The 57,671-nt window shown below is 43.6% G+C and carries 47 protein-coding genes and 4 tRNA genes (1 of these 51 running past the window's edge); 37 read left to right on the top strand and 14 right to left on the bottom strand.

Annotated elements, in window-relative coordinates; all coding sequences use genetic code 11:
* The 10 genes from phnD to ACI882_RS06855 form a co-directional block, all read left to right on the top strand.
* Positions 1 to 283, top strand: the 3' end of a protein-coding gene (phnD, locus tag ACI882_RS06900; RefSeq protein WP_411744818.1) for a phosphate/phosphite/phosphonate ABC transporter substrate-binding protein. 650 nt of this gene lie to the left of the window's left edge; the window shows 283 of its 933 coding nt (coding positions 651-933); the start codon falls outside the window, past its left edge; its stop codon occupies positions 281 to 283.
* Between the two features lie 86 nt (positions 284 to 369).
* The gene (gene phnC / locus ACI882_RS06895) at positions 370 to 1,170 is read left to right on the top strand and encodes a phosphonate ABC transporter ATP-binding protein (RefSeq protein WP_411744815.1); all 801 of its coding nucleotides are present in this window, start codon (positions 370 to 372) and stop codon (positions 1,168 to 1,170) included.
* Positions 1,167 to 1,976: a phosphonate ABC transporter, permease protein PhnE gene (gene phnE / locus ACI882_RS06890; RefSeq protein ID WP_411744816.1), complete on the top strand. Its 810-nt coding sequence runs from the start codon at positions 1,167 to 1,169 to the stop codon at positions 1,974 to 1,976. Before phnC ends, phnE (ACI882_RS06890) begins: the two co-directional genes overlap by 4 nt.
* Entirely contained in the window at positions 1,970 to 2,779 is an 810-nt protein-coding gene (gene phnE, locus ACI882_RS06885) for a phosphonate ABC transporter, permease protein PhnE (protein ID WP_411746528.1), read from the top strand. Before phnE (ACI882_RS06890) ends, phnE (ACI882_RS06885) begins: the two co-directional genes overlap by 7 nt.
* A gap of 135 nt (positions 2,780 to 2,914) precedes the next feature.
* Positions 2,915 to 3,679, top strand: coding sequence for a DeoR/GlpR family DNA-binding transcription regulator (locus tag ACI882_RS06880; RefSeq protein ID WP_411744772.1), 765 nt, complete (start codon positions 2,915 to 2,917; stop codon positions 3,677 to 3,679).
* 411 nt (positions 3,680 to 4,090) lie between these two features.
* Positions 4,091 to 4,924: a WYL domain-containing protein gene (locus tag ACI882_RS06875; protein WP_411744771.1), complete on the top strand. Its 834-nt coding sequence runs from the start codon at positions 4,091 to 4,093 to the stop codon at positions 4,922 to 4,924.
* 225 nt (positions 4,925 to 5,149) lie between these two features.
* Positions 5,150 to 6,049: a hypothetical protein gene (locus ACI882_RS06870; protein WP_411744770.1), complete on the top strand. Its 900-nt coding sequence runs from the start codon at positions 5,150 to 5,152 to the stop codon at positions 6,047 to 6,049.
* Complete coding sequence (locus ACI882_RS06865; protein ID WP_411744769.1) at positions 6,046 to 6,873, top strand: HAD-IIB family hydrolase; 828 nt, start codon at positions 6,046 to 6,048, stop codon at positions 6,871 to 6,873. Before ACI882_RS06870 ends, ACI882_RS06865 begins: the two co-directional genes overlap by 4 nt.
* Positions 6,874 to 6,920: 47 nt before the next feature.
* The gene (locus ACI882_RS06860; RefSeq protein WP_411744768.1) at positions 6,921 to 8,156 is read left to right on the top strand and encodes a glycosyl transferase; all 1,236 of its coding nucleotides are present in this window, start codon (positions 6,921 to 6,923) and stop codon (positions 8,154 to 8,156) included.
* Between the two features lie 13 nt (positions 8,157 to 8,169).
* Positions 8,170 to 9,924: a sugar phosphorylase gene (locus tag ACI882_RS06855; protein WP_411744767.1), complete on the top strand. Its 1,755-nt coding sequence runs from the start codon at positions 8,170 to 8,172 to the stop codon at positions 9,922 to 9,924.
* Positions 9,925 to 9,942: 18 nt separating this feature from the next.
* Here ACI882_RS06855 and ACI882_RS06850 read toward each other — a convergent pair whose 3' ends face one another.
* The 5 genes from ACI882_RS06850 to ACI882_RS06830 form a co-directional block, all read right to left on the bottom strand.
* Positions 9,943 to 10,899 (bottom strand): GGDEF domain-containing protein, encoded by a 957-nt coding sequence (locus ACI882_RS06850; protein ID WP_411744766.1) that lies wholly within the window; start codon positions 10,897 to 10,899, stop codon positions 9,943 to 9,945.
* Positions 10,900 to 11,145: 246 nt separating this feature from the next.
* Positions 11,146 to 11,919, bottom strand: coding sequence for a YciK family oxidoreductase (locus ACI882_RS06845; protein WP_411744765.1), 774 nt, complete (start codon positions 11,917 to 11,919; stop codon positions 11,146 to 11,148).
* A 12-nt stretch (positions 11,920 to 11,931) separates the two neighbouring features.
* Complete coding sequence (gene ubiG, locus ACI882_RS06840; RefSeq protein WP_411744764.1) at positions 11,932 to 12,642, bottom strand: bifunctional 2-polyprenyl-6-hydroxyphenol methylase/3-demethylubiquinol 3-O-methyltransferase UbiG; 711 nt, start codon at positions 12,640 to 12,642, stop codon at positions 11,932 to 11,934.
* A 136-nt stretch (positions 12,643 to 12,778) separates the two neighbouring features.
* Positions 12,779 to 14,092: a TRZ/ATZ family hydrolase gene (locus ACI882_RS06835; protein ID WP_411744763.1), complete on the bottom strand. Its 1,314-nt coding sequence runs from the start codon at positions 14,090 to 14,092 to the stop codon at positions 12,779 to 12,781.
* Between the two features lie 54 nt (positions 14,093 to 14,146).
* The gene (locus tag ACI882_RS06830) at positions 14,147 to 16,192 is read right to left on the bottom strand and encodes a substrate-binding domain-containing protein (protein ID WP_411746529.1); all 2,046 of its coding nucleotides are present in this window, start codon (positions 16,190 to 16,192) and stop codon (positions 14,147 to 14,149) included.
* A gap of 193 nt (positions 16,193 to 16,385) precedes the next feature.
* Between ACI882_RS06830 and gyrA the strand changes: the two genes are divergently transcribed.
* From gyrA to gndA, 11 genes are all read left to right on the top strand, one after another.
* Positions 16,386 to 19,043, top strand: a complete 2,658-nt coding sequence (gyrA, locus tag ACI882_RS06825; RefSeq protein WP_411744931.1) for a DNA gyrase subunit A — start codon at positions 16,386 to 16,388, stop codon at positions 19,041 to 19,043.
* 183 nt (positions 19,044 to 19,226) lie between these two features.
* Positions 19,227 to 20,345: a prephenate dehydratase gene (gene pheA, locus ACI882_RS06820; RefSeq protein ID WP_411744930.1), complete on the top strand. Its 1,119-nt coding sequence runs from the start codon at positions 19,227 to 19,229 to the stop codon at positions 20,343 to 20,345.
* On the top strand, positions 20,346 to 21,263 hold the full coding sequence (locus ACI882_RS06815; protein WP_411744929.1) for a prephenate dehydrogenase/arogenate dehydrogenase family protein: 918 nt from the start codon (positions 20,346 to 20,348) through the stop codon (positions 21,261 to 21,263).
* A gap of 15 nt (positions 21,264 to 21,278) precedes the next feature.
* Positions 21,279 to 21,962 carry a (d)CMP kinase gene (gene cmk, locus ACI882_RS06810; protein ID WP_411744928.1) on the top strand — a complete coding sequence of 228 codons (684 nt, stop codon included), beginning with the start codon at positions 21,279 to 21,281 and terminating at the stop codon, positions 21,960 to 21,962.
* Positions 21,963 to 22,285: 323 nt separating this feature from the next.
* Positions 22,286 to 23,968 carry a 30S ribosomal protein S1 gene (gene rpsA / locus ACI882_RS06805; protein WP_411744927.1) on the top strand — a complete coding sequence of 561 codons (1,683 nt, stop codon included), beginning with the start codon at positions 22,286 to 22,288 and terminating at the stop codon, positions 23,966 to 23,968.
* Positions 23,969 to 24,338: 370 nt separating this feature from the next.
* Positions 24,339 to 24,653 carry an integration host factor subunit beta gene (gene ihfB, locus ACI882_RS06800; RefSeq protein WP_411744926.1) on the top strand — a complete coding sequence of 105 codons (315 nt, stop codon included), beginning with the start codon at positions 24,339 to 24,341 and terminating at the stop codon, positions 24,651 to 24,653.
* A gap of 30 nt (positions 24,654 to 24,683) precedes the next feature.
* Complete coding sequence (locus ACI882_RS06795) at positions 24,684 to 24,878, top strand: LapA family protein (protein WP_411744925.1); 195 nt, start codon at positions 24,684 to 24,686, stop codon at positions 24,876 to 24,878.
* A 13-nt stretch (positions 24,879 to 24,891) separates the two neighbouring features.
* A complete protein-coding gene (locus ACI882_RS06790) occupies positions 24,892 to 26,004 on the top strand; it encodes a hypothetical protein (protein WP_411744924.1) in 1,113 nt (370 codons plus the stop codon).
* Positions 26,005 to 26,082: 78 nt separating this feature from the next.
* Positions 26,083 to 26,158 (top strand) — tRNA-Glu (locus tag ACI882_RS06785).
* 74 nt (positions 26,159 to 26,232) lie between these two features.
* Positions 26,233 to 26,307, top strand: a tRNA-Gly gene (locus tag ACI882_RS06780).
* A gap of 205 nt (positions 26,308 to 26,512) precedes the next feature.
* Entirely contained in the window at positions 26,513 to 28,015 is a 1,503-nt protein-coding gene (gene gndA / locus ACI882_RS06775; protein ID WP_411744923.1) for an NADP-dependent phosphogluconate dehydrogenase, read from the top strand.
* Between the two features lie 37 nt (positions 28,016 to 28,052).
* Here the strand turns inward: gndA and ACI882_RS06770 are convergent, their stop codons facing one another.
* Positions 28,053 to 29,141, bottom strand: coding sequence for a DUF3524 domain-containing protein (locus ACI882_RS06770; RefSeq protein ID WP_411746612.1), 1,089 nt, complete (start codon positions 29,139 to 29,141; stop codon positions 28,053 to 28,055).
* Positions 29,142 to 29,424: 283 nt separating this feature from the next.
* Here ACI882_RS06770 and ACI882_RS06765 point away from each other — a divergent pair, with 283 nt between their 5' ends.
* Positions 29,425 to 30,447 (top strand): Gfo/Idh/MocA family oxidoreductase, encoded by a 1,023-nt coding sequence (locus ACI882_RS06765; RefSeq protein ID WP_411745087.1) that lies wholly within the window; start codon positions 29,425 to 29,427, stop codon positions 30,445 to 30,447.
* Between the two features lie 51 nt (positions 30,448 to 30,498).
* Here ACI882_RS06765 and ACI882_RS06760 read toward each other — a convergent pair whose 3' ends face one another.
* From ACI882_RS06760 to ACI882_RS06745, 4 genes are all read right to left on the bottom strand, one after another.
* The gene (locus ACI882_RS06760; RefSeq protein ID WP_411745086.1) at positions 30,499 to 31,716 is read right to left on the bottom strand and encodes an ABC transporter substrate-binding protein; all 1,218 of its coding nucleotides are present in this window, start codon (positions 31,714 to 31,716) and stop codon (positions 30,499 to 30,501) included.
* An 86-nt stretch (positions 31,717 to 31,802) separates the two neighbouring features.
* The gene (locus tag ACI882_RS06755; RefSeq protein ID WP_411745085.1) at positions 31,803 to 33,911 is read right to left on the bottom strand and encodes an alpha-galactosidase; all 2,109 of its coding nucleotides are present in this window, start codon (positions 33,909 to 33,911) and stop codon (positions 31,803 to 31,805) included.
* A 5-nt stretch (positions 33,912 to 33,916) separates the two neighbouring features.
* A complete protein-coding gene (locus ACI882_RS06750; protein ID WP_411745084.1) occupies positions 33,917 to 34,768 on the bottom strand; it encodes a carbohydrate ABC transporter permease in 852 nt (283 codons plus the stop codon).
* Between the two features lie 4 nt (positions 34,769 to 34,772).
* Positions 34,773 to 35,627 carry a carbohydrate ABC transporter permease gene (locus ACI882_RS06745; RefSeq protein WP_411745089.1) on the bottom strand — a complete coding sequence of 285 codons (855 nt, stop codon included), beginning with the start codon at positions 35,625 to 35,627 and terminating at the stop codon, positions 34,773 to 34,775.
* Between the two features lie 212 nt (positions 35,628 to 35,839).
* Here ACI882_RS06745 and glpK point away from each other — a divergent pair, with 212 nt between their 5' ends.
* Positions 35,840 to 37,327 (top strand): glycerol kinase GlpK, encoded by a 1,488-nt coding sequence (glpK, locus tag ACI882_RS06740; protein WP_411745083.1) that lies wholly within the window; start codon positions 35,840 to 35,842, stop codon positions 37,325 to 37,327.
* A gap of 105 nt (positions 37,328 to 37,432) precedes the next feature.
* Entirely contained in the window at positions 37,433 to 39,460 is a 2,028-nt protein-coding gene (locus ACI882_RS06735) for a methyl-accepting chemotaxis protein (protein WP_411746613.1), read from the top strand.
* Here ACI882_RS06735 and ACI882_RS06730 read toward each other — a convergent pair.
* The 4 genes from ACI882_RS06730 to ACI882_RS06715 all read right to left on the bottom strand — a co-directional run bounded on the left by ACI882_RS06730 (position 39,447) and on the right by ACI882_RS06715 (position 41,373).
* Complete coding sequence (locus ACI882_RS06730) at positions 39,447 to 39,899, bottom strand: dCMP deaminase family protein (protein WP_411744231.1); 453 nt, start codon at positions 39,897 to 39,899, stop codon at positions 39,447 to 39,449. The two genes, ACI882_RS06735 and ACI882_RS06730, sit on opposite strands and share 14 nt — an antisense overlap.
* A gap of 265 nt (positions 39,900 to 40,164) precedes the next feature.
* Positions 40,165 to 40,239 (bottom strand) — tRNA-Glu (locus ACI882_RS06725).
* Between the two features lie 31 nt (positions 40,240 to 40,270).
* Positions 40,271 to 40,345 (bottom strand) — tRNA-Glu (locus tag ACI882_RS06720).
* A 110-nt stretch (positions 40,346 to 40,455) separates the two neighbouring features.
* The gene (locus ACI882_RS06715) at positions 40,456 to 41,373 is read right to left on the bottom strand and encodes an OmpA family protein (protein ID WP_411744230.1); all 918 of its coding nucleotides are present in this window, start codon (positions 41,371 to 41,373) and stop codon (positions 40,456 to 40,458) included.
* A 173-nt stretch (positions 41,374 to 41,546) separates the two neighbouring features.
* Here ACI882_RS06715 and ACI882_RS06710 point away from each other — a divergent pair, with 173 nt between their 5' ends.
* The 13 genes from ACI882_RS06710 to ACI882_RS06650 form a co-directional block, all read left to right on the top strand.
* A complete protein-coding gene (locus ACI882_RS06710; protein WP_411744229.1) occupies positions 41,547 to 43,193 on the top strand; it encodes an AMP-binding protein in 1,647 nt (548 codons plus the stop codon).
* A 108-nt stretch (positions 43,194 to 43,301) separates the two neighbouring features.
* Entirely contained in the window at positions 43,302 to 45,644 is a 2,343-nt protein-coding gene (locus tag ACI882_RS06705; protein WP_411744228.1) for a glycoside hydrolase family 31 protein, read from the top strand.
* Between the two features lie 81 nt (positions 45,645 to 45,725).
* Entirely contained in the window at positions 45,726 to 47,954 is a 2,229-nt protein-coding gene (flhA, locus tag ACI882_RS06700) for a flagellar biosynthesis protein FlhA (RefSeq protein WP_411744227.1), read from the top strand.
* Positions 47,955 to 47,963: 9 nt separating this feature from the next.
* Complete coding sequence (gene flhF / locus ACI882_RS06695; RefSeq protein WP_411744226.1) at positions 47,964 to 49,310, top strand: flagellar biosynthesis protein FlhF; 1,347 nt, start codon at positions 47,964 to 47,966, stop codon at positions 49,308 to 49,310.
* An 88-nt stretch (positions 49,311 to 49,398) separates the two neighbouring features.
* Positions 49,399 to 50,223, top strand: coding sequence for a MinD/ParA family protein (locus tag ACI882_RS06690; RefSeq protein WP_411744225.1), 825 nt, complete (start codon positions 49,399 to 49,401; stop codon positions 50,221 to 50,223).
* Between the two features lie 22 nt (positions 50,224 to 50,245).
* Positions 50,246 to 50,962 (top strand): RNA polymerase sigma factor FliA, encoded by a 717-nt coding sequence (locus ACI882_RS06685; protein WP_411744224.1) that lies wholly within the window; start codon positions 50,246 to 50,248, stop codon positions 50,960 to 50,962.
* A gap of 184 nt (positions 50,963 to 51,146) precedes the next feature.
* Entirely contained in the window at positions 51,147 to 51,533 is a 387-nt protein-coding gene (gene cheY / locus ACI882_RS06680) for a chemotaxis response regulator CheY (RefSeq protein ID WP_411744223.1), read from the top strand.
* 28 nt (positions 51,534 to 51,561) lie between these two features.
* The gene (locus ACI882_RS06675) at positions 51,562 to 52,473 is read left to right on the top strand and encodes a protein phosphatase CheZ (RefSeq protein WP_411744222.1); all 912 of its coding nucleotides are present in this window, start codon (positions 51,562 to 51,564) and stop codon (positions 52,471 to 52,473) included.
* A 9-nt stretch (positions 52,474 to 52,482) separates the two neighbouring features.
* Positions 52,483 to 54,657 (top strand): chemotaxis protein CheA, encoded by a 2,175-nt coding sequence (locus tag ACI882_RS06670; RefSeq protein ID WP_411744221.1) that lies wholly within the window; start codon positions 52,483 to 52,485, stop codon positions 54,655 to 54,657.
* 22 nt (positions 54,658 to 54,679) lie between these two features.
* Entirely contained in the window at positions 54,680 to 55,717 is a 1,038-nt protein-coding gene (locus tag ACI882_RS06665; protein WP_411744220.1) for a protein-glutamate methylesterase/protein-glutamine glutaminase, read from the top strand.
* Between the two features lie 12 nt (positions 55,718 to 55,729).
* Positions 55,730 to 56,452 carry a MotA/TolQ/ExbB proton channel family protein gene (locus tag ACI882_RS06660; protein ID WP_411744219.1) on the top strand — a complete coding sequence of 241 codons (723 nt, stop codon included), beginning with the start codon at positions 55,730 to 55,732 and terminating at the stop codon, positions 56,450 to 56,452.
* 87 nt (positions 56,453 to 56,539) lie between these two features.
* Entirely contained in the window at positions 56,540 to 57,310 is a 771-nt protein-coding gene (locus ACI882_RS06655) for a ParA family protein (RefSeq protein WP_411744218.1), read from the top strand.
* Positions 57,311 to 57,346: 36 nt separating this feature from the next.
* A partial coding sequence (locus tag ACI882_RS06650; protein ID WP_411748457.1) for a hypothetical protein occupies positions 57,347 to 57,671 on the top strand: 325 nt, incomplete at its 3' end.

The following is a 57,671-nucleotide window of genomic DNA, read 5'->3' as shown; positions in this document are numbered from 1 at the left end:
GCGTATGGCCGCGCGTGGTCTTTATGATGAAAGTGACGTCCGTTTAGTTTGGGAGTCAGATCGTTTCCCAACAACCTCATATAACTATGCACATAACCTACACCCGGACCTAGTTAAGAAAATTCGTGAAGCGTTTTATACGTTCGACTTTGCCGGTACTGCTCTTGGTGAAGAATTTGCAGGGGTAGAAACATTTATCCCAATTACTTACCAAGAAAACTGGAAAGTAATTCGAACGATCCAACGTGCAAATGGTGTTACATACACTCAAGAGAATCTTTAATCAGTAACTAGGTTTACTCAAAACGACCGCCTCAGCTATGCCGAGCCGGTCGTTTGCCTTAGTAGTCGTTCGGTGGAGTGTAAGTAATGTTAGAAATTTCAAATTTAGTTAAAAGTTACGGTAAAAACGAACCTGTATTAAAAAACCTAGATTTAGTTGTAGAGGGTAGCAGTGTTGTCTCTATTGTTGGCGCATCGGGTGCGGGCAAAAGTACCATGTTACGGTGTATTAACCGACTTGTTGAACCCTCATCGGGCTCAATCAAATTAAATGGTTTAGAGTTAGTGAACTTACGCGGCTCTGAATTAAGGCATGCGCGTCGTAAGATAGGCATGGTATTTCAAGGCTTCAACCTAATTGACCGTTTAACGGTTATGGAAAACGTACTGTCTGGACGTTTAGGATATGTCTCTTTGTTTCAAGCTGTTACGCGCAAGTTTCCGCAATCCGATATTGATCGTGCCTTTAAATTAATGGATCGCGTGGGTATTGCACATTATGCCAACAAACGTGCCGATGAGTTATCTGGAGGTGAACGTCAGCGTGTCGCTGTTGTGCGAGCATTAATGCAGGAGCCAGAAATACTACTGGCAGATGAACCAACAGCGTCTCTTGATCCAAAAACGTCACAACAAATTATGACGTTATTGCAATCGCTTGCGCAAGAAATGTCGTTACCCGTGTTAATTAATATTCATAACGTGACTCAAGCGCGAATGTATACCGATCGCATTGTAGGTATGCGTCATGGCAACATGATTTTTGATGGCGGCCCAAAAGATTTTAATCAAGATGCATTGGATGCAGTTTATGGCGGTATTGAATCTCCAGATGAAGAAGGGGTAGATAGCACTGACGAACCAAGTTCAGCAGGGGTCGCGATATGACCGAAAATACCAGCTTTGCACCTAGTCAAACATGGAAGAAGCCTCATTTTATTAGTAACCCTTGGTTGAGGTATGGGTTATTTATTGGAATAGTGGTTTATTTGGTATGGGCCTTTGCAACCTTACCTTTTGACTGGGTTCGTATTTCAGAAGGCATTCCTCGCGCAGGGAAAATATTCGGCGGTGCTTTTCCGCCAAGCTTCCAGCGTTCTAGTTTGTTAATAACTGGCTTTACCGAAAGCTTCCAAATTGCATTTTTGGCGACTTTACTCGGCTTGCTGTTGTCGATTCCTATTGCCGTTATGTCGGCAAAAAATATTGCACCTAAGCCGGTTTATTATGTGGGCCGTGGCATCATTATTTTGTCACGTAGCTTCCACCCGGTTATTGTCGCCATTTTATTTGTAGCCGCGGTAGGCTTTGGTCCTTTAGCGGGTGTACTAACGTTAACGCTTTATTCAATTGGCTTCGTTGCGAAATTATTAGCCGAAGAAATTGAAGAAATTGATTGGGGTCAAGTAGAGGCGATGCGTTCTGTGGGGGCTGGCTATTTAAAGACGTTAATCTATGGTGTGTTCCCTCAAATTTTACCACGTCAAATTGGGTTATCTATGTATCAACTCGACAGCAATTTACGTGCCTCGGCGGTTGTTGGTATTGTCGGTGCCGGTGGTATTGGTGGAACCTTAATGAATGCCTTCGGGCGTTACGACTACGATTTTGCATTTGCTATTTTGCTGTTAATCATCGGCCTTATTTTGGTCAGCGAAGGTGTGAGCGGATGGGTGAGGAAAAAAATATGGTAGACCAAACTTCAGCATCACTCGAACGAGTGTGGTCACGTTATAGTCCAAAAGAACAGTTAATTCGTTATGCTGTTTATCTCATTACGCTCATTGCCGTGGTTTGGGCAGTCAGTGATATTGATATTTTCTGGCCTTGGGTTTGGGACGCGCCGAACCAAATACAAAGTTTAGGTGCCCGAATGTGGCCGCCGAATGTTAGCAGTGGTAAAGCCATTTTTTATGCCATGGTCGAGACCGTACATATTGCAACCTTGGCGACAATGCTGACTATCTTTATTGCCTTGCCGGTCTCTTATATTGCCGCACAAAACACGACACCTAATAAAGTAACCTTGTGGATAGGCCGGTTTATTCTAGTGTCGAGTCGTTCAGTAAATACGATTATTTGGGCACTGTTGTTCGTGGCTATATTCGGTCCTGGCGTGCTCGCGGGTATTTTAGCGGTTATGTTTCGCTCAATTGGTTTCATTGGCAAGCTAATGGGTGAAGCCATTGAAGAGATCGATAAAAAGCCAGTTGAAGCCATGCAAGCAACCGGTGCCTCGAAGCTTAAGGTTGTTGCCTACGCCATCGTGCCTCAGGTCATGCCCGCGTTCTTTGCCATTATTATTCTACGCTGGGATATTAATGTGCGAGAATCTACGGTGCTAGGCTTGGTAGGTGCCGGTGGTATTGGAGTGCTGTTACAAGGGTCTATTGATACTTTCGCATGGCAGACGGTCGCGACTATCCTATTAGGCATTGTATTTTTAGTTATAATTGGCGAAGCCATAACCAGCGCACTGCGTAAAAAAGTCATATAAACTATAGCAGCGCCTTCGGGCGTTGAACTTTTTGGTATTAGCGTAAAACTAACTTATTATAGTGTCATTAGGGGGCTTATTGGCTCCTGCTGACGATCTCCCTAAGGGTAACGTTTCACAAATGTGTAATCTTTCATGAGTGCGAAAGAGCGGCAAAGCATCATTTTAGACTGGGTCAGAGAGGATCATCATGTTGATGTCGACTCTATTTCTGATCGTTTTGGTGTGACACCGCAGACCATTCGCCGTGATATCAATTTACTGTGCGAGCAAGGTTTGTTGCGCCGACGATACGGTGGCGTTAGTTTACCCGCTGCCAGCCACTCAACGGCAGTGAACGGTTCAAATTACGACTTAGTCTTGCAGCGAATGGCTAAAGAGGTGAGCAATCAAATACCCAATGGTGCCTCCGTCAGTTTAGGCGGTGGGCCTGCAATAGTGCACGTTGCGACCGCATTATTGAATCACAGCTCTTTGAAAATACTGACCAATAGCCTTGCCGTTGCGTCGGCCCTATCTAGTAATACTGACATTGAAGTGATCGTCTCTGGCGGGCAGTATCGCCATGCAAATAACGATGTGGTTGGCCCAGAGGTTACTAATTTTTTTAGTTCGTTCTTTTCAGATTTCGGAATTATAAGCTGTGGCAGTATAGATCCTGAGCATGGATTGATGGATTTCGATATTCGAGAAGCAGAAGCAAATAGGGCTATTATCTCCAATACTCGCACAAAAATGTTGCTGGCCGGTCAAGAGAAGTGGCAGGTTAAAGCAATGTGTAAGGTCGCTACCTTTAAATATATTGACCTCTTTTTTACCGATCAGCTCTCAGTTGATATTGCGTGTCAGCTACCAGACTCAGTTAAAATTGAGCAAACAAATCACCATTCCACTTTGTAATTTACTAACCATTGTCGCATTTATAAAACACCACCTAAACTGCTTTAAATTCCTCAAAATACGATAGTTTTCGGCAACTTGGCGTTGAATTCATACAAAAGTGTGACATTAAAATGGTTATCAAAAGTATATAGAGATCATAATGGTCTATAATTAGGCAAGTGTTTTTTTATTTTTATTTTTATTTACAGTTTCATTTTTAACATCTAAGTGCCATATTTAGCTGACTTTCAGTTTCAATTTGGCTGAAAAATATACAAAAAGGGTTTATGAAGACCTAATCCGAGTTATATAGGTATTCATTCTGAATAGTGTCGACTTTAAAGTATATCTACAGCGTTTGAAAGGTGTTTGACACTTCTCAGCGTCAACTTTAAAGTGTTAGTCATTCAAAATAGGGTGAGAAAAAAGATGGATAATAAGGCTGAACCACGGCTAGAAGATCAAAGCCAACCTCAGCAGGAACGTCTCTTCTATTTGGAGTTTCGTTTGTACTTTTTAGGTCACGCAAACCGCAGTGACTTACAATTACGATTTGGCTTAAAAGAGTCATCTGCATCAAGAGACATAGCGTTATATAAAAAGTTAGTTCCTAATAACGTTGTATATGACTACGGTATTAAATCTTATGTTCCACAACCGAGCTTTGTTCCGTTGTTTGCTTATACCGGCACTCAAGTTTTAACCGCGTTAACTCATGGCTTTGGTGATGACTATGCAGGGCCGAAATTCCCAGAGATATCCTCTGAGGCACCGTCGCAAGCGCCATTACCTTTTATCCCTACATTAGCGGCTATAACGCGAGCAATTCATAAAGAGAAGTCGTTAACTGTTAACTACTACAGTGAAGAAGTTGGTGAAAAAGTTTCGACAATCGTACCTCATTCTCTCATAGACTCAGGCAATCGTTGGAGTCTGCGCGCCTACAATCGCGGTGCTGAGCGGTTTGAAGATTTCGTAATTAACCGCATTACCGATGTTCAAGATTGTAATGATGAGCCAACAGTAGATGAGCAGAAAGACGCCGATGTTTTGTGGAATCAAATTATTGAACTAAATTTGAAACCGCATCCTTCTTTGGCGCATCCGAAAGCAGTAGAGCGTGAATATGGCATGCGAGGCGGGGTATTAAAAATGACTTGTCGAGCAGCGTTAAGAAGCTATTTATTGCGCCAATGGCGTGTAGATACAGCAACTTCACCAGCGACTGCTGGTCAAGGCTACCAATTGTGGTTAGATCAGTAAGTTTTGTAATAAAAAAAAAGAGCCAATTGGCTCTTTTTTTTGTTTAAATGATAGTTTTAACCATTATCATCGATCTTGTGCACTTTTTTGATGCAATGGATTATCGGTGGCACCAAAATAAACCAAGATTTAAACAAAGATGCGCTGTTTTAGAAGTAAAAAAGATCGTAATAGTGGTACGTATTATGCTAGTTATACTTTAGGTTCTGAATAAAGTGCATTTACGTGACTCAAGAGCAATTTTTTAAAATATTCTTAGAAGAGCAGCAGTTGCCTACTAGCTATGAACGTATAGCAAGAGCATATTTTATTCCTTTAGTGAATAAATTACATGCTCATTCTAACAAGATGAATCGTCCTATAATCATCGGAGTTAACGGCAGTCAAGGTTCAGGTAAATCTACGCTAACCAGTTTTTTGGTGGCGTATTTGAATCAAATTAAAAATTGTCCAGCTATCGGCTTGTCAATTGATGATTTCTATTTGAAGAAATCAGAACGTCAGAAACTCGCACAAACGGAACATCCCCTTTTGGTGACCCGCGGCGTCCCAGGTACACATGATCTCGATTTGCTCATCCAAACAATAGATTCATTGCTGAATCAAAACCCGCCTTATTCCATTCCTGTGTTTTTAAAATCGAAAGACGACCGTGCACCGAAACATCTTTGGCAGAATGTTAACTTCAATGTAAATATAATTATTTTGGAGGGTTGGTGTATTGGCTGTCCAAGCCAAAAATCTGAAGATTTAGTTTCACCCGTCAATTCATTAGAAGCAACAGAAGATGAAGATAGTCACTGGCGGTCCTATTCGAATCGAGCACTAAAAAGCTACGAGCAATCACTATTTAGTAAACTCGATCGGCTCGTTATGTTAAAAGCACCGGGGTTTCATGTTGTAAAAAAATGGCGATTAGAGCAAGAGGACAAATTAAGGCTGAGCAGTAAAGGAGAGGCAATAAAATCTGGAATTATGTCAGAAGATCAAATAGAACGATTTATTGCACATTACCAACGTATTACCGACCATGGTTTGTTAAAAATTCCTGATATTGCGGACGATATATTCTATTTAGATGACCAAAGAGCCATTGTCTCAGTTCATACAAAGTCAACATTATGAGCTGGATTGTTTTCACTGATTTAGACGGCACTTTACTAGATCACGATAGCTATAGCTTTGATGCCGCATCCGATTCATTGTGCCTATTAAAAGATAAAAAAATTCCAGTTGTAATCGTGACCAGTAAAACATTCGCTGAAGTTGATGAGTTACGAAGTTCGTTAGATCTAGATTATCCTTTTATTGTTGAAAATGGTGCCGCAATATATTTTCCTAAAAGTACTCTAACTTCTACTCTTGGCTATCCATGGCTAGAGTTAGAAGGGGATCTAGTTTCAAAAGACGATTATATGATTTATCCCCTTGGGCCGAAATATGCGTATTGGCAGTCTATATCTAAGAGCGTTATTGAGCGATTTGGAAAAGCTTGCACTCCGTTTTCTTATCTGACAACAGAGCAAATATCAGAACTGACTGGGTTATCTACTCCCGCGGCTATAAAGGCCCAGCAACGCGAATTTTCAGATCCAATTTATTGGTTTGGTTCTAACGAATTATACAGGTCTTTTCAACAGACCATGGAAAGTCAGGGTCTAAAAGTGGTCCGTGGGGGACGCTTTGTTCATTTATTAAAAGGTACAAATAAGGGCTTGGCAGTTCAATGGTTTATAAAGTTCTATAGTTCATTAACTACCGATAAACCAAATGTAATGGTTCTAGGCGACGGGGATAATGACATTTCAATGCTGGAGCTAGCGGATACTCCAGTTTTGATTCGATCTAAATCCCATGGTTATCCTAATTTGGCTTCAACGGCGGCTTATCGAACAAGTCACTATGGTCCGGCAGGGTGGTCGGAAGCAATTCAAAAGTTTATAGCTTGAATTGATTTTAAAAACATATAAAAACTCAAAAAGAGATAGGGATTATTATGGCAGATTTTCATCAAAGTGGAATTGTAACGACGTTACATAATTTGTCCGAGAGAACAATTGAAGATTTAGAATATGAATTATTGCATTTCTCTCGATTTCGCCCTATGGGCCTTATCCTTCCATCACTGTACTCTGAGTTAGAAGGAACCGCATTGCCTGATATTGTAAATGAGTTAGTAAAAGTACCATACCTCTCACAAATTGTGATTGGGTTAGATCGAGCCTCTAAAGATGAGTACTACAAAGCGCAAGAATTCTTCAAAAAACTACCTCAAGACTTTCGGTTGCTTTGGAATGACGGCCCGCGTTTGAAAGCATTAGATGCGGAGCTGCAAGCGTTGGATGTGGCACCGAAAGAAAAAGGTAAAGGTAGAAATGTTTGGTACTGTATGGGTTATATGTTGGCGACAGGGAAATCTGAATCAATCGGGTTGCACGATTGCGATATCGTTACTTATGATCGTGGTTTGCTTGCTCGGCTAATGTATCCAGTAGCACATCCGCAGTTTAATTATGAGTTTTGTAAAGGGTTTTATGCCAGAGTAGCCGACGGAAAAATAAATGGACGCGTATCGAGACTATTAGTGACACCTTTACTTCGCTCGTTAAAGCGGGTTTTAGGTGATCTAGAGTATATCGAGTTTATGGATAGTTTTCGCTATCCCTTGGCAGGGGAGTTTTCGTTTCGTAAGGATGTCCTTAACGATATAAGAATTCCAAGTGACTGGGGGCTCGAAATTGGTGTGCTATCTGAAATGCATCGTAACTATGCCAACAATCGATTATGCCAAGTAGATATAGCAAAAGTATATGATCATAAGCATCAAGATATTTCTCTTGATGATGCTAATGCTGGGCTGTCTAAAATGTCCATTGATATTACAAAATCACTATTTCGTAAGTTGGCGACCTATGGTGTTATTTTTAATACTGAGACCTTTCGATCAATTAAAGCAAGCTATTACCGTATAGCACTCGATTTTGTGGAGACCTACCACAATGACGCAATTATGAACGGGTTAACCTTGGATGTGCATGCAGAAGAGAAAGCCGTTGAAATGTTTGCTCAAAATATCATGCTTGCAGGGCAAAAGTTTTTAGATGCACCTATGGAGAGTCCATTTATACCATCATGGAATCGCGTCGTGAGTGCTATGCCCAATGTATATGATCGCTTAGTCGAGGCGGTTGAAGCTGACCATGAAGAATGGCTAAATTCACTAGAACGATAATGAGAGTGTCTTTATGGTTTCTGAAAGTGCGTTAACGAATATAATTAACCACCAACTTAGCGTCATATATGGTGGAATTGAGATACAGTATTCATTGCAATGCTTAGGTGAAAAAGTACTAGCTGCAATGAGGCTTGAAGGCCTTGAAGTCGCGCCAGAGCCGTACTCAAACAATTGGTCCGAAAAAGATTCGATACTAATAACCTACGGTGACAGCATTGAACAATCAAACGATAAAAAAACTCTTGAACCACCGCTTGAGACGCTTAACCGGTTTTTAAATACGCGAGTGAAAGATTCGTTTAGCAGTGTGCATGTACTGCCTTTTTATCCTTATAGCTCAGATGACGGATTTTCGGTCATAAATTATGTTTCCGTAAACGAATCACTCGGAGGTTGGGAGCATATATCATCCTTGTCTGAGCGTTATAAGGTAATGGCCGATTTGGTTATCAATCATTGCTCTAGTCGAAGTGTATGGTTTGATCAATTTTTGAAAAATAAGCCGCCAGGTAATCGTTATTTTAAAACCTCAGACCCTGATAATGACTTAAGTAAAGTTGTACGCCCCCGTACAAATGATTTGTTGCGTGAAACCGAGACGGAAGCCGGTGTAAAATACGTGTGGTGTACCTTTAGTCATGATCAAGTCGATTTTGATTTTTCAAATCCAGATGTGCTTTTAGAGTTTGTAAAAATAATTAGATTGTATTTGGATAAGGGAATTTCAATTTTTAGATTAGATGCGGTTGCGTTTCTATGGAAGCAAGAGGGGACTGATTGTATTAATCTTAAGCAAACGCATGAAGTCATTCGATTACTTAGGACTATCATAGAACATGCCAGTCCAGATGCGGTCATAATTACTGAAACTAATATACCAACACAACAGAACTTATCTTATTTTGGTAATGCCAATGAAGCTCATTGTATCTATAATTTTTCGCTACCGCCGTTGTTAGTAAATACGTTGGTCAATGGTGATTGTAGTTATTTGAAACAGTGGCTCATGTCTATGCCACCCTCTCAAGAGGGTACTGCTTATTTTAATTTTATAGCTTCACATGACGGAATTGGTCTAAGACCTGTTGAAGGTTTGTTGAGTGATACTGAGTTAAATCAGCTGATAGGAACGATGAAACGGTTCGGCGGGCTAATTTCTATGCGAGCAAATGCCGATGGCTCTTCTACGCCTTATGAAATAAATATAGCTTTGTTCGATGCATTGCAAGGAACTCATAAAGGCCCTGATAAATGGCAATTACATAGATACTTGTGCGCCCACGCCATAATGTTTTCTTTAGAGGGAATTCCAGGGGTGTATATTCATAGTTTACTCGGCACTCAAAATGATTATCTACGTGTTGAAAATACAAGTAGAAATAGATCTATAAATCGTCATCGCTGGAATGAAGCCGAGTTGCTTGAAAGGTTAGCTGAGCCGCATTCACATCATAGTAAAGTTTTTAATGGATTAACTCGATTGCTGAAAATTCGATCTAAACAGAAGGCATTTCATCCAAATGCTACTCAGTTTACTCTGCAATTAGGCTCTAACCTGTTTGGGTTTTGGCGACAAAGTAAGGATCGTAAACAAAGCATTTTTTGTATTTATAATATAACGGATGTAGATCGAACAGTTGCGCTGTCAGAGCTTAATTTGATTCAGAGTCAAGACTGGACCGATTTAATAGCCGGGAAGGCTATTGAAAATATAAATGGCTATCTATCTCTGGCACCCTATCAAGGTGTGTGGCTAAGTAATTAAAACAAATTTCAATACAATTCAAATACATAGTGAGGTTGGTTGCTTCACTAGTGATGTTACAACGCAATTTCGCCCTTGGTTTTTTGCTGCATAAAGCGCTTTGTCGGCACGCTCTAATAAAGCTGGCCAATCAGACTCGCCATTGTAATGAGCCAACCCTAAACTGGCCGTCACTTTTAAGTCTTTATCGGGTAGTCGAACGTTTGCCTCAATGGCTTCTCGAATGCGTTCAGAAACCATTCTCGAATGTGCTAAGTGTGTATTGGTAATAAGCACAACAAACTCTTCACCACCAAAGCGAAAACAAGCATCTGAACCGCGAATAGACTGTTGAATGACTTGAGCTACTTGGCGTAATACATCGTCACCAGCTAGGTGGCCGTAGCGGTCATTTACTTTTTTGAAGTGATCTATATCGACCATCACTAAGCTCATGTCTTGGTCTTCGTGACGGCGTGTTCGTTCAAGTTCTCGAGTTAAGCTAATAGACATGGCACCGCGATTATTGAGGCCCGTTAGGGGATCAATCATAGCGGTGGCTAAGGCATCACGATACTTCAGTGCATTGCGTAATGGGAAAATGATGACGTCCATGATCGATTCAATCACAGATAATTCTTTTTCAGAAAAGCGCTTACCGCGAGTAAAAGTAATATCGCCATAATTCTGTTGACTCATCGACAATTGATAATTGCAACGGTGTTTACGCACTTGGCCGATGGTGATGTCGATCATCTTGTCGCCATGGATAAACTCAATCCCAGATACCGGAATAAGTTGCTTTAAATGACGATGAAAAATACTAATGAGCTGCTCAACTTCAAGTGATGTTTGAAGGTGGCTAAACAGATGCAAGCGAAAGTCTTTTAACCGTTCAGGCGTTAAGGTATCAATCGTAATTGATGTGACGTCCATAGGGAATGGAGGGTTCTTAACATTGGTTCCAAAACTATGCTGCGTAAAACTGTTGGCCATCGCATTCACCAGTAAACAATTAATCTTATTGGAGCTTACAGCGATATTTGTGCCAATATTAAAAAATCTAATAAAATCAATGGGTTGAGAGTTTTGTATCGGCCGATTAGTGTTAGAAAACGGCAGTGTCTAACCGCAGTTACCGCTTTTTAGTCGGGAAATTGTCATTTGTTTTTTTAAAGTGACAATAAACTAACGCTATTATCACAGTGCTCATTAGCGTTAGTTTATTGATGGAGAAGGGGTTTAACTTAGGTAGTTAGCCGCGTCTATAGAAAGGCCATTGATGCCTTGTGCTTGCTCAGAAAATAAATAGCGATATAAGGGCATGTGGCTTTCAGGAGTAGGTACTGATTCAGGATGTTCACCTGGGTAGGCGCTGGCACGCATTTGAGTGCGAGTGCCGCCAGGGTTGATCGCAAAAGTACGTACATTGCTTTGGTTGCCAAGTTCGGCGGCTAAGGTTTGCATTAGCCCTTCAGTCGCAAACTTTGATACACCGTATGCCCCCCAGTAAGCTCGACCTTGTCGACCAACACTTGATGTTGTAAACACTAAGCGGCCATGCGTAGACGCCTCTATGAGTGGCAACATTGCTTGTGTTAACAAAAAAGCACTGTTTAGGTTGACATTGATAACGTCATTCCATTCATTTTCGGGGTATTGGCCAATAGCCATTTTACTGCCCAGTAGTGACGCGTTATGGAGTATGCCATCGAGTCCGCCAAACTCTTGCTCAATGGCAAAAGCCATTTCTTTTGCGACCTCTAAAGAAAGAACATTAAGATCGTAGGGGAAAATGATAGGCTGTGTCTTTGTTTCCGCTTCGATAAGATCATAAACTTCTTCTAGGTTCTCCTGCCGGCGAGCGAGCAAAATCACATTGGCGCCATGGCGTGCAAAGTCTATTGCTGCGGCTTTACCAATGCCCGCACTTGCGCCGGTCACTAAGATGGTTTTACCCGATAACACATTCTTTGCTTGCGCCTGTGTGACTTGTTCTTTGGTTGGCATATTCATCAAGCAATCGTCCTATTGGCTGAGCGGCTTTTTAGTCGTCATCATATAATTAACTGAGACATCATCGGTTAAATTAAAATCTTTAGTAAAAGGGTTATAGCTGGTGCCTTTAAAACCAATTACCTTCAGCTGTGCTTGGCGAGCGCCTCGGGCAAGCTCGGATGGTTTAAGCAGTTTTTTGTATTCGTGCGTGCCCTTCGGAACTAAGCTCAAGACATATTCAGCGCCAACAATGGCCATTAACCAAGCTTTAGGGTTGCGGTTAATGGTTGAGAAAATAGCCGTGCCGCCTGGCTTGAGTAATTTAGCAATCGCAGTAATTACTGATGAAGGGTCTGGGACATGTTCGAGCATTTCCATGCAGGTAACGACATCGAATTGACCTGGACGTGCTTCTGCTAACGCTTCAGCGGTACTTTGTTGGTAAGTTAGGTTTGTTAGCCCGCTTTCAAGTGCGTGTAGTTGAGCGACCTTGAGTGGGGCGTCTGTCATGTCGATGCCTAAAACTTTACCGCCGCGTTTTGCTAGCGTTTCCGAAAGAATGCCACCCCCACAGCCAATATCGACAACATCCAGTCCAGCGACATTAACTTGCTGGTCGATGTAGTTCATTCGAATTGGGTTGAGATCGTGTAGAGGTTTAAACTCAGAGTCTGGGTCCCACCAACGGCTGGCAAGCCCTTCAAATTTGGCTAATTCAGCCGGATCAACATTCGCAGCCACACAATACTCCTTGCGAGTTTTATAGTTTGTTTAGCAGCTATTATGACGTGAAATGATGGCGGTTCACAGTACTTGTTCATCGCCTTTAAGGTGAATACGATGAACAAGCTGTACTTTACTGATTTAAGGCAGGCAATTAACCTTTGATTTTAGCTTGCCACTGTTTTGCGTTTGCAATAATAGCGGCTTGATCCAAGGTGGTTAGCTGACGATCTTTAAGTAATTGCTTACCGTCAACCCATACGTTTTTGATTTGATCGCGTGAGCTGGCATACACAATATGTGACATTGGCTCGAAGATCGGCTGAGATTCTAAATCATCCAGTGCAATAGAGGTTATGTCTGCACGTTTACCAACTTCAAGGCTGCCGATTTCTGCATCCCATCCTAAGGCTTTAGCACCGTTGATGGTCGCCATTGCGATAGCTTCTGCAGCAGGTAGAGCGACAGCGTTTGAGCTAACAGCCTTGGCTAACATAGCCGCGGTACGCATCTCACTGAGCATGTCTAAATCGTTGTTGCTGGCGGCGCCATCGGTGCCAAGAGCCACATTAACGCCCGCTTTTTGAAGTTTATCGACAGGGCAAAAACCACTGGCAAGCTTTAGGTTAGATTCAGGGCAATGCATGACATGAGCACCGGTTTCGACAATGTCTTGAATATCTTCATCGCTTAGCGCAGTCATGTGAACGGCTTGGAATCTTGGGCTTAACAAGCCTAATTCTTTTAGGCGTCTAATTGGGCGTTGACCACGGCGAGCGTGCTCATCATCAACTTCGCCCTGAGTTTCATGTACGTGCATTTGAATGCCAACGTCGTATTTTTCTGCCAGCTCTTTAATGCGTAATAGTGGTTCATCAGAGCAAGAGTAGGGCGCATGAGGGCCGAAGTTTACTTTGATGTGGCTGTGGCCTTTGTACTGCTCCATAACCGCTACACCGAGATCGATGTGCTCGTCAGGTGTTTTTGCCCAGGCGGTTGGGAAGTCGATGGTTGGGAAGCACAATTGCGCACGTAAGCCGGCTTTAACAACACGCTCCGCGGCGGCATCTGGGAAAAAGTAGTTATCTGAAAAAGCTGTAGTGCCACAACGAATCATTTCAGCTGCAGCGAGTTCCGTACCGTCGCCAACCATTTCATGGCTGACCCAAGTGCCTTCGGCAGGCCATATATGATCATTTAGCCAGGTTTGTAAGGCTAAGTCATCGGCCATGCCACGGAATAAAACCATAGCTGCGTGTCCGTGCGTGTTGACAAAGCCTGGCATGATGGCTTGGCCCGTCAAATCAACGGTTTCTGTAGCTTGATAGGCCGTTATAGCGTCAGATTTTGGCAATATGGCCACAATTTCGCCCGCCTTTATGGCCAAACTGTGATCGGTCAATACATCTCGATTAGCGTTAACGGTGATAATCCAGCTGGCGTGGATAAGAGTGTCTACTGATTGCATGAAGTAATCCTGTCTGATGAGTCAATGTTGACTATGATAAAAAAAATGGCCGGATTAAGCGAATGATTCTTTTTTTGGTCGAAAGCTGATGCAGAAGCCATCGTTAAGTTCGCTCTGAATATCTATATCCCACTTGAGCTTTTGGCTGGCAATATTAAATACGATGTACATGCCAAGACCACTGCCGCCTTTTGAACGAGCAGTGGTATAAAAAGGTTCAAATATACTCTCAATAGTTTCTTGGGTTGCACCGGTGCCGTTATCGCTGATCTCTAATACAAAACCTGTAGGGTCTTTAGCGAGTGATATCTTTATAGTGCCACTGGCCTTGCCGTTATCGAAGCCATGCATTTTAGAATTCAGCAGTACGTTTGTTAACAGCTGGGCCACAATGCCAGGGTATGTCTCGGTGCTAATTTCGGGGTCTAAATCAGTCTCAATGACAATGGTCGTGCTCTTGAACTCATGTCGAAGGCTGCTGACCACTAAGTTTACATATTCACTCAACAGTATGTGTCGCGTGGATTCAACCGACTGATCCACAGAGACCAGTTTAAAATTGGATATAAGGCCAGCTGCCCGATCAAGGCTGTTGTATATGAGTTGGGCGTGCTCTTCAGTTTCGAGTAAGAAACGATCAAAATCACTGCGAGTTATTTGGTTGTTTTGGAGCTTGTTTTTGAGGTGCTGAATATCGTTAAGCAGTGATGATGCAGCAAGTTTTCCAGAGCCAACGGGCGTATTGACCTCATGTGCTACTCCCGCCACTAATCTGCCCAGTGACGCCATGCGTTCAGATAATTCATTTTGTGTTCTTAGTTGATTATTCTTTTTTTCTATCACTTGACGGTGATGGATTTCTGAAATTTGCGGGCAGAAAAACTCAACTAACTCAGCAGAGTGCTTGTCACAACGGGTCAGTGCGTAGCCATAATTATTATGTTGGGTTTCGAGTGGGCAGAATATCCAATAGTGTTTAGATAGGTCTTTTTTCCCAAACTCGACATTTTGTTTCTTTTGAATAATTGAGACATTTCGAGAGCCATGCCAATCACGTTTAAAAATTATCATTTCATCAATAGACAAAGCATCCAGTTCAAAATCAATTTCATCTAAGATGATGTCAGCGTCTTGCTGGCCATGAATCTGGCGAACAACGGCAAATTTACGCGCGGTAGCATCCCTTTCTTGGATGAATTGCCATAAATCCATCAGTCTTTCACGCATGTGGTTTGAGTCGCTAGACGTATGTCCGGTAGAGCCTCTAAATTTTGGAATGGTGCTTACAATGATATCGTTAACGTCTTCACCATTGATCATTTTTAGCGCCATGCGACCGGTGCGCAGCCCCATGTCTTGTGCAGGGTAGTGAACAGTGGTCAGCCCAGGTTTCATGAATTGGGCGTATTCAAAATCATCAAAGCCAGTTATCCAGCAGTGTTCAGGGCATTTCACATTGAGTTCGGTAAGGCAATCTAGCGCACCTTTGGCCATTAAGTCGTTTGCGCAAATGATGAGGTTAGGTTTGGTTTGTGCTTGTAACCAATACTCCCTAAGTGTGTGCTGGGCATGTACTGAGGTGAAATTACTGTCTAAAACGATAATTCTCTCGGTATCGAGGCCTTTTTCACGATAAACATCGAATAAGGCCTTTTGGCGCATCTGACTTTCACTATTTTCAGAGGGGCCGTTAATAAAAACAACGCTAGGATTTGTGCGTTTTAGTAGCACTGAGTCGATAAGGTCTTTCATACCTTGGTAGTTATTGACCTGTACAGCAGGGGCGTCACCAATTTTTACGCCCATGTGAATGCAGGGAATGCCTTCGTATTCAGCCAAAACGCGCTCTGACACTTCAGCAGTGGTTTTGTAGGTTAGCCCACCTGAATAAAAAATAACCAGAGTTGGGTTGAGGGCAATAATATCACGGTGCGGCTGAAGTCCGCTGTCATGCCATAAAAGAGGTTTGGGGAAGTAACCGACGGGGGCAAAAAGCACGTCTACATCGACCTCAGAAAAAGCTTCAGATATGCCAAGTGCAATACGCTGTTCAATAGTTTGCGAAAAGGTGGGGATGACCACCGCCACAAGTGGCCGCATATAAATGCCTCTATTCAAAGTGCCTTTTTCTGTAGTGTAGACGAGGTTCAAAGAGATGCTATTAATATATTCTCTGAAACTGTCTATCTCATTGATTTGTGGTATGATTTCGCCTTTCGTGAGTAGTTAGCGTCATCAGAAAGTAGCGCGCAGGAAATGCCTGCACACTCGATAAGAAGGATAGCGAATTAGCATGGGTGAATTAGCCAAAGAAATTCTTCATATAAACATTGAAGAAGAATTAAAACAATCATACTTAGATTACGCCATGAGCGTTATTGTTGGGCGCGCATTGCCTGATGTTCGTGATGGCCTCAAGCCTGTTCATAGGCGTGTTTTATTCGCTATGAATGTGCTGAATAACGATTGGAACAAAGCCTATAAAAAGTCAGCTCGTGTTGTGGGTGACGTTATTGGTAAGTATCACCCTCATGGTGATTCAGCCGTATATGACACCATCGTTCGTATGGCGCAGCCGTTTTCAATGCGTTACACACTGGTTGATGGTCAAGGTAACTTTGGTTCTATCGATGGTGACTCAGCGGCTGCCATGCGTTACACCGAAATTCGTATGGAGAAGTTGGCGCACTCATTATTAGCCGACCTTGAAAAAGAAACGGTTGATTATGTCGAGAACTACGACGGCACCGAACTTATCCCAGATGTTCTACCGACACGAATTCCCAATTTGCTGGTTAACGGCTCCTCAGGTATTGCGGTCGGTATGGCAACGAACATACCGCCACACAACCTTAATGAGGTCGTTGATGGTGCCTTAGCGCTAATTGATAACCCAGATATCGATATTGACGGCCTAATGGAATACATCCCAGGCCCCGATTTCCCGACAGGCGCCTATATTAATGGCCGTAAAGGAATAGTCGAAGCTTATCGAACAGGTCGTGGCCGTATTTATATGCGCGCTAAAGCCGATGTGATCGTCGATGAAAAGACCGGTCGCGAAAGCATTATCGTTAATGAAATACCGTATCAAGTTAACAAAGCTCGACTCATTGAAAAAATCGCCGAGCTGGTTAAAGAAAAGAAAATTGAAGGCATTGCCGAACTCAGAGACGAGTCCGATAAAGACGGCCTTCGTATCGCGATAGACTTAAAGCGAGGTGAGTCTGGCGATGTACTGCTTAATAACCTTTATGCTCAAACTCAACTAGAAACCGTTTTCGGTATTAACACCGTGGCACTGGTCGATGGTCAGCCAAAGGTACTAAACCTTAAACAGTTATTAGATGCGTTTGTACGTCACCGTCGTGAAGTTGTTACGCGTCGTACTATCTATGATTTGCGTAAAGCACGTCAACGTGGTCACATTTTAGAAGGCTTGGCGATTTCATTGGCCAATATCGATGAAATGATTGAGCTAATTCGTGGTTCGGCCACCGGTGCTGAAGCTAAAGAGCGCATGTTGGCGCGTAGCTGGGCCTTAGGTGATGTTTCTGCCATGTTAGAGCGCGCAGGATCAGATGTTTGTCGTCCTGAAGAGCTTGAAGAGCAATATGGCGTGCATGATGAGCGCTATAACTTATCTCCAGAGCAAGCTCAGCAAATTCTAGATATGCGTTTACAAAAGCTGACTGGCTTAGAGCACGATAAGCTCATCGGTGAATATAAAGCGATCATCGACGATATTGGTGAGTTTTTACGTATTTTGAACAGCTATGAGCGTTTGATGGAAATTATTCGTGAAGAGCTAGAGCAAGTCAAAGCTGACTTTGGTGATGAGCGTAAAACAGAAATTTTAACCTCTCGTTTAGACCTTTCAATGGAAGATTTAATCACCGAAGAAGACATGGTGGTGACAATCTCTCATGCCGGTTACGCGAAAACACAGCGTTTAACTGAGTACGAAGCGCAAAAGCGCGGCGGCAAAGGCCGTTCAGCGTCTGCCCTCAAAGATGAAGACTTTATTGAGCATCTTTTGGTGACCAGTACGCATGCAACTATTTTGTGCTTCTCTAACTTTGGTAAAGTGTATTGGTTGCGAGTGTTTGAAATACCGCAAGCCAGTCGAGCGGCGAAAGGCCGACCGATGATCAACTTATTACCGTTAGGTGCCGATGAGCGCGTTACCGCAATTCTGCCGATACGTGAGTACGATGCCGATCACTTTATTTTCATGGCGACGGCAAGCGGTACGGTGAAGAAAACTTCACTAGATTCATTCTCGCGTCCTCGTACCAGTGGTCTAATTGCATTGTCATTAGATGAAGGCGATCACCTTGTTGGTGTTGCTTTAACTGACGGCGAGCGTGAAGTCATGTTGCTTTCAGATGCCGGTAAAGTTGTTCGCTTTAAAGAAGAGAAAGTTCGTGCAATGGGCAGAACCGCTCGTGGTGTTCGAGGTATCTCTTTAGAAGACGGCCAGCAAGTTATCTCGTTAATTGTGCCAGAAGAAAACGGTACCGTATTGACTGCTTCAAAACGGGGTTACGGTAAACGAACCAGTGTTGAAGAGTTCCCAACGAAAGGTCGTGGCACTAAAGGTGTTATCGCCATGGTGACCAGCGAGCGTAACGGCGCATTAGTCGGTGCTAAGCAGGTCTTTGATGGTGATGAAGTCATGTTGATCAGTAACAAGGGCACGCTGGTTCGAACCGGTGTGGACCAAATCTCGATTCTAGGCCGTAACACTCAAGGTGTTCGCTTAATTCGAGTGGCTGAAGATGAAGAGCTCGTCAGTATTGAACGTATTGAAGAGCCTGAAGAAATCGACTTGCCAATGACTGATATCGATGGTGAAGCGTTGACTGAAGCTCCAGCGGCATCTGCCGATGAGTCTGGTAACGAAGATTTAGCCAGTGAAGACGACGCGAGCGAAGAAAGCGAAGACTGATATTAAGTTGATGTAAATGGGTTTAGCGAGTGATCACTAAGCCCATTTTATTGCGCTTTCTAGCTGCTTTGAACATTATGCAACCTAGTGCAATGCTAAGTTGCAAATATCGGGCATTGAACCAAGCGCCAACTTCACCAACAATACTGATTCGTGACCCTATTTTAATTGCTGAGAACTCTTATGTCAGACACACCTGAATCTCTAAGCCAAGCCGACGAATCCGCCTTACAGCAGCTTCGAAAAGAAATCGATCAGCTAGATACTGAAATACTGGCACTTATCTCAAGGCGAGCCAATTGCGCCATGCAAGTAGCCGAAGTCAAAATGAAGGCATCAGGCACCAGCGCCGTATTTTATCGTCCAGAGCGTGAAGCACAGGTATTAACCAGTGTCATGAAGCGCAACCCAGGGCCGCTAGGCAATGAAGATATGGCGAAACTGTTTCGAGAAATCATGTCTGCTTGTTTAGCCTTAGAAAAGCCGATGGAAGTAGCTTATTTGGGTCCTGAAGGTACTTTTACCCAGCAAGCCGCCTTGAAACATTTCGGTCAGTGGGTCAAAACCAAGCCATTACCTGCGATTGATGAAGTGTTTCGCGAGGTTGAAGCCGGTGCCTGTAACTACGGTGTAGTGCCAGTAGAGAACTCCAGTGAAGGCATTGTAAACCATACTTTAGATACCTTTATTACCTCGAATATTAAAATATGTGGCGAAGTTGAATTGCGTATTCACCATCATTTATTGGCGGGTCCAAATACCAAACGCGATAAAATTTCACGCATATACAGTCATCAGCAGAGCTTAGCCCAGTGCCGAAAGTGGTTAGACGCGCACATGCCTCACGCCGAGCGCATTGCCGTTAATAGTAACGCTGAAGCGGCTAAGCGAGTGCAGGGTGAATGGAACTCCGCCGCCATTGCTGGCGAGCTGGCCGCCAGTCTTTATGATCTAGAAATCGTTGAGTCAAAAATTGAAGATTCACCCGATAACTCAACCCGTTTCTTAATCATTGGTTCTGAGCAAGTTGGGCCTTCAAGCGAAGATAAAACCTCACTCGTAGTCTCAATGCGTAACGAGCCAGGCGCGCTGTACCACTTGTTGAAACCGTTTAATGAGTTTGGTGTTGATATGACCCGTCTAGAAACAAGACCGTCAATGACCGGCAACTGGACGTATGTGTTTTTTATTGATTTCTCAGGCCACTGTGACGACGAAGCAACCATTAAAGTGATCAATGCAATTCGAGAAACCGCCGTCGATGTGAAAGTGCTAGGTTCATATCCGAAGGGCGTTTTATAAGTGTTGGATTCAAAACCAAGCGTATTAATTATAGGTTTAGGGCTAATAGGCGCATCGTTAGGTAAAGCGTTAAGGCATGCCGGTACCGCTTTTGTTTACGGTTCTGATCAGCAGTCTAACGTGCCTGAGGTGGCTTTGACTTTTGGGGTTATCGACGAAGTTGTCGAAAATTTGGCGAATTTAAAAGAAGTTGATGTGATCGTTATGGCGGTGCCCGTAAAAGCGATAGCCTCGGTATTAACCAATATTAACCATCTACTGCCAACCGTTAAAGTACTTACCGATGTCGGCAGTGTTAAAGGCGCAGTCGTTAAACAGGTAGAAGAAGTTCTCGGTGAATTACCCGCTTATTTTGTGCCCGGCCATCCGATAGCCGGGGCAGAAAAAAGTGGTGTTGGCGCAGCAAACGTAGAACTGTTCGACAAGCACTTGCACATTTTAACGCCCTTGCCGCAAAGCAGCCCAGCGGCTGTCGATTTACTTACTCAGCTTTGGAGCTCTGTTGGCGCAGATGTTGTGACCATGGATGTCGAACGTCACGATGAAGTATTGGCCGCCACCAGTCATTTGCCTCATTTATTGGCATTTTCTTTAGTTGATACCTTGGCTAGAGAATCTGATAATAGAGAAATTTTCCGTTATGCTGCCGGTGGTTTCCGAGACTTTACGCGCATTGCCGCGTCAGATCCGACTATGTGGCATGATGTGTTTTTGACCAATCAAGATGCAACACTTAAAATTTTACGAAAGTTCCAGTCCGATTTAGCAATGCTCGAACACGCAATTGAAACATCCGATGGTGAACTATTAAAAACTGTTTTCCATCGCTCAAAATCAGCCCGTGATTACTTTACCCAAGTACTCGAGCAGCGCGAAAAAGGGGTTTCCTTTTCTGCTATCACAGATTACACCCCATAATAACGAGGAAGTACCATGCAAGTAGAAGCACCAGTCATAACGCTTGACGGCCCAGGTGGGGCGGGTAAAGGCACCGTAAGTACGCTTTTGGCCGAACGCTTAGGTTGGCAATTTTTAGACTCAGGTGCTCTGTATCGGTTAACCGCCTTGGCAGCGATGAACCACGCTATTGATATGACTAATGAGTCTGGTTTGGCCGTTGTTGCTGAGCACCTCGATGTGTCTTTTCTGCAAAATGATGGTCGTACGGTTATTATGCTCGAAAACGATGACGTTACCGAATCTATCCGCAGTGAAAAAGTGGGTTCCAATGCATCGAAGGTCGCCGCATTTAGCCGCGTCCGTGACGCCTTGTTAAAGCGCCAGCGTGCGTTTGCAGTAATGCCAGGTTTGGTTGCTGATGGCCGGGATATGGGTACCGTTGTCTTCACGCAGGCAGAGTTAAAAATATTTATGACGGCAACGTCAGATGAGCGAGCGCGTCGTCGTGTCGCACAATTACTGGCTAGCGGCGTCAATGCCGATTTCGAACAGGTGAAAGCCGACATCGAAGAGCGTGATGAGCGCGACATGAATCGAAAAACAGCACCTTTAGTCCCTGCAGAAGACGCAATTGAGCTCGATACCACTGAAATGCCTATCGAGGCGGTTGTGCGTTTTATTGAGCAAGAAGCCAAAGCGCGAGGCTTAATGTCGTAGTGCGGTTAAATTGGTCAAAAAGGCCTATTTTTTAGCTCAAAAGCACTTATTCAAGAAAGATATCCAAAAAAAGCGAAAAAACCCGTTAAAAGTCACCAAAAGGCTTGGGTTTTTGCTTTTCTTCCGTATAATACGCCACCCTGAAATCAGATGATTTGCCCACTTTTCATTACGGAAAAAGGCACTTTAACTGGCCTCAAACGTCGTTAAGACCAGCAATTTCGAACGTTTGAGTATCATTAATAGACCGTGTTAGCTGGAATGCGGAAAAGTGTCGTAAATAATTTAATTTGCGGCGTTTATAGTTTAGGAACTTAAAATACATGACTGAATCTTTTGCTGACCTCTTTGAAGAAAGCTTATTAACGATCGAAATGGAGCCAGGCTCTATTGTTACCGGTGTTGTTGTAGACATCGATTCTGACTGGGTTACTGTTCACGCAGGCCTTAAGTCTGAAGGCGTTATCCCACGTGTTCAATTTTTGAATGAAGCGGGCGAACTTGAAGTTGCCCTTGGCGATGAAGTTAAAGTTGCACTTGAAGCTGTTGAAGATGGTTTTGGTGATACTAAGCTTTCTCGTGAAAAAGCGAAGCGTGCTGAAGCTTGGTCTGAGCTAGAAGAAGCATACGAAGCGAAAGAAGTCGTTACAGGTATCATTAACGGTAAGGTTAAGGGTGGTTTCACCGTTGACGTTAAATCTGTTCGTGCATTCCTTCCAGGTTCTTTGGTTGATATCCGTCCAGTGCGTGACACTTTGCACTTGGAAGGTAAAGAGCTTGAATTTAAAGTGATTAAACTAGACCAACGTCGTAACAACGTAGTTGTTTCTCGTCGTGCCGTCCTAGAAGCAAGCAACAGCGCTGAGCGTGAAGAATTGCTTGAAAACCTACAAGAAGGCCAAGAAGTTAAGGGTATCGTTAAGAACCTAACTGATTACGGTGCTTTCGTTGACCTAGGTGGCGTAGATGGCCTATTGCACATCACTGACATGGCTTGGAAGCGTATTAAACACCCAAGTGAAATTGTTCAGGTTGGCGATGAAATTGACGTTAAAGTATTAAAGTTTGACCGTGAGCGTAACCGTGTATCTCTAGGCCTTAAGCAATTGGGTGAAGATCCATGGGTAGAAATCAAGGCGCGTTACCCTGAAGACGCTGTTGTTACTGCACGTGTAACAAACCTTACTGATTACGGCTGTTTTGCTGAGTTAGAAGAAGGCGTTGAAGGTTTAGTCCACGTTTCTGAAATGGATTGGACTAACAAGAACATTCACCCATCTAAAGTTGTTCAAGTTGGCGACGAAATTGGTGTAATGGTTCTTGATATCGACGAAGAGCGTCGTCGTATTTCTTTGGGTATTAAACAGACTGTTGTTAACCCTTGGGAAGATTTCGGTAACCGTTTCAACAAGAACGACAAAGTATCTGGCAAGATCAAGTCTATCACTGACTTCGGTATCTTCATCGGTCTTGAAGGCGGCATCGACGGTTTGGTTCACTTGTCTGACATCAGCTGGAACGAGTCTGGTGAAGAAGCTGTACGTAAGTACAAGAAAGGCGAAGAGTTGGAAACAACGATCCTTTCTATCGATCCAGAGCGCGAGCGTATCTCTCTAGGTATCAAGCAGCTAGATATGGACCCATTCGCAGCTTACGCAGCTGAAAATGACAAAGGCACCATCGTTAACGGTATCGTTAAAGAAGTAACCGCTAAAGCAGCGATCATTACTTTAGAAGAAGATATTGAAGGTACGTTGAAAGCTTCTGAAATTTCACGCGATAAAGTTGAAGATGCAAGCAACGTATTAAACGTAGGCGATGCAGTTGAAGCTAAGATTGTTAGCATCGACCGTAAGAACCGCGTAATTAGCTTGTCTATCAAAGCGAAAGACGTAGAAGAAGAGAAGAGCGCTGTTAAAGAGTTGAAGGAAAAAGCAGTAGAAGCTGCTGGCCCAACAACAATCGGCGACCTGATCAAAGCTAAACTAGAAGAAGGCAGCAACTAAGTTAGTTGTTCATTCTTTAAAAAAGCCGGCTCTAAGCCGGCTTTTTTGTGTCTCGGGTTTAATGTAGTAACGAGGCACTCTGCGCTAAGTCGGCGGACTTCCCTTGAATGGTCGCTCAAGTGCATCCTTGCAACGTTAAACTTCGCCATCCATGGCTCAGATTCCCATTCAAGGGAAATCCGCCGACTTAGCTTACTTTTTGGCTTTTTTGATAATGTCCCAATCGCAGCTCAAAATTTGTTCTATTAAGGTCCTAAACCCGAAGCCCGCAGCCCGAAGCTCAAAACCAGTCTTCACAAAAAAACCGTTTAAAAATAAATACTTGTGTTATTTTGCAAGCTGAATTAGGCTGATTATTAATCGCTTCGATATGAGGGTCGAGGAGGGTATGACAGTGACAAAATCAGAACTGATTGAGCGCATCGTCGAACGCCAAAATCAGTTATCAGTACGTGATGTTGAGCTTGCCATTAAAACCATGTTAGACCATATGGCGCAGAGTTTGGCTGAGGGTGAACGCATTGAAATCCGTGGCTTTGGCAGCTTTTCGCTGCATTATCGCTCGGCTCGTGTTGGTCGCAACCCTAAAACAGGTGAATCTGTTGAGCTAGAAGGTAAGTACGTGCCGCACTTTAAGCCAGGCAAAGAGTTGCGAGAGTCAGTAAACGATTGCCTCGAAGACTGATTAACGTCAGGTAAAGGAAATAGATACTCCGTGCGTATTGTTAAAATTATTATCTTATTGGTTGTGCTTATTCTCGGTTGGTTGATCGGTTGGTCAAATAATGCCGACACAACACTGTCTCTTTTAAACTTCCAGACACCCAATTTCCCTCTTTTCGTATGGCTATTTGTTAGCGTATTTATTGGTTTTGTCTTGGGCTTGTTGTCTAGCCGTTTATTCCGTTAAGGGCCTTTAGGTCATGAACTTAGTCGATTATTTAAAAAGACTTCTTCTTCCGTCTTTCCGTTCCAAGCGTTTCCTACTCGATCAAGCTCACTTTGAATTAACCTCATTTCAAGGCGACGTATCGGATTGGATGCAAAAATACCCAATTAACGATGACAACGTTGAAATCCACTTGGCATTAGCGGAGCTATTTCGCCGCCGAGGTGAATTTGATAAAGCCGTGGCCGTTCATGAAACCATTGCCAATGCACAACTCAGTGATTACCAAGAAGAAGATTTACTGCTTGAGATCGCCCAAGATTACTACGCTGCAGGCATTTTAGGCCATGCTGAAATTCTACTCGAACGTGTATTGCAAGATTCCGACCCAGAGCGCTCTAAAGTCGCATTTCGACTATGGTTGTCTATTTTGGAGCGGGAACAGGAGTGGGGTAAGGCAATAGCCTTGGTCGAGCAGTTTGGGCAAACGGGCTCTGGCGGTATCCGCCTTGTAAACCTTTATTGTGAATACGCCTTAGAGTTGAAAAGCCTAGGTGAGCTAAGTAGCTTAACCAAGGTGCTGAAGAAAGCTCGTAAACTTACTCTAGGAGTGCGCGCTAGCCTAATATCAGCTGAAGTCTCCACCTCCCAGAACCGCCTTAAAGAAAGTATTAAGTACTATCGTGATGTACTTATACGAGACCCGCTACGCAGTGACTTAGTGCTACCGTCGCTCAAGCACCTATCAACTGTAACCAAAACTAACCCTGCTTTAGCCGAATTTTTAAAAGGGCTGTATCAAATTCAGCCATCGGTTCGAATATTAGAAGCTCTGGTCGAAATCGGTATTGAAATGGACTCCGACTACTGGATTGCCGAAGTTGAACTACATGCCAAAGAAGGGCGCTCGAAAAAAGTCTTTGATCACTGGCTTTCAGGTATTGGCGGCTTCGATAGTCATGCACGTTACGTGGTATCAGAACTGGTGCAATCACGAAGTTTAATGCGCTTAGACCGACATAAATGCTTTCAGTGTGGCTTCCAAACCGATCAAATGATTTGGCAATGCCCACAGTGCGAGGGTTGGGAAACACTCTATTCAAGATACGAATTAAAAATTGGCCAGCAGATATCAAAACAACGGTAATATGTTGATTTCTAACAAAAAAATGTTGCATTGAGATCATTTCGCTGTATTATAGCGCTCGTTCTTGAAGCACACAGTGTCCCGTTCGTCTAGTGGCCTAGGACACCGCCCTTTCACGGCGGTAACAGGGGTTCGAGTCCCCTACGGGATGCCAAATCAATCTTAGATTAATCAAGGTTGATAATGCTAAAAAGAACAAGAATCGTCAGTGAAAGTAGCGATTCAAATGCGGGAATAGCTCAGTGGTAGAGCACAACCTTGCCAAGGTTGGGGTCGGGAGTTCGAGCCTCCTTTCCCGCTCCAAATTCTATAAAAAACCGAGTCATTTCACTCGGTTTTTTTTCGTCTGCAGCTTTCTGGCAACGTTGCTAATTCTTTAACCTTTCTCTTAGATATCTGCAACTTGCTTCAAGACTCACTCACGTACTACCTCACACAACAGTAGAGTTTTAAGCCAAAATACACCATCATAGATGCATTTCAAGTCACTTCAGTCACGGGAATCTCTATGCAGCAGCAAGCACCTATTAATGATATCGCCGTTCTGGGTTTGGGCGTTATGGGCTCAAGCCTTTCACTGAATTTAATGGATCATGGCTTTCGCGTTGCCGGTATCGATTTAAATACTTTACTTGTCGAAAAGTTAGACGCGCGAGCGGCTGCTGAAATGCCAGGTTTTTTCTCTCGTTACGACGATGTAGCGGCACTGTTAGCCAGTTTGAAATTACCACGCCGCGTTATTTTGTCGGTTCCTGCGGGTAAAGCGGTAGACGGAGCCATAGAAAGTCTATTGGCAGCTGGCCTCGAAACAGACGATATTGTAATTGATACCGGCAACAGTTTATGGACCGATTCCAACCGCCGAACTGAGCACTATGAAGGTCGTTGCCAGTTTTTCTCTACCGCCGTGTCTGGGGGCGAGGAGGGCGCTCGTTTTGGTCCTTCACTCATGGCCAGTGGTTCGCAAGGTGTTTGGCAGTACCTTGTACCGATGATGGAAGCCATTTCAGCTAAAATTGATACAAATGGTAAAGACCATCCCTCGAAGTTCGATGGTGAGCCTTGTGCAGCTTATATTGGCCCGAAAGGCTCGGGTCATTATGTGAAAATGGTTCATAACGGCATTGAGTACGCCGATATGCAGTTGATCTGTGATGGCTATCAGTTCATGAAAGAAGCCTTAGGGTTATCTAATTCAGATATTGGCCAAATATTTGAGCGTTGGAATAAAGGTGCATTAAACAGTTACCTAATGGAAATATCGGCCGATATTTTACAGCAACAAGACCCAGCTACGGGTAAAGACTTCGTCGATGTGGTTCTAGATAAGGCTGGCCAAAAAGGCACGGGCCTTTGGACCGCGTTAGATAGTTTAGAGGCGGCTATTGCCGCGCCAACCATCGTACAAGCGGTGATGAGCCGTGGTATATCGAGCCAAAAAGATTTGCGTTTAAGTCTAGCGGGCTTATACCCATCAGCTCAGCACTCAAGTTACAGTGAGTCAGAAAAAAACAAGCTAATTGATGCACTTGAGCAAGCGGTTTATTGCTCTAAGATCTGTGCTTATGCTCAAGGCTTTGCTTTAATGGCTGAAACCGCTAACCAACAAAATTGGACATTAGACTTTTCAGCGATTGCTAAAATTTGGCGCGGCGGCTGCATAATCCGTGCAGGCTTTTTAACTCATATTAGTGATGCGTATCAGCAAAATGCATCACTAGAACACTTACTGCAAAGTGAATATTTCCAACAGCAAATCAAAACTGGTTTATCGGGTTGGCGAGAGCTTGTCGCACAAATTAGTGTCACGGGCGTTGCGGCACCTGCACTGAGTGCTTCTCTTAGCTATTTTGATTCGCTAAGAAGCGGTTGTTTATCCGCGAATTTGATACAAGCGCAGCGCGATTATTTTGGTGCTCATAGTTATCGAAGAATAGACCGGCCAGAGTCTGAGTCGTACCATTTAAACTGGGCGGAATCGCCTAGGGCGGAAGTAAAAATAAGCGACTAATTTAAAGTGAATATCCTGACAACCCGCTATTTATTTTTTATTTGAATAATAGGCTGGTTATTAACTCAGCATATTTTGGCTGTAAGTTTGACTCATGAAAACTATTTACATCAGGAATAGTGGGCAATCCATTTTCTAGCCAGTTTATTAATGTATCTACCGCGCTGGTGGCTTGCTGCTCTAGAGACCCTTCACCTAAATATAAATAATTAGCCTCAAACATCTCAGGGTAACTCAACCGGTTGGGTAATAAAGGTACACAACCCGCCTCTACGGCTTCTAAGACAGCAATGCCCTGAAATTCATGAATGGCAGTGGATAAAACCACGTCGCAGGTGGTTAACATCTGTTGATATTGGTTTTTATCTTCTACAAACTGACAATGACTAATTAATTTCGATTGAAGTTGAATACGTTTGAAGCTGACCGGAACTGTTCGGAATTGTTGCCCAGTAATAATCAGTTCGAAGTTTTCTGAGTGCTTTTGTAATTTATTGATGATGCTTTCTAACAGCTCAGGGCTTTTATCCCATTCCCAGCGGTGATTCCACACAATCCGAAGTTTTTGGTTTTTTTCTGGAGTGGGCTTTTTTCCTATTGTTTGTTTTTGAATAGGCACAGCTAACACCGTGGCTTTTTGTTGCAGTGTTATTGCCAGTTGTTTCGGTACCAAGTCTGGCATTTTTTTAAGGAGCTTTTTAACACCGCTTAAAAAGGAGTCTTGGTTATATTGGCTGTTGAAAACTAGTTTATCAGCGCGAATGGCTGAATAGATTGCGGTTATTTGCCAATCTACCACGCTTTGAGGGTTGTTAGAGGCAGGGTATGCAAACTGATTGTCATGAAAGTAAAGAATGCTCGGCGTCTGCCTAAGGGCAGGGTAAATGCTTTGAACGGTCGCTAAGTCTATCGAGGACGTTGCGAGCAAAACGTCATAGTTTTGATCTAAGTGTTTTGGTGCCAGCTGGCCAATAGAAAGGGGATTACCGCGCATACGCCATGAAAAGTAACGTGGCGGAAGTGCAATGATAGACCAAGATATATCGGCAACTTGATTAACAATAAAGTCAGACCAACTGGCTTGGCTTATTGAGTGGTAACCTGAAATTAGTAATCCTTTACGCACAGAGTGCTCCAAATGGGTCATTTAAAATGTCGTTTAATTCCGATTGTAACCTGTGCAAGCTCATTTCTAAACTGAACCATTAGAAAACGTTGCCTAATGGAGTCGAATGCAACTTTGTTACATTAAACCTTTATCGTCTTTAAGAAATAAACGTTATTCTTTAGGGTGGAGACCACTGTTGTCCCATAATTTAGAAGCGGTGGGCCGCAGAACCCTGCATAAGGTCTGAGATATTTATGGGACAGCAGTGAGTGGATATAATTTTTAGAACAAGGGGTAATAGATGATTCGTACCGTAGTCATAGGGCATGGTTTTTCAGCGCAAACCTTCCACGTTCCATTTTTGTTAGCTTCACGATCTTTTATTTGGAAGGCGTCTGTTAGTTCAAAACCCGATGCCATTGCATTAGATTACCCTCAAGTTACGGTGTTGGCCTCTATCAATGATATTTCAGCAGAAGAATATGATTTAGCGATTGTTACCACGCCCAATGCGCTTCACTTCGAGCAAGTGAATGCATTACTAAAACTGGGCCTGCATGTGGTGGTTGAAAAGCCAATGGTACTCAACTTGGTCCAAGCTAAGAAATTGTATGAGGTTGCCGAGCAAAACAAAAAAACACTCACGGTTTTCCAAAATCGACGCTGGGATGGTGATTTCTTAACCGTAGAGTCGTTAATGCAGGCGAATAGAGTCGGTAAATTGGGCCGTTTCGTTTCTCGTTTTGATCGTTTTCGGCCCGTTGTTAGAGATCGGTGGCGTGAAAGCAGCGATGAAGGCGCAGGTATATTGTGGGATCTTGGGCCGCATCTCTTAGATCAAATGGTGGCTTTATTTGGCAAACCAAAGGCTATAACCGCAAATGTTAGCCACCTACGGCCTGGCGCGCTTGCCGATGATGTCTTTGAGCTGTGGTGTCATTACGCAGAGTTTGAAGTAGTGTTAGGCAGTAGTTGCTATCAAGCGGGTCCGAACTTAAGATTCAGCGTTGAAGGTGACAAAGGGTCATTTATAAAATACGGATTAGATGTCCAAGAAGAAGCTTTAAAGAAAGGAGTGGATATTCATGATGAACGCTGGGGTATAGAGCCTGAAAGTGACTGGGGTGTGTTATATGGCGAAGCCTCAAATCAGATTATTACCACCAAGCCGGGTAGTTATGAGGCATTTTGGTTTCAATTAGCGAATGCCATTACCGCAGGTGGGGCAAGTCCAGTGCCGAAAGCAGATGTATTAACAGTCATCGAATTAATTGAGATGGCGCACTTATCGGCACAGCAAAAACGAACGATTAATTTAAGTTAGCAAACAAAAAAAGGCTGCAAATGCAGCCTTTAAGTTAATAATCAGTATTTATTAACGGAATACACGTTTACGAACACGCTCTAAGTTTTCTAAGATTTTATCCAAACGATCTGGATTAATCATAAACTCTTGGAAACCTTTCATGCCTTCAGATGCCATAGCAGGGTCTGTATCGCGGTCATAAAACTGTGCAGTACCATCTGCGCCACCTAACATTTCACTGCCTTCAATCAAGAACTTGTTGTCAGCCGCACTCGCGTACTTGTTTGGTGGAAGCTGGTTAAGCACTTCATTTAGAATCGTTTGATTCTCTGCATTGGCAACATAGGCTAAGAACTTACGAGCATCTTCTTTGTTCTTTGCACGAGCCGGGATGTGTACTGTATCAGTTGGAGCGTCTTCAAACATTCCCACGCTTGGATCAATCATTGGGAACTGGAAGAAGTCATAGTTTGTGCCTTCAGGGAAGTTTGGTGTTAAGAAGTTACCCATGAGGTACATCGCCGCTTCACCATTGAACATAGGTGCTTGAGCTTCTTGCCAGCTATACGAAGCATGGTTGGCAAGGAAGTAATCACCTTCAATTAACTGTTCCCAGTTAGCAAATGTTTTACGAACGCCCGCATCGGTATAAGGGATTTTGCCATCCATTAAATCAATGTGGTAATCCAGGCCGTTGGTACGCATGTTTAAGTAATCGAACCAGCCCGCGGCAGTCCAAAGATACTTAGTACCTATGGTAATGGGTGCGATGCCATTATTTTTCAGTGTTTCACAAACAGCTAAAAATTCTTCCCAGGTCTTAGGTTCAGACAAACCATATTTATCGAACATGTCTTTGTTGTAGTACATGCCCCATTGATAGAATGAGTAAGGAACACCGTATTGCTTACCTTCTACAGTCATGGATGCTTTGGTAGAAGACATAGAGTCAGATAGGTCTTGGTCAGCCCATACATCTGAAACATCATCTAATAAGCCACGTTCTACAAAATACTTCATGCGGTTACCCGCAAACCAAAAAACAACATCTGGCGGCGAAGTGACTAGCCAGTTTCGAATGGCGCTCTTATAACCTTCGTGGTCATATTCATTCACTTTAACCGTGATATCGGGGTTTTCGGCTTGGAAACGTTCAATCAGTTCAGCCCATGCCTTCTTCGGTGCAGGGTCAGATTGGTTAGAGTTAATTACCAAGGTCCCAGCTAAAGCTTGTGACATCATGGCAATACTAATTGCACTTGCGGTAAATATTTTTTTAAGAGTCATTATCTCGTCCTTCTTTATTGTTTTTGACGAATTACATTTGTCTAAAGGGTTGTCGAAAGGTCCCTTTAAAACCTTTTTATTTTTAATTACAAGCGAGTGAGCTTAATAATTAAAACTGTTTCAGGATCTAACACTGGCAACGGTAGACCCTTGTTTTTCAACCATTCACCACTCACCTCGAAGTTATCTTCGGAAAACCATGGTGGCTTCTGTTTCATTAGGTGATGAGTGATCACAGGTTCGATAACTATTGAAACTGCATAATTTTTCTGGCTATCTAGTTTGGGCAGTTGTAAGTCACCAGGAACAGAAAACTTAGGCATTGTTTCTTGGTAAATACTTACATAGGTGTTCGCGCCTGACTGAACAGTAAAGCCTATTTGGTTTTCGTCAGGGCAAGTTAAAGGTGCTCTGATACCAGAATGAATATCTTTTCGAATATATTTATATAAGTTCAAATAACCAACAAGCTCTTCATGCTCCTGTGAGGTGAGGTGACGAATGTCCCATTCAATCCCTAAGTGACCAAACAAGGCGGTCGCTGCACGTGCTTGTAAACTGTGAGTACGGCGAGTGGTATGACTGGTATGGGGGCCAATGTGGCTGCCAAGCACTTCTGCTGGAAAAAATATGCTCGCCCACTGTTGCATGCGTTGACGTTCTAATGCGTCGTTGCAATCGCTTAGCCAAAAGCGATGGGTGTGCTTTAAAATGCCATAGTCCATTCGGCCGCCACCAGAAGAGCAAGACTCTATTTCGACTAACGGGTGGGCGCTGCGAATTCTCGCCAGTAGCGCATATAAACTGTTTACATATTTTGCATAAGAGGCTTTGCCGTTAATATCACCGGCTTGTAATAAGTCTCGGTTCATATCCCATTTTATATATCGAATAGGGTACTGAACTAGGATGTTGTCAATACTTTCAAATAAGAAATCACAAACATCATCGTTCGATAAATCAAGAACCCACTGGTTACGGCCAGTAGTTTGTTGACGATGCTCAATGCCTAAAACCCATTCAGGATGGGCCTTGAATAGGTCCGATCGCTCACTGACCATTTCCGGTTCAAACCATAAGCCAAATTCCAAGCCTTTATCTTTCAGTGTTTGTGCAAGTGGTACTAAGCCGCGAGGATAAATATCTTGATCAATCGTCCAGTCACCTAAGCCGGCGGTATCATCACGACGACCTTTAAACCAACCGTCATCAAGAACAAAGCGCTCAGCGCCAACGCCTTGTGAGGCTTCCGCTAAAGCATCGAGACCCGCTTTATTATGGTCAAAGTACACAGCTTCCCAAGTGTTTACATGAATCGGGCGTTCCATCTTAGTTGGGAAGGTTAATATGTTATCGCGAACAAAAGTTTGAAAGTTTTTGCTAATACCGCCCAAACCTTCAAAGCTCGCCGTCATATACAAAGTGGCAGCATTAAACGTTTCATTCGTGGTTAAAATTGCTTCGCCGGGCATTAAATGAATGCCAGCTTGATATTGAGATAAACCGAGTTGGTTGCGCTCTATGCGTTGGCTATGGTTACCGCTCCAGCCTAAGTGATAGCCGATACAAAAACCATGGTCGAAACTGAATTCGTTTTCTGCAACCAATAAACCAGGGAAATGATCTTGCGACGTTCGCCCCTTTAAGTTAGTTAGCTCAAGTGAACCAATTGGGAAATCACTTTGAACTGGTTGGAATTCGTTTACCCAGCGTCCAGAAAAGTGCATGATTTTTTTGAAGCTTTTAGGGATGGGCAAGGTGGTTAGCCACTGTGACAAGTCAAGGTTCTGCTCGCCTTTATTGGTGACCGCAACATCAAAGCTAAAAGCATCATTTTTAACATCGGCCACGATTGATAACACAAGTTCTAATTTAGCATGGCTATCATTAAAAATAATATCCAGTGAATGTGTATGTTGCTTGGCCTCAACATGTGTCCACTGTACTACCCAGTTTTGACCATCATGATGGCTCTTAATTGCCGGGTTTAGAAAGGTGCCACTTGCATAAGTAGACGCCAAACTAAGAGTCTGAACTTCATCCAAACCCGCCTGAGCTAATGGCGGTGTAACTAATTTATTGATTGTTGCATCATCGTAACTATTCGATAATTTTTTACCGAAATAAACAATATCAGCATCGTTGTCTTGAATACGAGCAATCAAGGTTAAGTTATTCGTGTGAAGAACAGCCATGTCTATTACCCCTTAGTTGCACCCAGAGTTAAACCTGCAATAAAGTGTTTTTGCATTGCGAAGAACAAGATTACTGGCGGTAGCGCAGCAACAATTGAGCCGGCAGAGATCAAGTTCCAAGAAGCAAGCCATTGACCGCGTAATGCGCTGATACCTGCAGTAACGGGGCGCACCTCATCACTTTGCACTAATACCAAGGCCCAGAAATAGTCGTTCCAAACAAAGGTGAAAATTAATACAGCAAGTGCAGCTAATGCTGGTCGAACTAACGGTAAAATAATTTTGTAGAATATTTGCCACTCAGAAGAACCCTCTAAACGACAGCTTTCTAAAAGTTCATCGGGTATGCCAATAATGAAGTTGCGCATAAACATCGTACAAAAACCTGTTTGGAATGCGAGGTGAAAAATAATAAGCGCCCAGACAGTGTCGTACATACCTAAGCTAATGGTTAAGTCTCGAACAGGAATCATTAAAATTTGAAAAGGTACGAAGTTGCCACCAATAAATAAGGCAAAAACAGCCAACCTTCCTTTGAATTTAAATTTTGCTAAACCAAAACCAGCCAGAGTTGCTAATAACACTGAGCCAAACATGACTGGTACGGTGACTAAAATACTGTTCAGTAGGTAGCGGCCCATATTGGTTGTGCCAAATACAGCTGAATAGTTTTGAATAAGATTAAATGATTCAGGAATCCCCCAATAGTTACCCGCATTAATGTCAGCCATAGATCGTACTGATGTCATCAATACCGCCGCTAATGGTAATAACCATAAAATAATAGTAATCGGCAGCGCTGCCTTATATGACATCTGTGTAAGCTTGCTGGTTTGTGCAATAGGTGTTGGAAACATAAAGTTAACCTCTCTCGTCTTTTAACATGCGCCATAAGAAAAAGGCGATATAGATCAACATGATCAAGAATAATACCGTGGCAATTGCAGCACCGTAGCCCATTCGATAATTGAAAATAGCTTGTTCGTACATAAAATACGCTAATACGGTAGAGCTGCCATAAGGACCGCCGGCTGTCATAGAGGCGACTAAATCAAATGAACGTAAGGCTCCGATAACCGTAACAACAATGGCAATGAAGGTTGCGGGGCGTAGTTGAGGTAAAATAACGTAACGCAGCATTGTCCAGCCTTTTGCGCCATCCATCCGAGCTGCTTCTATTTGCTCAGGGTGTAAATTGTTGAGGCCGGTTAAGAACAATATCATGGTGTAGGCTATTTGAGGCCATAAACCCGCAGCAATAATGCCGTAGGTTACTAAGGTTTCATCGGCGAGAACTGGGATTGGATCAAAGCCAAAAACACCGACAATAATTTTAAGCAAGCCGTAACCAGGATCATAAAACCAAGCGAAAACAATACCGATAATGACTTGTGAAATTACAAAAGGAAAAAAGAAAAGTGATTTAACAGCGCGAATGCCTAACACTTCTTGGTTTAGAAATAAGGCAATGCCTAAACCCAGTGGAACGGCGAGCATATAAAAAACTAGCCATAAAATGTTGTTCCAAAGGGCGGTCCAAAATTGTGGATCATAATAAAGGTCAATATAGTTTTGGATACCAATAAATATTTTCGGGCCAATTCCATCCCATTCGTAAAAGCTATAAGCAATACTTTGTGTGATCGGGTAGATTACATAAACCAGAAACAGCAGTAACGCAGGTAGCATGAATAGCCACGGTGTTAGTTGATCCATTAACGGTTTTTTATTGGTTTGTTTCACAATAAAGGCCCTTTTTATTTGTATTTATTGATTGGACAAAAATCATTATGTATTTCTATGATAACGTTTTCAAGGATTTATTTTTGTTCTTGATTTATAATTGCTAAATATTGATGAAAACTACCGTTAAACGCACCATAGGCGCGGTACTGCAAAATAGAATAAAAAAACTAGGAGGCCATTTGATGGCGCGTTACATTTTATCGATTGATCAAGGTACAACCAGCTCTAGAGCCATTTTGTTTGATGCTTCTGGTCAAATAATTCACTCCTCAGCGCAAGAGTTTCGTCAGATCTTTCCGCACAATGGCTGGGTTGAACATGACCCTGAAGATATTTGGCAGTCTACTCTACAGGTCGCTAAAGACGTGCTCTCTAGGGTCAAAAAAAGCGAAGTTTTGGGCATTGGAATTACTAATCAGCGTGAAACAACCCTAGTCTGGGATAAGCAAACAGGCAAGCCAGTTTATAATGCGATTGTGTGGCAAGACCGCCGCACCGCGGAATACTGCCAGTCGCTCAAGCAGCAGGGGGCGGAAGAGTCTATTAAGCTAAAAACTGGTCTTTTATTAGACCCATACTTCAGCGCAACCAAAATCCGCTGGATTCTTGAAAACGTTCCCGAGGCACGTCAAAAAGCCGAGCGTGGAGAGCTTATTTTCGGCACGGTTGACAGTTTTTTGCTCTGGCGGTTAACAGCAGGTGAGTCACACGCGACCGATGCGACCAATGCTTCTCGAACCATGATTTTTGATATAAATAAGCAGCAATGGGATCAAGAATTATTAGATCTATTTGACATTCCCAAGGCTATGTTGCCAGAAGTCAAAGATTGTTCAGCCCATTTTGGCGTTACCAAAGAAGATATTCTTGGCATTAGCTTACCTATTGCCGGTATAGCGGGTGATCAACAAGCTGCGCTCATCGGCCAGGCTTGTTTTACACCAGGTATGGTAAAAAGCACCTATGGAACGGGTTGCTTTGTGATCGCGAACACAGGCGATAAACCCGTTGCTTCCGCTAATAAGCTGTTGACGACCGTAGGGTATCGAATAATGGGCAAGACCACCTTTGCACTAGAGGGCAGTATCTTTATGGCCGGTGCGACCATGCAGTGGTTACGTGACGGAATAGGGATAATTGAGCATGCGAGCGAGTCTCAGGCGATGGCCGAGGAGGTCGGCGCTATTCAATCGGTTTATTTGGTTCCAGCTTTTACAGGCCTTGGTGCGCCTTATTGGGACCCAGAAGCTCGCGCCGCCATTGTTGGTATGGCTCGTGATACCGGACCCAAGGAAATAGTCACCGCTGGCCTACAGTCAGTAGGTTATCAAACTCGCGATTTAATCGAAGCAATGACCAAGGATGGCTTGGCAACCTTAAAAACCATTCGCGTCGATGGCGGTATGGTCGTCAATGATTGGGCGATGCAGTTTTTGGCAGACATACTCGATATACAGGTTGATCGGCCAGCTGTGTCAGAAACCACTGCATTAGGTGTCGCCATGTTAGTAGGGTTAACCTTGGGTTTGTATGATTCACTGGATGATCTCTCGCACCTATGGCAAGAAGAGCGCTCATTTGAAGTGAAAATGGATTCCGCGCAGAAAAATAGGCTCTACGCAGGTTGGAAACAGGCCGTTGCGGGTGTACAAACTATTTCAGGGGCTTAGTTCCCTGAAATAGTGAGTCGTTTTATTACAGTTTTAAGGCGACTGGTCGTTATCTCTAATAGGCAAAATCCTAAATGAACTTGAATTTACTGTTGAGGTGTGGAAATGAGTTTGAAATTGAACGTTGCTAGCCGGCTAATCTTAGGTTTTTCTGTATTGGGGCTTGGGATATTAATTTCAACTTATATGAGTATGAGTGGGTTATCTTCTACCCGAGACAACCTTAACCTAATTGTTGATTCCGCTAACCCTGCCGAAAGAGCTGTAGGGCAAGTCCAACAAGCGGCGCTAAACTTAACCCTGCATATTACCAATGCCTTTAGCGCAAGTGATATTGAGGAAGTCACCAAGGCCACCTCAATGGTAACGGCGGACTTTCAACGGTTTGATGAACAAACAGCCGTTTTAGCCCGCATTTTGCCTCAAATCCCCGCGTGGGAGTCCGAAGCCCAGCTAATTGATCAAATCACCGAACGAATGGACGCACTAGCAGTGCGCTTAGATAGTAACTTGGCTGTCTATCAACGCAGTATTGAATCATTGAATTTACTCGATGGAAAGCGCGATGAACTGAACGTTATCGTCGAAGATTTAGAATTATCATTGCCTATTCTGATAGATGAAACCTTTGATCCATCGGCTCAAAAATTAGTCTATGAAGCAAAAGGTTTGGTCGATCGTGGTTCAAGTTTGGCATTGCAGTTGAGCTATTCTACTAAAATTGAAGATTTCTCAGACAGTCAACAGTTGTTTCGCGATTTTGCTGATGGCTATAGCCGTTTAGCGTTCCGGCTTATGGGGTTCGCACGAAATGATCAGTTTTTTGCAGATAACTTAAAAACCGTCACAACTTCAGTTAGCGACCTTATCAGTGTGGTACAAGCGGAAGGTGGAATTGCCCCAACATTGAACAATTACTTACAGTTAAAAAATACGCTTTCAAGCAGCGTCAGCAATATCTCAATAGAGTTAAACGCCCTGATCAGTGAACTGGACTCTATTGCTGGAACCATAACTGAAGAAGCGAATATTGTGGCTCAACAGTCATCGAAAAAAGTAGATGACACCTATGCAATGTTAATTTTAATTGGTGCGGTCGTATTGGTGCTTACGATAGGCATAGCATTTGTCGTGGTGGCCTCTATTCGTAAGCCAATTAAGCAACTACACAGGTATATCAGTAAAGTTAGCGGTGGTGATTTAATGGCGACGATCAGCATTTCTAACAAGGATGAAATTGCGGAAATTGCGGACTCAGTTGGAAAGTTGGTAGCCGATCTTCGTGAAATGATTCAAGGGATTGAAAACGAAAGTCGTAAGGTTAACAATATTGTTAGCAGCACACGCGAGATTTCCCAGGCAACGCAATCGAAAATAGACCATCAACAAATGGATATTGAGCAAGCCGTCAATGCAATGAGTGAAATGGCCAGCTCAATTGGTGAAGTCGCTAAAATTGCCGAAGAAACCAGTCAAGAAATGCAAAAAAGTGAACAAGAAGCCAACGACATTGATGAGTCCTTTAATGTCACTGTTGCATCGGTGGAAAGGCTTGATAAACAGATGCAAGAAGCGGTTTCTGTGATTGGTTCACTTGATGTTGGTGTGAGCAGTATCGAAAGTATTCTTGAAACAATTCAAAGTATTGCAGAGCAAACCAACTTACTCGCATTAAATGCCGCGATCGAAGCAGCGCGTGCAGGTGAGCAAGGTCGTGGGTTTGCGGTTGTGGCTGATGAAGTGCGAACTTTAGCAGGTCGTACTGCAGATTCAACGGATGAGATTCGCCAAAAAATTGAGCAGATGATGAAAGAATCTGGCGAAGCAGTTCAAGTGATTGAGCGTTCAAGAGTTGCGACTGAAGCCGTATCAGATACAGCGCGCGAGTCAGGTAGAAAGTTTACAGCCTTCGTATCGACTATTCGTAATTTAAGTACCGCTAACGTATCGATAGCCGCGGCGGCAGAAGAGCAGAACGCAACCGCAGATCAAGTAACTGGGTTGATGCGTTCAGTCGGAGAGAATGCGTCTGAAACTGCGCGAGAGGCGAAGCAAGTCTCCGAAAGTGTTGAAAGCTTAAGTGTTGTGGTTAAAGACCTTGATGATTCGGTTCATCAGTTTAAGACTCACTAGCTAAAAGGTCGGCGGGCACCCAATGAACGGTAACGCCGGCCTGTTTAAACATGTCTTGGCTGATTTTAATTTTGTCACCCCATCGAGATAAAAAATCTTCGCTCTGTTCAGGGCAATGCACGACAGACATACCAGTTTGAATTATTTTTGCTGCGCAATTAGGGCATGGAAAATGGGTGACCCAAATTTCACACTGAGTTAAGTCTTGCCCTGAAAATAAGATGGCATTTTCTTCAGCATGGAGAGTTTTCAATAACTTCATTTCACGGTCATCGGTATCAGCGCTGTCTGAAATACCATGTGGGTAACCATTGAAGCCAAGTGACACAATTCGGTTTTTACGGGTAATAACAGCGCCAACTTGAGTTGACGGGTCTTTACTCCAAGAGCCTACTAATTGTGCCATTTGCACGAATCGAACTGCCCATTTTGAAATCATCTCTGTAATCCTATTGGTAAGCAAGCTATGAGTACTTAAGCTTAAATGACTTATAAGCAGCAATAAAGGTAATGGTGTTTTTATTTAATAGGTAAGGTTGGTTTTAGTGTATTAATTCGCATCTGGTCAAGAGTTGCACAGCTAAAAGATTCAAAAATTTAGAGGTTGTGATGTCTGACGATAAATTGGCTAAGGTTTGATATAGACAGGTGATTAGATAAAGAATTGTTAAGTTTGTAAATACCACCCAAATATAGAAAAAGGATGGTATCCCGTAGGGGACTTGAACCCCTGTTACCGCCGTGAAAGGGCGGTGTCCTAACCACTAGACGAACGGGACATACTAAACTACTAGCTGCGCTTGAAATAAGTGGTATCCCGTAGGGGACTTGAACCCCTGTTACCGCCGTGAAAGGGCGGTGTCCTAACCACTAGACGAACGGGACACTGTGCTGATTTCAAAAGCGCGCGAATCTTAACATTGCAGAGCGACATTGCAAGAGTTTTTCTAAATTAATTATAGGAATCAACTGCTTAGCCATTTGCAATGACCCCGCTATTCTATAATTATCTCTATTCGGCGGTTAATTTGCCAAGCCGACGAGCCGGACTCATCGCGCACGGGCTGGGTGGCTGCTTTACCAGCCACCATCAGCTGCGTTGTGTCGACACCTTGCTCTATTAAGGCTAACAGCACCTTGCTGGCTCGAATGCTACTCAGCTCCCAGTTAGTTGGGTATTTATCAGCCAATGCAGAAGTGATCAGGCGTTCATCGCTATGACCCACAATCTGTATAGCTCGACCACTAAAAGACTTGAGGCTTTGTGCAATTGGCTTTAGCACCTGAGCAGACTGAGGCGACAGTACAACCGTACCGGGCTCGAATAACTTCTCTAACGGAATACTAAGTACGATCGAGCCATCAGATTTCTGAACAATGCCAATTTCTTTTTCCGGGTCAGCAAGGCTGAGCTGGTTGTTAAGTTCAGTGAGCTTTAAAGAGTCTGTTTCTGTCGTTGCAGGTGTTTCATTGCCTTTATTACGTAAAGCACGTTCTAAGTTAGCGACGGTAGCTTGTGCATTTTGAAGTTGCTGTTTGGTTTTTTTCAACTCAGCTTGAAATAACTTGGCCTGCTCAGTTGCCTTGGCGAACTTATCCGATGTTAGCTGAGCGGTTTGTCGGCTATTTTGATAATCGGTTTGCAAATTTGCCAGGGTGGCTTGCAAGTCATTAATCATAATCGACAAATCTTGTTGCGTTGATTGCATAGAATTTACACGCTGTCCGGCTTGAAGTTGTTCTTCAAGCCGTTGCTTATTTTGCGCATTCGCGTGCTCCAGTTGGCCAGTTAAGGCTACCAGATCATTTTGACGATTATTGTTCTCACTAAACAAAAAAATATTGGCAACGATAGACACAATTAAGGCTACGGTTAAAAATATGCTGCTCTGGATTTGGGTCAATTTGGACAATTCGATACCTTAACTTACGTAACACCTAAGTAACGGGTGGTTATATTACTCTTTAAGTCGCTATTAACGAAAACAGGTTGATAATGCCACACTGGTACTTGCAGATGAACGGATAATTTGCTGAAGTAGAGTTGGTTTCATAAAAAATATAAAAATAACACAAAGGAAGACCTATGAATTATCGTACTCCGCTAGAGGTTTTAACCAGTAATGTAGAAAAATATGGCGATGCGCCATTTTTACATCAACCGGAAAATAGACAATGGCGAGTCTTAAGCTGGAACGAAACGCTTCGGCAAGTGCAAGTTATTGCGACAGGCCTACAGAAGCTTGGTTTACAGCCTAAAGATAAGGTCGCCATTTTAGCTAAGAACTCAGCTGAATGGTTTATTGCTGATTGGGCGATCATGATGGCGGGTATGATCAGTGTGCCAGTTTATTCAACAGCCGGAGAGGAAACCCTAAAGTACATTGTTGAACACAGTGGCGCTAAAGCTATTTTCTTGGGTAAGCTTGATGATACAAAAGCAGCAAATGCTGTATTAAATGGTTCAATTCCACGTATTGCCTTTCCTTACCCAACGGCGAATGCTGATTTACAGTGGAATCAATGGCTAGAAGAGCATCAGCCAATAGCAAACCCAGCTACGCAATCGCTTGATGACACCATGAGCATTGTTTATACCTCGGGAAGTACGGGTAATCCGAAGGGTGTCATGATCAGCGTTCGTAATTATGCGTCGGTGAGTGAAACACACTATACGTCTATGAATCTTAACCACGATGATAGAGTTGTGTCTTATTTGCCGCTGGCCCATATTGTCGAACGTGGTGTGATTCAAGGGCCCAGTCTTTACAGCGCAGGAAAAGTATTTTTTGTGGAATCATTAGATACCTTCGTTGACGACTTAAAGTACGCACAACCAACGGTCTTTTTGTCTGTTCCTCGCTTATGGACTCGCTTCCAAACCGGCGTATTTGAAAAGATGCCGGCTAAAAAGCTCGCGACCTTATTGAAAATTCCAATTTTAGGCGGATTAGTCGCTAAGAAGATCCGTAAAGGCTTAGGTTTAAATAGCGTTAGATTGTTTGGTTCTGGTTCTGCGCCCATTTCACCCAGTATTTTAGAGTGGTACCTAAGTATTGGCATTGAAATCAGCGAAGGCTGGGGAATGACAGAAACAACAGGGCTATCTTGTACCAACTTACCCTTCGATCCTAAGTTGATCGGTACAATTGGTATGCCGTGTGATTGTGTTGAGATGTCATTGACCAGCGAAGGTGAAATAAAAATTAAGGGCGATGCGGTTTTTAAAGAATACTATAAAAACCCTGAAGCAACAGCGTCCTCATTCTCCGATGGTTGGTACCTTACAGGTGACCGAGCAATAAAGGATAAGAACGGCAGCTATAAAATTATTGGTCGAGTTAAAGAAGAATTTAAAACTGGCAAGGGCAAGTATGTTGCGCCAGTGCCTATTGAGTCTTTACTAGCGGCGAATGCAAGTATTGAACAAATATGTGTGATGGGCACCGGTCGTAAGCAGCCAGTAGCGGTTATTGTTCTTGCTGAACATTTAGTGCATGAAGATCGAGGCTTATTACGAGAGTCTCTGCAAGAAACATTAACGACAGTTAACGCCAAGCTTGAGTCTCACATGAAACTCGACTGTTTAATTGTTGCTAAAGATGCATGGACTATCGAAAACCAATACCTAACGCCAACACTTAAAATTAAGCGTACCGATCTTGAAGATCATTACCGTACTGTCGCCATGAAAGGTGAGTTGGCCCCTGTGATTTGGGAGGATGAAGTTTAAACTCAACCCTAAGGCGGTAACTCAACCTTATGGTTGTTTCCGCCTTTGGCTATTGGCGTCAAAGACATAGGATTAAGGCTCTAATCTACCTGAACTGATAGAGCCTTTATGTCCAACGCAGTGAACCAATCCAGTAGTATTTCGGTGCAGCCTGAAATTGTTTTAGCAAACAACGCGCCTATACAGCGAAGGGTAGAGGGCTACCGGACTGAAATAAGCAGTTCATTAGGTTCCCGAATAGATCACGAGCACTTTCCCATTGTCACTCGTCACTTAAACAACGCTATTTTGAGGGTTTGCATTGGCACACCCAGTACCAAAAGTTTCGCTATACAATATGACAACCTAAACACTCCGGAAGTACAGCAAGCTTCTATGGAATGGACTTGGCGTCCTAATGCGCATTGGCAGGTGGGTTATCATCGTCATGGAACCGGTTTTTCAACTTCACGAGGACTCTATACTGATGATTCAGGTGCGCAGCATCTGTATTTAAATTTTGAAAATCATTGGCCGGTCTATGGCTTAGGAGAAAAAACCGGAGAGCTAAACAAAAAAAACCGTCGTTGGAGTTTTTGGAACAGCGATGTGTTTGCACCCCATACCGAAGCAACCGATGAGTTATATCAGTCAATTCCCTTTTTTATTACTAAAACCGATCAAGGCTGGTTAGGTGTCTTTTTAGACAACCCAGGCCGATGCACACTCGACTTTAGCTTGAATGCGGAGCTATGCATCAGTGTCAACAACGGCGCTATTGACTTGTATTTGATTTCAGGAGAAAGCTTACCGGACATATTGAAACATTATACCGATTTGACAGGAAAGCCCTTTTTACCGCCAAAATGGGCGCTTGGTTATCATCAATCACGACATAGCTATCAAAGTTCTGAAGAAGTTATTCAGGTGGTTGAGCAGTTTCGTCAACACGGTATTGGGCTTGATGCTTTATACCTCGATATAATGTACATGGATGAGTATCGGGTATTTAGTTTTGATCCTAAGCAGTTTCAAAAAGCGCCAGCCATGGTTGAAAAACTCAGATCGCTAGGTGTGCACACCGTGCCAATTGTTGACCCTGGCGTTAAGGTTGATGATCAATATCGGGTTTATCAACAAGGGCTAGCCGGGGATTACTTCATTAAAGGGCAAGATCAAAACCCTTGGCAAGGAATTGTATGGCCTGGCGTATCTGTTTGGCCCGACTTTTTTAATCAAGAGGTCAGTCACTGGTGGCGCGATTTACACCATTTTTATATCGACATGGGCATTCAGGGCTTTTGGAATGATATGAATGAACCTGCGGTCTTTAACGAACAAAAAACCATTGATGACAATGCGCTTCATTATATTGATGGTGAAACAATTGAGCATGGCCAAGTTCATAACGCCTATGGATTGTTAATGTCTGAGGCGACTGCCCAAGCCGTAACCGAACACGCTAATCAGCGCCCCTTTGTTTTAACTCGCGCAGGTTATGCCGGTATTCAACGCAGTGCAGCGGTTTGGACAGGAGACAACCGTAGCTCATGGGAGCATTTAAGAATGAGCATTCCTATGCTGTTAAACTTAGGGTTGTCTGGGGTTGCATTTGCAGGTGCAGATATTGGCGGCTTCATGGACAATGCACAGCCTGAATTATTCGTTCGTTGGATGCAGCTCGGAACTTTTTATCCGTTTATGAGAAATCATTGTTCTATTGGTTTGCAATCACAAGAGCCTTGGTCTTTTGGTGAGCCTTGGACCAAAATTGCGACACGCGCGATTCAACGACGTTATGCCATTTTGCCCTATTTGTATCAGTTGTTCAGAGATGCCAACGAGACAGGTACGCCAATTATGCGAGCCATGATGTGGCACGATCCTTCAGAAGTGATCACCGAAAACATGGCCGATCAATTTATGCTCGGCCAGGCTATGTTGGTTGCTCCTATTATGGAGCCTGGGCAACTGGCCAGAGCCGTTTGGCTGCCTAAAGGGCAGTGGTTAAATGTGCACGAAGATAAACTGGTTATGGGTTCTGGCTATCAGTTAGCGCACGCCGGGCTAGAAGATATTCCCATGTTCTTGCGGGCAGGGAGTATTTTACCGTTAGCGCCGCCAAGGTTATCTTCCGAAGCGCCGATGACCGTATTGCGGCTATTGATAATTGAAGGCAAAGAGTCAAATCGTATTTTATTTAGAGATGATGATGGTATTTCGATTGCAAAACAGAGCCATAAATATGTACGCCTAAGTTTTGGGTATCAACTAAGCCAAGATATTGTCGAGTGTCATTTATCTATAGATCAAAGCCAGTTTAAAGCTCAATGGTCTGTTCTCGAAATAGGATTACCTAGCGCTTGGAAGAAGCGAAAAATGACCATGAATGGCGTGGATCTTTTAAACGACGCCATAGTTGATGGTCTCTCAATTAAGATAACCTTTGCGACCCCTGCAATTTGGTTGTAATTAAAAACCTCGTTATTGCCATCTTGGCCTGATACTTGCGATCTAATCAGTTAGATACTTAACCTGACTGAAATTTGACGAATGGCTCTATTTGATTCTGTCCGCTCTGCGGGTTCACAATTTAAAAATGTAGACGGCCAAGCGGTTTTACGCGGAACAGGCCGGAACGCCCAATTAGCCAGTAAGCGTCTAATGGGTGTTCCCGTATTTTTGCTCTTGTTATTAGGGTTAATGACGTTGCCTGTGCCAACGTTTATGCTCGATATGTTTTTCACCTTCAACATCGCGCTATCTATTGTCGTTTTATTAGTCACTATCTATGTTCTAAGACCGCTCGATTTCTCTGTTTTTCCTTCTATTTTGTTAGTCGCTACATTAATGCGCTTAGCCTTGAACGTCGCCTCTACGCGAGTTGTTCTGATGTATGGTCATGAAGGTGGTGACGCAGCAGGTAAAGTTATTGAAGCATTTGGTGAAGTACTCATCGGCGGTAACTATGCCGTTGGCTTAGTTGTTTTCGCCATTTTAATGATTATTAACTTTGTCGTCGTCACCAAAGGTGCGGGTCGTGTTTCAGAAGTAAGCGCTCGTTTTACCTTGGATGCAATGCCAGGCAAGCAAATGGCAATTGACGCCGATTTAAATGCTGGGTTAATAGACGCCGATACAGCAAAAACGAGACGTGCAGAAATATCACAAGAAGCCGATTTTTACGGGTCAATGGATGGTGCATCTAAATTTGTTAGAGGTGATGCGGTTGCCGGTATCTTGATTCTAGTGATCAACATAGTCGGCGGGCTGGTCATTGGCATGATGCAGCACAACTTAGAGTTTTCCGACGCGGTTCAAAAGTATGCCTTGCTTACCATTGGTGATGGCTTGGTTGCTCAAATACCTTCCTTACTGTTATCGGTCGCTGCTGCCATTACTGTGACGCGAAACAGTTCCAGCATCCAAATGGGCGAGCAGATATCTCAACAGATGTTTGGCACACCTAACGCCTTAGCAATTACCGCCTTTGTATTGTTTATCATGGGTATTATTCCGGGTATGCCTCATTTTGTATTCTTAACGCTTGCCGTAATTTCATTAGCCGGAGCGTTTTACATTAAATACAAAGAGACTGTCGAAGAAGGTGTAACCTTTGTGCCCATGAAGGCTGGCTCTCAGCCATTTGGCAGTAAAAAAATAGCCACAGACAAAAAGCCTGGACTGGATGGACCTCCGCCTATTATGTCGAGCCCAGAAGAAACCAAAGAGTTAAGTTGGGATGATGTACAGCCCGTAGATGTGATTGGGCTAGAAGTAGGCTATCGCTTAATTCCGCTGGTGGATCGCTCCCAAGGCGGTCAATTATTGGGCCGTATAAAAGGCATTCGTAAAAAGCTGTCACAAGAACTTGGCTTTCTCGTGCCTTCGATCCATATACGTGACAACTTAGATTTAATGCCCAACGCCTACCAATTAACCCTCATGGGTGTGGCCGTTACCGATGGTGAAGTCTACCCAGAAAAAGAGTTAGCGATAAACCCAGGCCAAGTTTTTGGACCGCTCGAAGGGGTGAAAACCAAAGACCCTGCCTTTGGTTTAGACGCAATATGGATCGACTCCTCCGAGAAAGACAAAGCCCAGACCTTAGGGTACACCGTTGTTGATGCCAGCACCGTTGTGGCAACTCATGTGAATCATATTTTGCAGCAGCATGCTTATGAATTATTGGGTCATGAAGAAGTTCAACAAATGGTCGATTTATTATCGAAAAATTCGCCAAAATTGGCAGAAGAGTTGGTGCCGAATACCTTGTCTTTGTCGCAGCTATTGAAGGTTTTGCAGAATTTATTAGTCGAAGATGTGTCAGTGAAAGATATGCGCAGTATTGCCGAATCACTCACGAACATGCCTTCTAAATCACAAGACATTGGCGTATTAACCAATGCAGCGCGGATGGGATTGGCCCGTATGATTGTGCAAAGCATTGTTGGCAATGCCAAAGAAATACCCGTAATCACCTTAGATCGTGGATTGGAACAGCTATTGCATAAGACTGTACAACAGGCCGGTGCTGATGGGAATCTTGACAGTGTCGCATTAGAGCCAGGAATGGCAGAGCGATTACAGAATTCACTTGCGGAAGCGGTGAAAAACTTAGACGCAGAAGGCAAGCCAGCTGTGTTGTTGGTGGCAGCATCACTAAGAACATTATTAGCTAAATTTGTTCGTCACGGTGTTGAAAACTTAAAAGTATTAAGTTTTCAAGAAATACCCGATAACAAGCACATTACGATAGTGGCCACCGTTGGCGGTCAGTAAGGAAAAACCATGAAAATTAAGCGTTTTACTGCAACAAATATGCAAGCCGGATTGAAAATGATCAGCGAAGCGCTTGGCCCTGAAGCGGTGATCCTTTCTAACAAGCGAATGGGTTCTGGTTTAGAAATTGTCGCCGGTGTTGACGAACAAGATTATGATCAGTTTTCTGCTGAGCTAGAAACCGAAACAGTTTCTGAAGTAAAGCAAACAACCGCTTCGGGCATAATCAAAGCAGGCTCTAGTTTGCCACTCGATGTAGATTCCATGGCGCAATTATTAGGAACTATGTCGAATAAGAATCAGCAGGCGTTCTCAGGGGTTTCAACATCAACCTCGCCTTTGCCCAAGCCAAAGCAGGCTCCTCGAACCTCTGCACAAGCGGCTCAGCTAGCTGATGAAGTCACGAAGCAACAGGCACGTCAGGTAAAACCGGCACGTACGGTGTCATCGAATGATGACTTAAAAGCATTTCAGATGATCCGACAAGAAATTGACGGCTTAAAGGATCTTCTCAAAGAGCAAACCGAACAATTAGCGCAGCCCATTGGACAAGTAAGTCCCCAATACGAGCGACTCGAAGCAAGGTTGCAAACCATGGGCTTTACGTCGAGTGTTATCGGTAAGCTAATGGCGCATCATGACCGAGAGGATTCGCTTGATAACAATTGGCGTAAACTTATGGGTCGATTGAGTTCTGCCATACCGGCACCGCTCTATGAGCCAACTGCAAACGGCGGTGTTTTTGCCGTGAATGGTCCAACAGGGGCAGGGAAAACGACCACTATTGCAAAACTGGCAGCGCACGCAGTGAAAGACTTTGGTATGGATGCGGTGGCCATTATTTCTTTAGATTGGTTTCAAGTGGGCGGTCAAGATATATTGAAATCTGTCGCACAGATTTTAAATGTAGATTTTTTTGCCTTATCTGAAGGTCAATCTCTAGCGGCCAAACTCTCAACGTTGGCAGCTAAAAAAATCGTCTTCATTGATACCAGTGGTAGTAAAGAGGCTATGCGTTATTGGAATAAGCTCATTAGCCAAGAACAGCTATCGCGCGAAATACAAACCATGTTGGTTATTCCTGCTACTATGCATCCGGCTGCGTTATCCCAATTTATTCAAAGTTACACGACCGCCCAGTTTGATTCAGTAATTTTGACCAAACTAGACGAATCTGCCAGCTTTGGTGGTGTACTAGAGCCAGTATTGAAGCATCGTTGGCCAATTTGGTATTGCACCGATGGTCAAAGTATTCCCCAAGATATTCAAATGTGTGAAGTTAAACCCTTAGTACAGCGGCTGGTAAAAAGCCTTCACGGCGAAAAATCGACGCTAAGAGCGTCAGCCAGCGCATAATTAAGGCGTTTAGTGAGAGTTTTTGTTGATATAGGTGAGCAAAATTCGATGTCTGTTCTATACTGAACAGCATGAGAGGAAAGAGGTAATGAATTCAGTGAATCCAGTACAAGTAGTTGCGGTTACCGGAGGCAAAGGTGGTGTCGGTAAAAGTAACGTATCCGTCAACATGGCGATTGCCCTTGCTGAACAAGGCAAGCGAGTCGTGCTGTTAGATGCTGACCTAGGCTTAGCCAACCTCGATATATTGCTCGGTTTATCTGTTAATAAAAATATTAGCGATGTACTAGCAGGAGAAGCGACCTTATCGGATGTTATGGTAGAGGGACCATCAGGTATAAAAATTATCCCTGCATCGTCTGGCACCCAGCAAATGGCCAACCTAGGCGAAATAGAGCATGCCGGTATTATCACCGCCTTTAGTGAACTAGCTGATTATATGGATGTGCTTATTGTCGATACGGCTGCGGGTATTTCAAAAACCGTGACGAGTTTCGTGCGAGCCAGCCAAGAAGCCCTAGTGGTGGTCACTGATGAGCCAACTTCTATAGCGGATGCTTATGCATTAATTAAGGTATTAGAGCGAGATTGTCGACTCAATCGTTTCAGAGTAGTGGCGAACATGGTTCGAACACCTAAAGAAGGCCAAATGCTGTTTAATAAATTAGCAAAAGTTGCTGATCGCTTTTTAGATGTTACTCTACAATATTGCGGCTCTATCCCAATGGATGATGCTGTTAGAAAATCGGTACAGCGACAAAAAGCTGTGCTAGAGGCGTACCCTCGTTCGAAAGCTGCTGTGGCTTATCGCTCGTTGGCACAAAAAGTCGCAACCTGGCCACTCCCTGTGACGCCGAAAGGAAACTTAGAGTTTTTTGTCGAGCGTTTAGTTCAAGGTGTTGGGGTCGCCTGAGATGTCGGTGCAAAAATATACTATGTATAAAACCGAAAAAACCATAAATTATGAGCACATGATCGATCAGTATGGCTTGTTAGTTAAGCGTATTGCCCATCATTTACTTGCACGACTGCCAGACAGCGTGCAGCTAGAAGACTTAGTTCAATCTGGCATGATTGGCTTGTTTGAAGCCTCTGCTAATTACGACCAAAGCAAAGGCGCTAGTTTTGAAACCTATGCTGGGATTCGTATTCGTGGTTCGATGCTCGATGAAATCCGCAAGGGCGATTGGATTCCGCGTAGTGTACATCGCAATTCTCGACGTATTTCAGACGCAATTCATACCATTGAGATGCGTGAAGGACGTGATGCGCAAGATCAAGAAATAGCCGAAGAGCTAAACATTACTATTGATCAGTATTTTGGTTTGCTCAAAGACACCCAAGGTTCACGGCTGTTTAGTTTTGAAGAGTTAGTCGAAAACAGCAATTCTGAACATAGAGAACCTCGTCCAGAGCTAGTCGATGGTGAAGCGCCTTTAATTGGGCTACAAAATGATCAAATGAACGATCAGCTAATTGACGCCATGAAAGCGCTACCCGAGCGCGAGCAAATAGTCATAGCGCTTTATTATGAAGAAGAATTAAACTTGAAAGAGATTGGCGCGGTGATCGGCGTCAGTGAATCTAGGGTTAGTCAAATCCATTCTCAGGCGACAATGCGCTTGCGTTCGAAGATGCGCGATTGGAGCTAAACTACTTTATTATCCCTTATCTTCATTATTTATTATAAACTTATCAAAAGTTCCGCCGATATATCTAAATAGTGATAAAGCAGCGGATGATTGTTTGATCATGGCAATCTAAAAACTGGATAGAACTGAACAACGGTCTATCATAAATAAGTAGGTTGCTAGAGATAGGCTATAGGAGGTCATCTTGGACAAAAATATGAAAATTCTGGTTGTTGACGATTTTTCTACGATGCGTCGAATCGTTAAAAACTTGTTGCGCGATCTAGGCTTTACCAATACTCAAGAAGCCGACGATGGCACGACTGCTTGGCCAATGCTGCAATCGAGCGATTTTGATTTCGTAGTAACCGATTGGAACATGCCTGGCATGACAGGGATTGAGCTATTACAAAAGATACGGGCAGATGATCGCCTCAAAGACATTCCAGTCTTGATGGTGACCGCAGAGGCTAAGCGTGACCAAATTGTTGCTGCCGCCCAAGCAGGTGTTAACGGATACGTCGTTAAGCCATTCACCGCCGCCGCACTCAAAGAAAAGATTGAAAAAATCTTTGAGCGTGTAGACGGTTAAAACATCGCCTATTCTTCCGGGGGAGTTTATGTCGGAAATAGCACATAAGCCTACTGAGTTTTCGGAGTTGCTTAAAATAAAAGCGCCGGAGCTCTTACAGCACGTCGACGCTGGAAATATTGATCTAGCTGCAAACGTGCTGGAGCAATTGTACCAAGCACAGCAAACTGACGTAGTTGCAGACTATGACCTTGTCTCTTCACTTAGAGAAAAAGCACTCATATTGCATGCGAAAATCGAAGAAGGTGAGCTAGAAGATGCCATGGCGACCTTGGAAGAAATGCAATCGGTTCGAGATAGAGGCCTCTATCAAGAGGTAGGCAAGTTGACCCGGGCACTGCATAACGCCATTACCAATTTCCATATTGATGGCGGCGACGATAAAGACGATGACGACATAACGAATATGAGCGAAGCAACCGATCGCTTAGGTTACGTTATGAAGTTGACCGATCGTGCTGCCAACAAAACGCTTGATCTTGTCGAAGATAGCCTGCCAATCGTAGATACGTTAAAAACTGAAGCGACAGCCTTTCGGGCTGAATGGGGCCGGCTTGTTCAGCGAGACATGACGCCAGATGAATTTAGAGGCTTGTATTGGCGTTTAGATGAGTTTTTTACAAGACTCGATCAAAACACTGATAAATTATCTGCGAATATGACCGAAATTCTAATGGCACAAGACTTTCAAGATTTGACTGGCCAAGTGATCAATAAAGTGACTGGTTTAGTAAAAGAAGTTGAAACAAGTTTGGTCGATTTAGTCTTTATGGCAAGTCAAGTTGAGCAAATTACAGGAATTGTGACAAAAGGTGAAGATTCAGAAACAACGGCCGATAAAGACATGAAAGGGCACGGTCCACAAATTAATTCCGAAAGTGAAGATGTAATGGGCAGCCAAGACGATGTTGATGATCTTTTATCTAGTTTAGGATTTTAAGGGGCACCTATGGGCTTTGAAGCGGATGACGAAATTCTCCAAGATTTTATGGTAGAAGCCGGTGAAATTTTAGAGCAGCTATCAGAGCAGCTGGTAGATTTAGAAAATAGACCAGATGACAAAGATCTATTGAATTCCATTTTCCGTGGATTTCATACCGTTAAAGGCGGAGCAGGTTTTCTACAATTAAATGAATTGGTCGACTGCTGCCATGTAGCAGAAAATGTATTTGACACGCTTCGCAATGGTCAGCGCGCCGTTAATTCAGAACTAATGGACTACGTGTTGCAAGCCCTAGATGCAGTAAATGAAATGTTTGCTGCAATTGGTTCTGAAGAAGGTTTGCAACCCGCTGACCCAGCCCTAATTGAAAAACTTTATTATTATGCAAAACCAGAATCTGAAACAGGCTCAGTTCCGCCAGCATCAGAGGAACCTGTAGCGCCAGCAGAAGAAAGCGATGCGAGCGGCAAATCGGGTGAGCCTGGAGATGACATTACTGATTCTGAATTTGAGCAGTTACTAGATGCAATTACGCCGGACTCAAATAACCCACCAGAAGAGCAAGCTCCTAAAGAGGAGATAGCTAGCGCCACTGGTGATAGTGATAGCGATGAAATCTCTGATGACGAGTTTGAAGCTTTACTTGATCAACTCCACGGTAAAGGTAAATTTAGTGCCTCTGATGATTCAGATAGTAAGCCGGTTGAAAAAACTCCAGCACCTGAACTCAAAGCTCCAGAATCAGCGAGTAATAGCAACGAAATTACCGACGATGAATTTGAAGCGCTCTTAGATCAACTCCACGGCAAAGGTAAGTTTACCGCCTCAGATGCCAGTAACACCTCAGTAGAAACTAAGTCCGTTGTTGCGCCAACGCCCAATGTCGAAGCTAAGTCAGAGGCGATTAAAGCGCCAGCCACTATCGCTAAGGCAGCAGAAAAGGCACCCGTTGCCGCACCTGCAAAAGCAGCAACTAGTGCAGCCGCGCCAGCAAAAGCAGCATCAGGAGGCAGCGGTCAAGATACGACCGTGCGAGTCGACACTCAACGGCTAGACGACATCATGAATATGGTTGGCGAGTTAGTGCTGGTTCGAAACCGTCTGGTTCGTTTAGGCAGTGAGCTTGAAGACGAAGCACTCCAAAAAGCAGTCAGTAACTTAAACGTGGTAACGGCTGATTTGCAATCTTCAGTAATGAAGACGCGCATGCAACCCATTAAAAAGGTCTTTGGTCGATTCCCTCGTGTTGTACGTGACTTAGCTCGTAATCTGAAAAAAGAAGTAAACCTTGAGTTAGTCGGTGAAGAAACAGATTTAGATAAGAATTTAGTTGATGCTTTGGCTGATCCCTTGGTTCACTTAGTGCGAAACTCAGTCGATCACGGTGTTGAAAGCCCCGACGTTCGAGAGGCTCATGGTAAACCACGCGTCGGGCGGATAATTTTGTCTGCCGAACAAGAAGGCGATCATATTTTGTTAACCATCAGAGATGATGGCGCAGGTATGGATGCAGAGAAATTACGCGGTATTGCGGTTAAACGTGGCGTGATGGATCAAGAAGCTGCAGATCGTTTAACTGAAAAAGAATGTTATAGCCTAATTTTTGCCCCCGGCTTCAGCACCAAAGAAGTGATCTCAGATGTTTCTGGTCGAGGCGTCGGAATGGATGTTGTGAAAACTAAAATTTCGCAACTCAATGGCACCGTCGATATAGACTCAAAGCTCAATGTCGGCACCACAATTAATATTAAAGTGCCATTAACGTTAGCAATTATGCCAACCTTAATGGTTATGTTAGGCAATCAAGCTTTTGCTTTGCCTTTGGCAAGCGTGAACGAAATTTTCCATCTAAACTTGTCGCAAACCAATGTTGTCGACGGGCAAGAAATTGTCCTAGTACGTGGCAAACCTATTCCTTTGTATTATTTAAAACGTTGGTTAATAGACAAAAATTCAGCGGTTGAAACCACAGAAGGTCACGTTGTAGTTGTGTCAGTTGGTATAAAAACCATTGGCCTTGTGGTTGATCAATTGGTTGGCCAAGAAGAGGTGGTGATTAAGCCGCTCGGTAAATTGCTGCAAGGCACGGATGGCATGGCCGGTGCGACCATTACTGGAGATGGCCGTATGGCGCTGATACTTGATATACCAGGGTTACTGAAAGCACACACAGGTGCTTAACTAAATTCATTGAGGTAAGTAAATGCCTGTTAAGGTTTTAATTGTTGATGACTCATCTTTTTTCAGGCATCAAATCAGGGCCATTATTGACGCGCATCCTCAATTATCCGTTGTGGGAGAAGCAAGTAATGGTCGTGAGGCCATAGATAAAACTAAGCAGTTAAAACCCGATATCATCACCATGGACTATGAAATGCCATTAATGGATGGCATTACCTCTGTTCGGCATATCATGAACGAATGCCCTACGCCTATCCTGATGTTTTCGTCGCTTACTTTGCAAGGCGCGCGCGTCACCTTAGATGCGTTAGAAGCCGGGGCCGTAGATTTTTTGCCAAAATCTTATGAAAAAGTTTCGGGTTCAAATTCAAGTTTACGGCAAATATTAGTCAATAAAATACTTACCTTAGCCAGACCAGTTGCTAAAGCTAATGCGCGTGTGCCTAGCACGGTTGAAGCGCCTAGCGCTTCGTCTCGGTCCAAGAAAAAAATCTACGTGCAGAGTTTCGATTTAGTGATGATTGGAACCTCTACTGGCGGCCCAGTCGCTTTACAAAAAGTTCTAACGCAGATACCAGCGAATTTCCCTGCACCTATTTTACTTATTCAGCACATGCCTGGTACCTTTACCGGTGCCTTCGCAGAACGCCTAAATGGCCAGTGTAAAATCTCGGTTAAAGAAGCTCATGATGGTGATTTGCTTAAGCCTGGAACGGCCTATTTAGCGCCCGGTGGTCAGCAAATGATTTTGTCTCAAAAAGGCAAAATAAGAATCATGGCAGGGGATGAGCGTCTCAATTATAAACCTAGTGTCGACTTAACCTTTGGCAGTGCCGTTAAATACTATAACCGCAATACATTAGCGATTGTGTTGACAGGCATGGGGGCGGATGGTCGAGAGGGTGCTCGTTTATTAAAACAGGCCGGTGCCGTGGTTTGGGCCCAAGAAGGTAAAACCTGCGTTATTGATGGAATGCCATCGGCTATAGTAAAAGCTAATCTTGCAGATGAAATCATAGCTCTGCAAGAGATCAGTAAACGCATGATCGAAGTCGTTTAAAGAGAGGCGTTCATGTTTCCGGTAATCGGGCTTATACTTGCTTGGCTAAGTTTTATTTTAAACCCCTTGTTTATAAAAATATTGGGCATGCACGGTGCAAGCTTAAGCGTGTTGATGGGTTTGATTGCTGTGGTGCTTATTCGTAGCGATAAAAGCCAGTTACACTACATTTGGCAGGCGTTTCCCAGCCTATTCTGGCCAAATGATTTTAGCCATCCAAAGACCATCAAAAAGCTTATAAATTGGAATCAAATGGTTCGTAAGACAGGGCCGTTAGGCCTAGAGACGGTGCTAGAAGAGGAGCAAGACGAGTACCTGAACCTGGGTTTGCAATATATTATTGATAGCGCAAATGAAGACATACTAAGGCGCGGCTTAAGCGTCGCCAGCAAAACTCGTATAATGAAATGGCAACGACTCGTGAACTTGTTCGAGTATATGGCCAGAAGCGCGATTGGAGTCGGGTTATGCTTTACTCTTCTAGGGATCATCGACATTATACGCACACCTAACCTAGCCTCAATCGAGGTGGCTCAAATTGCAGCGGCAATAGCGGCGCTTGCATATGGGCTCGGTCTCTCGTTTTTTTTCCTTTATCCATTAGCAGCTCGCTTGGAAACGAAAGTTGCGCAGCGCATTCGTTTTGACGAAATGGCCTTAGATGGCTTTATTGCCATTACCGATCAAGAAAATGCTCGAGTGATGGCGCATCGTTTACAAGAATACAGCGATTAAAAAGTTAAATTATTATTATAGCGGCCGATACACTGTATGAATAACGCCACCTTTTGGCGGCGGTACAAATGGAAATAAGGGGTCAATATGCACGTTTGGTCAATTGCTAACCAGAAAGGCGGAGTCGGAAAAACGACGTCCGTTGTTTCGTTAGGTGCATTGCTTGCTGAACAAGGGCACAGAGTGCTGCTGTTCGACTTAGACCCTCAAGGCTCATTAACCAGCTATTTTGGTCATAACCCAGATGAAATCCCACACAGTGCTTTCGACTTGTTTATGAATCAAGGCAAAATTCCAGATGATGTTTTGAGTAATGTCATTATAAAAACCACGGTCGATGGTATGAACATGATTCCTGCGTCTACGGCCTTAGCGACATTAGAGCGAAATGTCAGTCAACAAGAAGGCATGGGTCTTGTGGTGTCAAAAACTTTGGCGAAATTGTGGGATGATTACGATTACGCACTCATTGATACGCCGCCTCTATTGGGCGTTTTGTTGATTAACTCCTTAGCGGCGTGCAAAAAACTACTGGTACCAGTACAAACAGAGTTTTTAGCTTTAAAAGGGTTGGAGCGAATGGTGAATACCATTGCCATGGTGATGCGCTCACAGAAGCGAGATGTCGACTACATTGTTATCCCAACTATGTTTGATCGCAGAACCCAGGCATCCATTAAGACCTTAAAAACGCTGCGAGAGCAGCACGAAGGTCATATTTGGCACTCGGCTATTCCTGTTGATACAAAGCTACGAGATGCGAGCCGTGAAGGTAAAGCCATTAGCCAGCTCGACCATAATTCACGCGGAGCACGAGCGTACAGTCTGCTATTAAAAACCTTGTTAGGGCAGGAATAACCAATGTTTCTGTTGAGATTGTAAGAAGTGAGCAATATGACAGCACCTAAAGTTAAAACCAAAACGGCAGTCGTCTCCAATAAGTTGGCGGTTATGTCGTATTTGGATGAAATGCTGCATGTCGCCACCAGTAATATCGAAGAGGAAGATTTAGTTCAGGAAATTAAACCTGAGGTAGAGACAAAAGTTGAAGAAAAAATTCAAGTTAAAACGACTGTAGTCGAAACTATTGTCGAACCAGAACCAGAACCAGAACCAGAACCAGAACCAGAACCAGAACCAGAACCAGAACCAGAACCAGAACCAGAACCAGAACCAGAACCAGAACCAGAACCAGAACCAGAACCAGAACCAGAACCAG

Source organism: Reinekea sp. (assembly GCF_046710285.1).
GTDB lineage: Bacteria > Pseudomonadota > Gammaproteobacteria > Pseudomonadales > Natronospirillaceae > Reinekea.
Note: the sequence above shows the minus strand (reverse complement) of the source record. Positions and strands in the feature narration are given on the sequence as shown.

Bases quoted from the DNA above. Each gene is read 5' to 3' on its own strand.
- ACI882_RS06850 (WP_411744766.1), bottom strand. From the start codon at position 10,899: ATGGCCAACAGTTTTACGCAGCATAGTTTTGGAACCAATGTTAAGAAC.
- ACI882_RS06660 (WP_411744219.1), top strand. From the start codon at position 55,730: ATGTTTCCGGTAATCGGGCTTATACTTGCTTGGCTAAGTTTTATTTTA.
- rpsA (WP_411744927.1), top strand. From the start codon at position 22,286: ATGACTGAATCTTTTGCTGACCTCTTTGAAGAAAGCTTATTAACGATC.
- ACI882_RS06875 (WP_411744771.1), top strand. From the start codon at position 4,091: ATGGATAATAAGGCTGAACCACGGCTAGAAGATCAAAGCCAACCTCAG.
- ACI882_RS06665 (WP_411744220.1), top strand. From the start codon at position 54,680: ATGCCTGTTAAGGTTTTAATTGTTGATGACTCATCTTTTTTCAGGCAT.
- ACI882_RS06845 (WP_411744765.1), bottom strand. From the start codon at position 11,919: ATGAATATGCCAACCAAAGAACAAGTCACACAGGCGCAAGCAAAGAAT.
- ACI882_RS06880 (WP_411744772.1), top strand. From the start codon at position 2,915: ATGAGTGCGAAAGAGCGGCAAAGCATCATTTTAGACTGGGTCAGAGAG.
- ACI882_RS06675 (WP_411744222.1), top strand. From the start codon at position 51,562: ATGTCGGAAATAGCACATAAGCCTACTGAGTTTTCGGAGTTGCTTAAA.
- ACI882_RS06730 (WP_411744231.1), bottom strand. From the start codon at position 39,899: ATGATTTCAAAATGGGCAGTTCGATTCGTGCAAATGGCACAATTAGTA.
- gndA (WP_411744923.1), top strand. From the start codon at position 26,513: ATGCAGCAGCAAGCACCTATTAATGATATCGCCGTTCTGGGTTTGGGC.
- ACI882_RS06865 (WP_411744769.1), top strand. From the start codon at position 6,046: ATGAGCTGGATTGTTTTCACTGATTTAGACGGCACTTTACTAGATCAC.
- pheA (WP_411744930.1), top strand. From the start codon at position 19,227: ATGTCAGACACACCTGAATCTCTAAGCCAAGCCGACGAATCCGCCTTA.
- ACI882_RS06735 (WP_411746613.1), top strand. From the start codon at position 37,433: ATGAGTTTGAAATTGAACGTTGCTAGCCGGCTAATCTTAGGTTTTTCT.
- ACI882_RS06745 (WP_411745089.1), bottom strand. From the start codon at position 35,627: ATGGATCAACTAACACCGTGGCTATTCATGCTACCTGCGTTACTGCTG.
- ACI882_RS06710 (WP_411744229.1), top strand. From the start codon at position 41,547: ATGAATTATCGTACTCCGCTAGAGGTTTTAACCAGTAATGTAGAAAAA.
- phnE (WP_411744816.1), top strand. From the start codon at position 1,167: ATGACCGAAAATACCAGCTTTGCACCTAGTCAAACATGGAAGAAGCCT.
- ACI882_RS06655 (WP_411744218.1), top strand. From the start codon at position 56,540: ATGCACGTTTGGTCAATTGCTAACCAGAAAGGCGGAGTCGGAAAAACG.
- ihfB (WP_411744926.1), top strand. From the start codon at position 24,339: ATGAGGGTCGAGGAGGGTATGACAGTGACAAAATCAGAACTGATTGAG.
- ACI882_RS06855 (WP_411744767.1), top strand. From the start codon at position 8,170: ATGGTTTCTGAAAGTGCGTTAACGAATATAATTAACCACCAACTTAGC.
- gyrA (WP_411744931.1), top strand. From the start codon at position 16,386: ATGGGTGAATTAGCCAAAGAAATTCTTCATATAAACATTGAAGAAGAA.
- flhA (WP_411744227.1), top strand. From the start codon at position 45,726: ATGGCTCTATTTGATTCTGTCCGCTCTGCGGGTTCACAATTTAAAAAT.
- ACI882_RS06685 (WP_411744224.1), top strand. From the start codon at position 50,246: ATGTATAAAACCGAAAAAACCATAAATTATGAGCACATGATCGATCAG.
- ACI882_RS06760 (WP_411745086.1), bottom strand. From the start codon at position 31,716: ATGACTCTTAAAAAAATATTTACCGCAAGTGCAATTAGTATTGCCATG.
- ACI882_RS06690 (WP_411744225.1), top strand. From the start codon at position 49,399: ATGAATTCAGTGAATCCAGTACAAGTAGTTGCGGTTACCGGAGGCAAA.
- ACI882_RS06830 (WP_411746529.1), bottom strand. From the start codon at position 16,192: ATGCGGCCACTTGTGGCGGTGGTCATCCCCACCTTTTCGCAAACTATT.
- ACI882_RS06705 (WP_411744228.1), top strand. From the start codon at position 43,302: ATGTCCAACGCAGTGAACCAATCCAGTAGTATTTCGGTGCAGCCTGAA.
- ACI882_RS06765 (WP_411745087.1), top strand. From the start codon at position 29,425: ATGATTCGTACCGTAGTCATAGGGCATGGTTTTTCAGCGCAAACCTTC.
- ACI882_RS06835 (WP_411744763.1), bottom strand. From the start codon at position 14,092: ATGCAATCAGTAGACACTCTTATCCACGCCAGCTGGATTATCACCGTT.
- cmk (WP_411744928.1), top strand. From the start codon at position 21,279: ATGCAAGTAGAAGCACCAGTCATAACGCTTGACGGCCCAGGTGGGGCG.
- ACI882_RS06790 (WP_411744924.1), top strand. From the start codon at position 24,892: ATGAACTTAGTCGATTATTTAAAAAGACTTCTTCTTCCGTCTTTCCGT.
- ACI882_RS06670 (WP_411744221.1), top strand. From the start codon at position 52,483: ATGGGCTTTGAAGCGGATGACGAAATTCTCCAAGATTTTATGGTAGAA.
- ACI882_RS06755 (WP_411745085.1), bottom strand. From the start codon at position 33,911: ATGGCTGTTCTTCACACGAATAACTTAACCTTGATTGCTCGTATTCAA.
- flhF (WP_411744226.1), top strand. From the start codon at position 47,964: ATGAAAATTAAGCGTTTTACTGCAACAAATATGCAAGCCGGATTGAAA.
- ACI882_RS06750 (WP_411745084.1), bottom strand. From the start codon at position 34,768: ATGTTTCCAACACCTATTGCACAAACCAGCAAGCTTACACAGATGTCA.
- phnE (WP_411746528.1), top strand. From the start codon at position 1,970: ATGGTAGACCAAACTTCAGCATCACTCGAACGAGTGTGGTCACGTTAT.
- glpK (WP_411745083.1), top strand. From the start codon at position 35,840: ATGGCGCGTTACATTTTATCGATTGATCAAGGTACAACCAGCTCTAGA.
- ACI882_RS06860 (WP_411744768.1), top strand. From the start codon at position 6,921: ATGGCAGATTTTCATCAAAGTGGAATTGTAACGACGTTACATAATTTG.
- phnC (WP_411744815.1), top strand. From the start codon at position 370: ATGTTAGAAATTTCAAATTTAGTTAAAAGTTACGGTAAAAACGAACCT.